We start from the raw sequence: 57,671 nt of genomic DNA, 5'->3' as shown, positions 1-57,671 counted from the left end.
CCGACAGCCTGACGCCCGCGGAAGGCAACGCCATCCTGGGCCGGCTGTTGGATGGTGACGTGACGCAGATGGCCGTCATGCCGCTCGACCTCCACAAGTGGGTGGAGTTCTATCCGCGCGCGAAGTCCTCGCTCTGGCTGTCGGAGCTCGTCCCGGCCAACGCGGGGGAGGGCGCGCGGGCCGCCAGGGATGTGGAGTTGCTTGAAGCCTTGCGGACGGCGACGCCTCGGGACGCGCGGGTGGCGCTGGAGAAGTTCGTTCGCGAGCAGCTGGGCCGGGTGCTCCGGCTCGACTCCGCGCGCATCGACGCGGAGGCGCCGCTGCAGGGCTTCGGGCTCGACTCGCTGATGGGGCTCGAGCTGCGCAACCGGTTGGCGTCGGGACTGGGGCTGTCGCTCCCGGCGTCACTGATTTGGAAGCACCCGACGCTGGATGCGCTCTGCGCGCATCTCCAGAGTGAGGTCATGGATCGCGCCCTGGCTGAGACGCTCGCAACCCAGGCAGAGGCGGTCGAAACCAACGACAACGAGGTCTTCGTCCTATGAGTGTACGGGAGCTGTTGGGCACCCTCGCGGCCAGGGGGGTTCGCCTGCGTGTCGACGGTGACAAGCTGGTGGTGGAGGCGGGAAAGGCCGTCCTCACGCCGGAGCTGCGGACCGAGCTGGCGGCGAACAAGGCCGACATCCTCGCGTTCCTGCGCAAGCACACCGCGCGCAACGAGGCGGGCAGCGGCTCGGAGCAGCCCGTCACGAGGCCCCAGGTCATCCCACTGTCCAGCGGCCAGGAGCGGCTCTGGTTCCTGGACCGGCTGTCACCGGGCACCGCGCAGTACAACGTCCATCTGGGATTGCGGGTCCGCGGCGCGCTGGACCCGCTGGCGCTGCGCCGGAGCCTGGACGAGCTGGTCCGGCGGCACGAGGTCCTCCGGACGTCCTTCCCGGAGGTGGACGGAAGTCCAAGACAGTTCATCGCGTCGCCCGACGTGGGCGCGTCGCTGCGCGTCGTGGAGGTTCGAGGGCTGACGGAGGCGCAGCGCGACGAGGAGGTCCGACGGCGCTCGGAGGCCCTGGCCCAGCAGCCCTTCGACTTGTCCCAGGGGCCCCTGTTCCGCGTGACGCTGGTGTCCCTGGACGACGACGACTCCGCGCTCTTCGTGACGAAGCACCACATCATCACGGATGGCTGGTCGCTTGGCGTCTTCGTCCGGGAGCTGTCCGCGCTCTACGCGTTTTTCGTGAGGGGGCAGGCCGCGGCCTTGCCGCCCGTGTCCATGCAGTTCGCCGAGTCGGCCCTGCGTGAGCAGGCCTGGCTGGCGGGGCCTGCTGGTGCCCGGGAGCGGGCCTTCTGGGAGGAGCAGCTCCAGGGCCTGCCGCCGCTTCAGCTCCCCGTGGACCGTGGCGTGTCCAGCGCCACGAGCCACCGCGGCGCGACCGTGCCCGTGGCCTTCTCGCCCGCGTTGAGCGAGGCGCTGCGGGAGCTCGGCCAACGTGAAGGCTGCAGCCTCTTCATGGTGCTCTACGCCGCGTTCGCCGCGCTGCTGCACCGCTACTCGGGGCAGGTCGACTTCGGCGTGGGGACGGTGACCGCGAACCGCGGGAGCGTGCCACCGGACCTCATCGGCTTCATCGCCAACACGCTGGTGCTCCGGAGTGACGTGTCCGGGGACCCGGCCTTCTCGCAGTGGCTGGCCCGGGCGCGCAAGACGGTGCTCGACGCGCAGGACCACCAGGCGCTGCCCTTCAGCGAAGTGGTGAAGGCGGTCGGTGCATCGCGTGAGGGCGGGCTCAACCCGCTGGTGCGCGCCTGCTTCACGCTGGAGAACATCCCCGCGCCCACGCTGGATCTGCCCGGGACGCGCTGGTCCTTCCTGGGCGGAGCGCCCGACGGCAGCGTGGAAGGCGTCGCCAAGTTCGAGCTGTCGCTCATCCTGGCCTCCGGCGAACAGGGCCTGGCTGGCATGCTCGAATACTCGCGAGAGGTCTTCGACGCCTCGACGGCGGAGCGGATGGTGGGGCACCTCCAGGTGCTGCTGGAGGCCGTCGTCGCGAAGCCGGAGACGCCCCTGTCGAAGCTGCCCGTGCTGTCGGCGGAAGAGCGGACGCGGCTGCTCACGGCATGGAATGGTCCGGCGCTCGGCGTCCCGGCGCTGTGCATGCACGAGCTCATCCAGGCCCAGGTGGAGCGGACGCCGAACGCCGTGGCCGTGGTGAGCGGAGCGCGGACGCTGACCTACGCCGCGCTCAACCGCCGGGCGAACCAACTGGCCCATCACCTGCGGCGGCTGGGCGTGCGGCCCGAGGCGCGCGTGGGGCTCTGCGTCGAGCGGACGGAGGAGCTCGTCATCGGGCTGCTGGCCATCCTCAAGGCCGGCGGTGCCTATGTTCCACTGGACCCCGCCTACCCGAAGGAGCGGCTGGCGCTCATCCTGGAGGACGCCCAGGTGCCCGTGCTGCTCACGCAGCAGCGGCTGCTCCCGGAGCTTCCCGTCACCGAGGCGCGGGTGGTGTGCCTGGACGCGGATGCCGCCACCCTCGGCGCCGAGCCGGAGACGAACCCCGGGCGTGTCACTACGCCGGAGTCGCTCGCGTACCTCATCTACACCTCGGGCTCCACCGGCAAGCCCAAGGGCGTGATGATTGACCACCGGAACGCCGTGGCCTTCTTGCAGTGGGCCCAGAGCGTCTTCTCGCCGGAGTCGCTGGCGGGGACGCTGGCGTCGACGTCCATCTGCTTCGACCTGTCCGTCTTTGAAATCTTCACCCCCCTGTGCCGTGGGGCGAAGGTCATCGTCGCGAAGAACGCGCTGGAGCTGCCCGAGCTGCCCGCGGCGAAGGAGGTGACGCTCATCAACACCGTGCCCTCGGCCATGGGCGCGCTGCTGCGAGGGGGCGGGGTGCCGGCGTCGGTCACCACCGTCAACCTGGCGGGCGAGGCGCTGGCGGGGGCGCTGGTCGACGCCATCTACGCCATGGGCCACGTGCGGGACGTCTTCAACCTCTACGGCCCGAGCGAGACGACGACCTACTCCACGTTCACCCGTGTGAACCGGGGCGAGACGCCGACCATTGGCCGGCCCGTGGCAAACACCCAGGTCTACGTGCTGGACGCGAACCGAGAGCCCATGCCAGTGGGGGTGCCGGGTGAGGTCTACATTGGTGGGCATGGTGTCGCGCGAGGCTACCTGGGCCGGACGGAGCTGACGGCGGAGCGGTTCGTGACGTCTCCCTTCGCGGGGGATGCGGGCGCGCACCTGTACCGGACGGGGGACCTGGCGCGGTGGCTGCCGGACGGGCAACTCGAATACCTGGGCCGCATGGATCACCAGGTGAAGCTCCGCGGCTTCCGTATCGAGCTGGGAGAGATTGGCGCTGCGCTGCAGGTGCACCCAGGCCTCCGCGATGCGGTCGTCGTCGTGCGAGAAGGCCCGGGCGCGGACAAGCAGTTGGTGGCGTATGTGGTGGGCCGCGACGGGAAGGCCCCCGAGCCGGGTGAGCTGCGCGACCACCTGAAGTCCCGGCTGCCCGAGTACATGGTGCCCTTCGTGTTCGTGAGCCTGGAGGCCCTGCCGCTCACGCCGAACGGAAAGGTGGACCGCGCCGCGCTCCCCGCGCCGGAGCGTGTGGGCTCCGGCGCGGCGAAGGCGCACGTCGCGCCGAGAACACCTGGGGAGGCCATGCTGGCGGACATCTGGTGTCAGGTCCTCGGGGTGGAGCAGGTGGGCGTGCACGACCACTTCTTCGAGCTTGGAGGCCACTCACTGCTGCTTTACCGGGTGCTGGTCCTCGCGCGGGCCGCGTCGGGCGCGGACATCCCGCTGAGGGCGCTGTTGCAGTCGCCGACGCTGGAGGAGATGGCGCGCACCATCGAGGCCGCGAAGACGGGCGCGCTGCCGGTCCACGACGTGGTGGCGGAGCTGGAGGTGGACGCCGTGCTGGAGGCCGGGCTGGTGCCGGGAACGGCGCTGCCGCCGACCTCCGGCCCCGCGCGCGCGGTGCTGCTGACGGGCGCCACGGGCTTCCTCGGCGCATTCCTGCTGGAGGCGCTCTGCCAGAAGACGCAGGCGCGCATCCATTGCCTGGTCCGCTCCAAGTCGGAGCAGGAGGGGCTGGCGCGGATCCGCAAGAACCTGGAGAGCTACTCGCTGTGGCGCGAAGACCTGGCGGAGCGAATCGTCCCCGTTCGGGGAGACATCGGCCAGCCCCTGCTGGGCCTGTCGGAAGTGGAGTTCCAGCGGCTGTCGGAGGCGGTGGACGCCGTCTATCACAACGGCGCGCTCGTCAATTTCATCTACCCCTACGAGTCGATGCGCGCAGCGAACGTGCTTGGTACGCGGGAGATACTGCGCTTGTGCATGCGCACGCGCATCAAGCCGCTGCACTATGTCTCCACGGTTTCGGTGCTGCCCGTGGGGCGCCAGCTGCCCTTCCGCGAGGATGAACCGCTGGGAGCCGCTGCGAGCCTGTCGGGCGGCTACGCCCAGAGCAAGTGGGTGGCGGAGAAGCTCGTGCGTGAGGCCTCGCACCGAGGACTTCCAGTGACGATTCACCGGCCGGGGCGGGTGACGGGGCACAGCCGGACGGGGGCGTGGAACACGGACGACCTGGTGTGCAGGACCCTCAAGGGCTGCGTCCAGTTGGGGAGTGCGCCCAGCGTGGACGCGCTGCTGGACGTGACGCCGGTGGACTACGTGAGCAGCGCCATCGTGGACCTGTCCCTGCGTCCCGAGTCCATTGGCCAGACGTTCCACCTGGTCAACCCGCAGTCCGTGCGAGCGGACGAGATGTGGAGCCACATGCGCGCTTTCGGCTACGGGCTGCGCGTGCTCCCCTATGACGAGTGGCTCGCCGAGCTCGGCCTCGCGGCGCCGGAAGACCGTGAGCTGGGAGACCTGCTCCTGTTCCTCCAGCAGGTGCCGCCCGAGGACCGGAGCGTGGGTGGACCGCGCATGGTGGTCTGCGACAGCGGCCACACGCTGAAGGCGTTGGGAGGAACAGGGACGTCGTGTCCGTCCGTGGATGCCACGTTGATCAAGACGTATCTCTCCTCGCTGGTGCAGCGCGGCTTCCTGGCCGCGCCCGGAGGGCGGTGAAGACCAGGGCATCGGCCTGACAGGTCGGTGCCCATCGGCTCCAAAGACAGACGCAGGCGTGGTGTCAAATCCTTGTCAGGTGGAGTGGTAGACTGAATGGCAAGGCCGCTCCCGCCTCCGTGCGGGGTGGCTTCCCTCACCTCGCCGGAGCCACACCATGCAATGGAGATTCCAGCCCTGCGTCCTCGCCCTGTTCCTGAGTGCCTGCCTGGAGCCCGAACCCGAGGCCCCGCGGCCGTTGAAGGTCGTGCTCTTCCCCTACATTCCAGACTCGGCGGGGGATGGCTTCGCCAGCCTCAAGCAGCGTCTGGAGGCGGACTTCGAGCGGGCGCATTCTGACATCGACGTGGATATCGTGTTCGACGCGAACCTGGACCTCTATGACCTGGATGACGGAGGCACCCTGAGCCAGCTCCTCGGCCAGGGCGCAGGGGCCGCGCAGGTGGTGGAGGTCGACACGCTCATCATGGGTGACCTCGTGTCGAAGGGCTGGGTGCAGCCCGTTGCCCTGGAGGCGGGCGTCGCGCATCCGGCGGCGGAAGAAGCCGTCTCCATCGCGGGCCAGCGCTACGGCGTGCCGACCTACCTGTGCAGCTACGTCGTCTACTCGAACAGCCCCCACCTGTCGTCGGCCACGGATGGCGATTCCCTGGTCCAGATTCTCACGGACGTGGCACCGGGTGTGCGCCCGCTTGCGGCCAACTACAGCGGAAGCTGGACGCTGCCCTCGTCCTACCTGGACGCCTGGGCCGACACGAACCCCACGGGCGTGTTGTCCCAGGCGCTGTCGCTGCCGCTGGACGCGCCAGCGCTGGATTCGTTCGAGGACGTGGTGAAGAGCTGTGAATTGGAGGCAGGCGTCAACCCATGTCTCGACGGCACCTATGCGGACAATGCCCTGGCGGAAGAGGCGTTCGCGGCAGGGCAGGCCAACGGCTTCATGGGCTACACGGAGCGGCTGTTCTTCGTCCGGAAGTCGAACCCGGGCATGGCGCTTCCAGAGGTCATCTCCGTTCCGCTGGGCACGGGCTCCGCGCCCGCGGTGTTCGTGGATGCGCTGGTGGTCAACGCGCGGTGCATGGGGACGTGTGCCGAGGACGCCCGCGCCTTCACCGACTTCATGAAGGACCCGGCCGTGCGCAGCCTCATCGCGTTCAGCGGGGACGCGCCGCAGGGCACGACGCCGCGTTATCTGCTGCAGGCCACCCAGGCGTTCTATCAGCAGGAGCCCGCGCGCTCCGACCCGATGTATCAGCAGTATGTGCAGTTCCTGAGCGGGGCCCGGCCCTATCCCAATCAGGGCTTCCCGCAGCACCGGAGGACGCTCCAGGCGGCGCTGGTGGACGCGCTGAATTAGAAAGAGATGCGGGTGCCGTCATGCGTCACGGCCTTCTGCGTTACAGTTTGCGTTCACCATCAGGAGGTCGTGACATGACGGTTGCTGGCAAGCGCCCCAACTTCCTCATCATCACCACGGACGAGGAGCGCTTCCCTCCTCCGTACGAGAACGAGGAGGCCCGGCGGTTTCGTGTCGAGAATGACCGGGTCGGCCAGGAGCTCCGCCAGCATGGCCTCGAGTTCCTCCGGCACCACACGGCCTCCACGGCCTGCGCGCCCAGCCGCACCACGCTCTACACGGGGCAATATCCATCGCTTCACGGGGTAAGTCAGACGCCCGGCATCGGGAAGTCCTCGTTCGACCCGGACATGTACTGGCTGGCGCCCAACACCGTCCCCACCCTGGGCGAGTACTTCCGGCAGGGCGGCTATCAGACGCATTACCGGGGCAAGTGGCACCTCTCTGACGAGGACATCCTGGTGCCGGGGACGCAGACGCCCCTCATGAGCAATGGCGTGAGCGGCGACGCCTACCCGGAGCGCATCGCCCTGTACGAGCAGGCCGGGCGTCTGGAGAAGTTCGGCTTCTCAGGGTGGGTTGGCCCAGAGCCGCATGGCTCGGCCCAGGCGAACGACGGCACGGTCCGTGACCCAGGCTTTGCCGACCAGGTATGCAGGCTGCTGAGCGACCTGGACCAGCAGGCCGCGAAGGGGGACGCGGCGCCGTGGCTCGTCGTGAGCTCCTTCGTCAATCCGCACGACATCGTCTTCTCGGGCGTGCCCTGGTTCACCGAGTTCAGCGACCTTCAGCAAGCGGGGAAGCTGCCGGACGTGGCGCCTTCACCGACGGCGGGCGAGTCGCTCGAAAGCAAGCCGCGCTGTCAGAAGGACTACGTCTACACGTATCCGCGCATGTATCTGCCGCAGCGGGACACCGCGTCGTACCGGCAGTTCTATTACTTCCTCATGGCGGAGGTGAGTAAACACATCCAGCGTGTCTATGCGCAGCTCAAGCAGACCTCCTTCTTCGAGAACACCATCGTCGTCCTCACGTCCGACCATGGTGAGATGCTCGGGGCTCACGGCGGCATGATGCAGAAGTGGTACAACGCCTATCAGGAGACGCTGCATGTGCCGTGCGTCATCTCCAATCCAGGGCTGTTTCCGGAGCCCCGGAGGACGGAGTTGGTGACGTCGCACGTGGACCTGGTGCCGACGCTGCTGGGGCTGGCCGGAATCGACGCGGAGGCTGCCCGGCGAGCGCTGGCGAGGGACCACTCGGAGGCGCAGCCGCTGGTGGGCAGGGACCTCTCCGGTCTGGTGCTGGGACGGGAGGCCGAGCGGCATGAGCCCATCTATTTCATGACCGACGACAACGTCGAGTCAGGGCTCCAGATGACCAACAACCTCACCGGCCAGGAGTTCGCGGGCGTCATCCAGCCCAAGCACATCGAGACGGTGGTCACCCGCCTCCCCGAGCTCACGGGCGACACGCTCTGGAAGTACAGCTGCTATTCGGACAACCCGCGCTTCTTCGCGGGCGCGCCGGGGAACACGGACGAGGTCGCCACGGCGCGGTTCATCCCCCGGGAGTACGAGTGCTACGACCTCACGGAGGACCCGCTGGAGACCCGGAACCGGTGCAGCGCGGTGGCGGCGCAGCCCCTGCCGCAAGACGTCCGTGATGCGCTCGACAAGGTCCTGAAGGAGCAGCGCGAGAAGAAGCGGCTGCTGCCCCAGAGCCTGAATCGAAGCGCGGCGACGAAGGGCCCGCTGCGGGACTGAGGTCACGCCGTTCGACGGAGCGGCGGCCTTCGCACTTGGGGCGGCCTGACTCCTCGACAGTGGGCGGGAACGGCATCAACATTGCTAGAATGCTCACGCTCTACGGCTTCGGCCGCGTCAACTCGAAGGTCGTCGGTCTCACGCGCGATTTGCGCGCCCTGTGGGCGCTCGAGGAGATGGGGGTGCCCTACCGGGTGCATGGCGTGGATCATCCCGCGGGGGAAACCAGGAGCGAGGAGTACCGGCGGCTGAACCCCTTCACGCAGGTGCCGGTGCTCGAGGACAACGGCTTCGTGCTCACCGAGACGGGCGCGATTTTGCTGTACCTGGCGGAGAAGACGGGCAGCTTGCTGCCCGCGGATCTCCAGGGCCGCGCCCAGGTGACGCGCTGGTGCTTCGCCGCGCTCAACACCCTGGAGCCGCCGCTGTTCCAGATCGTTATGATCGACCTGCTCGGCGCCGCCGACCCCACCGGCGCGCAGCGGCGTCCCGGGTTGGTGAAGTGGGCCGAGCACGCACTGACCGCGCTCGAGGACTGGCTTCGGGAGCGTCCATATCTCACCGGCGAGGCGTTCACCGTGGCGGACATCCTGATGACCACGGTGCTGCGCGAGGTGCGCAACGCGGGCGTGCTCGACGGCTTCCCCCGGGTCTCCGCCTACCGCGAGCGCTGTGAGGCACGGCCCGCCTGGCGGCGGACGCTGGACGCCTATGAGCAGCGCCTCGGCGCCCCGGCGGGCAGCGCGCGCTAGCGGCGCCCTGTGTCACGGGGGCCGCCGGCGGACCCCACGGGCGTGGCGCGGAGCTCGGAGGGGGGCTCGCGGCCCAGCTTCCGGTACTCATGCATGAGCGCCTCGATGATGTCCGGTGGGTGGATGGCGCGGCCCGCCTCACGCGCGATCAGCGCGGCCGTCAGCACCACGTTGCGAATCTGCCCTCCGGCCAGGTCCGCCGTCGCCGCCAGTCGGCTCAATTCCTTGGCGGGGAGCTCGTGCGCCGTGCCCAGGTGCGTGGTCCAGAGCGCGCGCCGCTCGGCGGGTCCGGGCAGGGTGAAGTCGATGATGGCATCGAGGCGGCGCGTGAAGGCTGAATCAAACCGGCTCTTGCTGTTGCTGGTCAGGAGGGCCACGCCGTCGAACGCCTCGATTCGCTGGAGCAGGTAGTTCGTCTGTGCGTTGGCGAACCGGTCATTCGAGTCCTTCACGTCGGTGCGCTTGGCGAAGAGCGAGTCCGCCTCATCGAAGAGCAGCACCAGGTCGGCATGCTCGGCCCGCGCGAAGAGCTGCGAGAGGTTCTTCTCCGTCTCACCGATGTACTTGCTCGTCACCGACGCCAGGTCGACGCGGTAGAGCGGCAGGCCAAGCTTCGTGGCCAGCCAGCCCGCGGCGAGCGTCTTGCCCGTGCCCGACGCGCCCATGAAGAGCGCCCGGACCCCCGCGCGGTAGCGCACCGTCGCGGAGGGGCCCAGGCCGTCCACCAGATCGTCCCGCGCGCGGCACCGCGCCAGGAGCAGCTCCAGCTCTCGCTTCACCTGAGGCACCAGGACGATGGCGTCGTCGTGGATGGCGTCCATCAAGGGCTCCGCGAGCGTGCTCATGCCTTCGGACTCCGCCACCCACGCCGCGGCGAGCACGTCTTCGAGCTCGGGCCCCCGCCGCCCGTCCAGCTCCGCCTTCTGCCGCGCCAGCCGGCCCAGCTGGGCAATCCGTCCCGCGCCCTGGCGGTGCCGTCGGGCCAGCTCCTCCGCGAGCGCCGGTGCGCCCAATGAGGACTCCCACAGCGCTCGCCGCTCCTCACGGGGAGGTCGTGGAACGGACCAGCGCAGCACCGCGCGGTCCGCCGCGTCGAGCGTGCCCTCCGGACCGGTGAGGGCCAGCACGGGGCCGCCGTAGTACGGCAGGTTGGGAAGGACCTTCCGCTCGCCGGGCCCGAGCTCGTGGACATGGATGGGGAGCAGTCCTCGTTGAATCAAGAAGGGCCCCAATCCCGGCTGTGGCTCCGCTCCGAGGAAGAGGGGCTCGCGCCCGAGCGACATGGCGACCGCCGCCGCCACGGTGCGGGTCTCAGAGAGGGACGTGCCGCGCAGCACGAGCGACGACCGAGGCTTGTCCGCGAGAAAGCGCGCATACCGGTGCACGCCATCCCTGATGGACGGAGGCAGCGGTACTTCCAGGTGGTGGGCCGAGCCGAGCGTTGCCCCAGGCCAGGTGACGTCGTGGCCGGACAGCGCCAGGAAGAGCTGCAGCGGCATGGCCAGCGTTTGTTCACAGAGTGGCAGCTCCTCCCGGAGGCGCGTCAGCAGGCCGCTGCCCAGGGCCGCTCCGGCGGTGAGGAGGAGCAGGGCCTCCTGGCCCACGGAAGCGGCCGGCGCCAGCGCGCTGGACACCAGGCCCAGCGTTGGCCGGGACGCCCCCACGGGCGCTTGAAGGTACGCGACGGCCCGGCCCACCATCGGGTCCTGCTCGACGGCCGCGACCAGGACCACTGCGAGGAGCTCCACCAGCGAGAGCCCGAGCGCTTCGCCGAGCATCACGATTCCAGCATCCTCGGCGCCCGGACGTGTGAGGCGCTCCCGCGCCCGAGCGACCCAGTCCCGCCCTGTTGCGTCCAGGTGCTGTCGCAGGAAGCGCAGCTCAATGGCCTCTCCATCCCCTGAGTCCTCTTGTGTGAGGGCCAACGCCGCGAGGACCGTGGTGCGAAGGGGCAGGGAGGACGTCGTCATGCTCCGGCCTCGTCGTATTGATAGTGGTACTGGATGACGCGGGCGAGCCAGGGCACCCAGCCCGGGTTGACGTCGAGCCCCGCGCGGCGGATGCGGATATCCACCTGCGAGGCCGCGAAGACGATGTCCAGATGCGTGCGGGTCGCGACGAGGCGGCCGGGACGGAGGACGAGCGCTCTGAGCCCCATGTGTGCCAGCCGTCGCGTGACGCCGCCCACCGCGAGCAGGGCCGCGCGCAGCATGAGGGTGGCGTCATCCCAGGGGAGTCGATGCGCCAGGGGCGTCGTCGTGAGGCCTTGGTCGAACGGTGGCGGCAGCGCTTCCCCGTGAGCTGTCGAGGCGAGCGGTATCCGGGTCCGTGCGTCGAAGGCAACGCGGCGTCCCGTGGGTTCGCGGACGAGACGGAGCGGTGCTCGCGCGCCGATGCCTGCCTGGAAGCGCACGGGGAGGATGAAGGGGTTGGGCTCGGGCAACGGCGCCGCGGCCTCCTGGAGCACGCGGAGCAATGGGTCCGTCGAGGGAACCCCCAGGCGCTCGGCGACGTGCCGGAGGAAGCGCTCCGGGACTCCAAGGTCGGCGAGGGCGGGATGGACCGCCAGGAACTCCCCCAGGCCCAGTGTGTTCAGCATGGGCACGAGGAAGAGCAGTCCCCCAGCGACCGTGGGGAGCGCTTCCTCCGTCGCGTAGAACAGAGGCGTGTCTTGAGGCGTGGTTCCGGTGTCTCCGGGCGCCTCGTCGGCGTCCGCGGGCGCGGGGCGTGTCATCTGCCGCGGAGCCGCTGACTCACCCGCCGGGGTCGCGGAGGTTCCCTCCAGGGGCTTCGTCATGTCGGCGGAAGAAGGCGCATCGGAGAGCGCTCGCGAGGATGGCGGCGACGACGCGACGATTCCCGAGACCACGCCCGTGGCGGCGGGGACAGTGGGCGCGTCCGGCTTCGGAGGGGTTCGCTGGGGCGGCTCCCCTGGCGTGGGCAGGTGTGCCGCAGGGGAAGCCTGGCGCGCCCCCAGCACCCGCCATGCCCGCGCCGGAAGATCGGGCGCGGCGACCCGGGAGGGCATGCGCGTGCAGAGCGCCACCGCGGCCAGCCACAAGGCACGGGCGTCGCCAGCTCCCCATGCGCGTGTCCAGTGCGCGAGCGTGCTCCGGAGCGGCTCGGGGATCTGCTCCGTCGCGCCCACGTCGTCCAGGGGCGGCCTCGGCGCCGGGCGGGACGGCAGGTGTCCCCACCAGGCTCGGGCGAGCGCGGGTCCATCCTGCCATCGCAGTGCGCCCAGCAGGGGGGCCAGCGCGCCGAGCGCGTGCAATTCGGAGACGAGCGTCACCGCGGCGGCATGGCCAGGCCCCGTCCGCAAGGCGCCGGCGAGCGCCAGGCGGAGCGCGTCGTCTCGGGGCGTCCCTGGGCGCAGTCCAGGGACGGCCAACCGCCAGAACCAGGCGTCCAGGGGCAGCCCTTGGGCAAGCCGGGTGGCCAGCAGCACGAAGGGCTCCAGCTCATCCCGGAAGTAGACCGCCTGCGCGGTGGCGGCGGACCGCGACCGCGCAGGCACCGCGAGCAGCGCCAGCTCGCGCACGCGCTGCTCCACGACGAGCGAGAGCGTGGCCGGGCCGAGGTCCGCGTGAATCGTCCCGAGCGACAGTCGGCGGATGACCAGCACCTGTCCCCCGGGCGCATCCGGAAGGGAGGCGGTGCGCAGCGCATCCTCCAGGAGGACCGCCCCTCTCTGGACGAGCGAGGGGCTGGCCGCCGCGAGCTTCACCTGGCGCACTCGCCGTTCCGAGGTCACCGGAGCAAGGTCCGCCGCGGCGTGGGGAGCAGACCGCCTCGCTGCTCGGGCTCGGAGAACTTCGCCACCGTCTTCTCCGCGAGGTTCACGCTGGCCGCGCTCGTGGAGAACACGCGCGCGCGCGCCGTGCCGGTGCCCAGGTCCTCCACCACGGCCTGGACCGTGTGAACGCCGGAGGCGAGCAGCACATGGGTGCCCACGCGGATGCGCGAAGGGTCCACTTGCAGGTCCAGCACCGTCCCCACCCTTGCGGGGGCTGGCTTCGGCAGGTGCCCGGCGACGATTTCTCCCACCGGGGCGTGGCTCGCGAGCAGCAGCGCCGAGCGCACCAGGTCGTTCATCAGCGTCACGGCCTCGGTGCGTGACGGGTTCATCTGCGCGAAGAGCCAGTCCACCAGCTCTTGAAGCTGGCGCCGGCTCATGACCTCCAGCGTGTTCCACTGGGGCAGCCGGGCCAGGTCTCTCAGGTCCCACGGCGCGTCATACTCGCTCAGCATCGACGCCCACTCCATCCGGACGCGTGGAGGCACCTCGCCGAAGAGGAAGTAGAGGTACGTGGCCACCTTGGCGATGTTCTCCAGCTCGCGGGCCGCGGCTTGTGCGACGTCCGGTCGCCCGTGCGCGGCGTCCATCAGGTCGCCGAACGAGGTGATGGGCAACGCCAGCGTCACCAGCTCCGCCCAGCCGCGGTGGACGAGGCTGGCCAGCTCCAGCGTCGCGGTGACGCCCCGGGCCTGGGAGACAAGCTGGCTCTGCGCGGTGAAGACACGACTCACGCCTTCACCCGAGCGGCTGGGCGCGCGGGTTATCTGGGGCAGGACGGGCGGAGCGCGCACGGTGGCGCGCCGCCGAGCCTCTTCCAGGGTCCGGTGGACGAGGTCCAGCCGGTCCAGGCGCTGAAACAGCGATGGCCCCTGCGCGAACCAGTTCAGCGGGGCGTCGCGCAGGAGTTGGATGAGGGCCCAGAGCTCCGGAGGCGCGGCGCGTGTCTCCGCGAGCGCCGCGGGCAGCTCCGACTCGTAGATGCCGGTGTCCAGCGCGCGGACGGGCGTGGCGCGGTCCAGGACCTGCTCTCTGGGCCGGTGGTAGACGAGGAAGCGGACGTGCTCGCGCAGCACCTGGGTGCGTCGTTCGTTGATGCGCTGCAGTCGGGCCTGCTCCTCGGCCAGGAGCGCGCGCGCCACCATGACGTCCTGGCGCGACTCGGAGACCTCCGTGCCAATCACCGTCAGGCGCTCGCCTCCCCGCGCCTCATGGGCCTGGAGCACGCTCACCAGGCGCCCGCCTTCCTCCAGGGCCTCCCGGTATTGCATGACACGGTCCTCGAGGTTCCTCAGCACGGCCAGGACGTCTTCGAGCTGGGCCACGGACATGGAGAAGTAGGTGGCCTCTTCCGCTCGCGTGGGCACCTTGGGCGCCACGTAGTCGGTGAACACCTGGCTCCAATCCTCCGCGGTCAGGGCACGCAGCTCGCTCAACGGAACGCCGATGCGTGGCTCCGGGGGGGGCGGCGGCTCTCCGTCCACCGGTGGCACGCGCGACCTCCGCCACGGGGGGACCTTCACGTTGGGGACCTGCACGGACTCGAGGTTGAACTCCATGCCGGAGAGCAGCGTGAACAGCTTCCCGAGCACCTCGCGCTTGATGGCCATCGCCGAGTGAAGCGTGCCGATGACCGGCGACACCTTGAGGAGCCGGTCCCGCAGGTTGGTGGGGTCCAGGTAGCGGACCGTGGACCAGCTCACCTTGCGCTTCGCGCTCAAGACTCCGATGAACTTCTCCACGTCCGTCAGCGTGGCGACGCGCGTCTCGGCCTGCGCGACGTCGGTCAGCACGGGGGACGCCGTCATCACGGCGGAGGCGGTGCTGCCCAGCATGAGCTGGCGGACGCGATGGATTTCCGACTGGACCTGAAGGAAGGCCGCGTCCACGGCCTCGTCGACGCGCTGGATCCGGTTGGACAGGTCGCGCATCAGCCCACGCAGGCCCAGGGTTCGCTGGGCGGTGTGGAGGGGCGAGCGTACCGGCCGATGCCATAGGAGGTTCTCACGCGCCCTGACAATCACATCCAGATGTTCGCCGCGGCGGATGGCCGCGGGCGCGGAGCGCGCCACCTCGGTGCCCAGCGTCCTCCAGGGCGTCCAGGTGGTGCCATCGAACCGGGCGTACAGGATGCGCCCGTTGACCGCGCGGGACAGGACATCCAGCACGCCCTTGCCCGGCGCGGACAGCGCGGCGGTGAGCGAATGGCCGCCGCCCAGGTCCTTCCACTCGCTCCACACCAGCCCGTTGAAGCGCCGGTGCAACAGGGAGCTGCCCGAGAGCGCGACCAGGTCCACGGTGCCGTCATCCGGTGAGGCGCAGGCCTTGAACCAGCGGACCTCCCGTCCCAGCGAGTGGTTCGTCCAGACCTCCGCGCCGTGCGTGGGGTCCGGGGAGACGGTGACCTGCTGGAGGTTGCGCTGGGCGTCCAGGAGGAAGGCCATGAGCAGGCCCCGTGACACCACCGCGGAGATGGGCTCGCCCTTGAACGCCAGCGGCGTCTCAAGGGGTCTCGGCCGGATGACGCGCGAGGCGGTGACGGTCATCCACCAGAGTGAGAGGACCTGTCCTCGGAGGGCCTGGTAGAAGACGTCCGTGCGTCCCTCGGAGGGAGACACCGCGGCGGCATCTCCCATGACGCCGGTCGTCAGCACGCGAGGGCTGCTCCAGGGCTGATTGCTGACGCGGGTGTCCAGGTAGGTGTTGTGCAGGTTGCCCTGGTCGTCCCGGAAGTAGACGTCCAGCCGCCCGCGCGGCCACATCGCCGCGACGGGCACCGAGCGTGACCTGACCCTGCCCTGAATCACTTGCGTCACCTTGCTCCACGCCCGGCCGTCGAAGGTCCGGTAGCCCAGCGTCCAGAACGGTCCCCGGAACAACACATGCGCCCGCTCCTCGGTGGAGATGACCAGGGGCGCGGAGGTGAGCTGTCCCGCGAACTCCAGCCGGGGTGTCGGGTCTCCCTGGGGCCGAGGCAGCAAGTCGGAGCGCGCGTCGACGGCCAACTCCCAGGACGGCTCGAAGTGGTTCTGGAGGTAGGCCTCGGCCGAGGGCACCGTCTCACCCGACGTTCCGTAGTCCTCTTCGGTGGGGTTCGTCGGATCGGCGGCGGGGATGTAGCGCGCCTCGTCCGGGTCGGCCTCCGGGTCCACCAGGGGATAGTGTTTGCCGGTGGCGCCGTACAGGTTGTCCTTGAGGGTGCTCATCCGGGCGCGCACGACGAGGCGCCGCTTCAGCCATCCGCCCAGGCGCTGAAGACCTTCTTCGATGGCGGCGAGGAAGGCGGGGTCCAGCGGTGCGTCATGCAGCAGCCCCGGCTCATAGACGGCGCCCGGCACGGGCACGAGGATGCGAACGCGCTCCTCGCGGGTGATGTCCAGCGGCTCCAGGGCCGCGCTGGCCATCGCCACCGTGTCGAGCTGCTCCAGGGGAATGGGGACCGCCTCCAGCTCGAACCGGTCGGGGAAGAAGCGCCGCGTCCACGCGCGGTAGTCCACGGCGTCCGGTGGCAGCACGCCCACGGGCGGCAGGCGGCGGAAATAGAGGATGGCCTTGTCCTGGGCGAGCCGCTCCGGGGGAAGCTCCGCCAGGTGGTTGTTGAACTGGAGGATGCGCGCCTGCCACAGCACGGGCGAGCCACGGGACTTCAGCAACGGCGTGCGCGCGCGTGGCAGTCCACCCGCTCGCGCCACCGCGTGCCGGTCGACGAACAACGCCTCGGGCCCGTCTGGCCCCTGCCCGAAGCCCAGCAGCCCCAGTGGAACGCCCGCGTGCTCCCAGGGGGCGAGCACTCCACTCCGGCGACGGCGTTCCCGCTCGAAGAGGCTGTACACCAGCCGGCTGCGCCAGCGCAGGGAGTAGTCCTGTGGCATGTCCCAGCCCTGGGGCCAGCCCCAGAGCACCAGCGCCGCGCCCTCCGTGCGCACCGCGTCCTCGAAGGACTGGGACTCCGGGTCCACCTCGCAGGCGTCGGTCTGCGAGGCCGGTGGCGGCAGCACGGACGTGGTGGGGACCAGCACCAGCACCGCGGCCTTGGGAAACAGCAGCGGGTCCACGGGGGGCTCCTCGTTGGCGAGCGCCTCCAGGGAGAACGTGGAGGGGTCCCGGTGCCCTGGGAAGAGGGGAAGCTCTCCCAGCGGGGCGCGGAGCTGCCGGCGGACGATGACGTCCTCACCTGTCACGGCGATGCCGTTGCCGGGCCGGACATGGAGGAAGGTCCGTGGGCCCTCCCGCTCCAGATGGACCTCCAGCCCGGCGACGATGCCCGGCGTGAGGTGCTGGCCCAGCAGCGCGAGCCTCCCCGCGCGATGCTCCTGTTCCAGCGCGAGCGCGTCCGCCGACACGGCGCGTCCCGTGAAGAAGTGGGCCCTCCTCCGCCACTCGGCGTCCACGCCGAAGGGCGCCATGCGTGGCTCCACGCGGAGCACATGTTCGTTGGCCAGCGGATCCGCAATCGGCTTGGTAATCATCTCTCAGCCCCGCAGCGTCAGGAACGCCTCGTCGAGCGACACGCCTTCATCCAGCAGCTTCTTCAACTCCGTCACGAACGTGGCGTAGGACGCGGCGGTGAGCGTCATCACGTAGGCCCCGATGTCGGGCATCCGGTAGGACGCGGCCAGGGTGGCCAGCGGCACGTCCAGGAGGCTGGGTTCCGCCTCCAGCCGCGCCAGGCCCTGCTTGACGGTGGCGGGGAACCGGTTGAGCGCGGCCATGTACTCCTTGTGCTGAATGCGCTCCAGCCGCAGCGTGGCGGAGGCCATGCCCGCGAACTGCCACCGCGTGGCTCCGTGGGCGAGCGTGTTGAGCAGGGGCACGAGCTGGCCAATGGCCATGGCGGTGCCGCGCTGGGGCAGGGCGGAGAACTCGTCATAGAGCTCCGCCTGCCGGAGCTTCTTCACGAGCTCCTCGAAGTGCTGCTCGCCGTCGTGGTCCTCCGGCTCGGGCAGCGGCTGGCCCGCCGCGGAGTGGTGGTGCGGCAGGCTGCGTCGGCAGGCATACCAGAGGGTCCGCGAGCCGGAGAGCAGCTCGCTCCACGCCGCGTCCACCAGGTCTGTCACGGGCGCCTCGGGCGCGGGCTGGACCTGCCAGCGGCGCGTGAGGTCCAGCAGGGCATGCGCGGGCAGCCGCCGCGCCACCTGTCCCACCGCCGCCGCCCGCAGCTTGAGCGGCGCGGCGCGCAGCACCTCGCGCAGGCCCTCCAGCCGCTGCGCCATGCCATGGCGCGCCACGGGCACCATCACCAGGACGGACACCGACTCCAGGGCCTCGCCTGTCCGCGTGAGGTCGATGGGGGGCAGTTGCAGGGACTCGTCGAGGATGGCGCCGAGCTCGTCCTCGGCCACCACCGTCAGCTCGACGTCCACTTCGGGCGGGAAGTAGAACTCCGTGAGGCTGCCCGCCTCGATGGCCGCCGCGGGCAGGGTCCCCGCGGCGGGCAGCGTGAAGAAGTGCTCGCTCGCGAGGAACCGCTCACTCTGGCCCGCGGCGCGACGCGCCTGGAGCACCTCCTTCAGGTGCTGCTGATATTGCAGCGCGTGTGCTTCACGCAGCTCGCGTGGGGCCACGCCGAAGCCCACCACGCTGCGCTGTTCGGCGCCCACCTCCCGTCGCACCAGGAAGGTGTCCAGCCAGCGGAGGGTGCCTCGGTCCAGCGCCAGCATCGCCAGCGGCAGCGCGTCCACGGGGAGGTTCCGCATCCCCGCCCCGGCGAAGACTTCATGGGCCGCGCGCCCGCGGCGCGTCTCGAAGTTGCCGCCGCCCACCGGGTCTGGGTAGGGGATGAGCGTCAGCGCCACCGCCTCGATGATGTCGCCGTCCTGCGTGGTCCGCGCGGCGCCCAGCGACGTGGGGTATGAGGCAATCGGGTTCGCCGTGTACTCCACGGGGCGCAGCACCAGCACGTACAACCCAGAGCGGCTCCGCGCCAGCTCGCGCGGCACGGGGGCGAGCCCGAAGGCCGCGTCCAGCCGCTGAATCTCCGGGATGTCGTCCAGGCGGATGCCCGTCAAGTCACGAGGTACGACGACCAGTTCGCCGCCGGGTGTCAGCCCATGGCCCAGGCGGACGGTGAGCGTCGTGCGGTCCTGGCTGGGCGTGACGCTCAGCCCGTGCATCACCCCGGTGCCATTGGCCCGCGAGAGGTCGGCCTGCCGCGTGAGGAAGTAGTTCTGCTCCCGCGTGAGGTCCTTCGCGGTGAGGAAGCGCCCGTCGAAGAAGAAGGAGCGCACGCGCCGGTCGTCGTGCACCATGGCCCGGGCGGTCTCCAGCGCTTGTGCCGTCTCCCAGGTGAGCTTCTCCCGGGCGGGTCCACTGGTTGGGTTGAACACGGTTATCCCCCTTCGAGAGAGTCAGGCTTAGAAGACGCCCATCCACCGGGCGAGCGCGGCGGTAGAGAGGCTGAAGGGCCTCAAATCGTTGTCGACGTAGACAGCCCCCTGCCGCGTGGGCCGCACCTCCGTGCCGCGCACGTCCTCCACGTCCGTTGCGCCAATGACGATGCGGGCGAGGAAGACCCACGCGGGATCCCTCATCTTCAAGTCAGGCTGGGTCGGGTCCGTCAGCAGCGAGGCGGGGATGAAGGTGTCGCTCCACAGCTTCGCCAGCTCCTGTTCGCGGCTGCCTCTCCAGGCGTTGAAGATGGCCTGCCGGAGCTTGAGGCGCCGCTGCACCGGGTCTGGCTCGTCCACGGGGTCCGGGAAGGGGCTCCTGGGGACCTCCGGAGGGGGATACGCCGTGGAGCGCGGCACCAGCCGCAGCTCGTAGCCGTCGCGAACGCGCGAGGCGACCACGGCGTCCATGGCGTCGAAGGGCCCCGCTGCGAAGGCAGGCGTCTTGCCGCGCTCGCACTGGAGGAAACGCAGGAACAGGTCCGCCACCACCCCCGTGGGTGGATAGCCCGCGGCATCGGGGCTCAGCCGGTACTCGGCGGGCGTGAAGACGCCGAAGTCGGCCAGCGCCAGCGGCTCCTGCCAGTACCAGCGGTCCAGCTTGAGGCACGCGTCCGTGGGCACTTCCACCAACCGGCCGAAGGGGTCCAACGCGAGCCCGGCGGACACCCGGAGCTCCTCATGCTCCGGTTCGGTGCCCTCGAAGTGACTGACATGGAGCCCGGCCACCGTCCCGACGCCATGGAGGTACGCCAGGGCCCGGGTGAGTCGGCCTCGGTGATAGGTCTGCTCGGCGGTGAAGTCTCCCGCGTCCAGGAGCACGCCGGTGGCGTAGTGGAGCCGGTCTCGCGTCTCCGCGTCGAGCAAGGCGTCATTCGGGGGCGACATGGTCATCAACCTCCTTCCAATCTGGGGTCCAGGCTCGACGGACGTTCAATGACGTCCGCGAGCCCCAGCACGCTGTGGCCCACTCGCACCGAGGTGGGCGCGGGAGCGGGCCCGACGTAGGTGTCCACGCCCACCAGCGACGCGACTCCGACGAGCAGCGGGCGGCTCGCGGTGATGACGGAGACCAACACGTGCGCGGGGGCCTCCTGCTCCGCCACCTTCCGGATGAGGCCCAGGGTCCGCGTGTCCGTGCCCTGGTGCACCAGCACCGTGAGCCGGTGTGCCAGTCGCTCCAGGAGCTGCTCCACCGCCTCCGCCTCCGCCTGGCTCCGCAGCGTTTCGTCCCCGAAGACGGCCAGGAACTCCTTGCGCGTCTCATCCCCGAGGAAGAGCGTGTCGCCCACGTAGGAGTTCCCGCTCCGGGCCAGGCCCGGCAGCAACGGGTCCTCCGCGTCCGCGAGGTCCGCGCCCAGGATGGTGGCCAGCGTGCGCCGAAGCCGGAAGTCCTCCACCACCACCACCGCGCCTCGGTTCACCGCGCCGTCCGTGACCAGGTCCAGCGCCAGGCGCAGCCCGTCAACGCAGCCGCGCCGCCGGGCGAGCGCGGGCGCGGCCCGAAGCATCGCGCGCCGCTGGCGCTCGCCCACGACGGGGTCGAAGGAGAGGCCGACCCAGCTCGCGAGCCACTCCAGCGAATCACCCGGCACGTGCCCCGGGTCGGTGAGCACGTGCGCATGGGCGATGCGGTCCTCGATGGGCGTCAGCACCCCTTCGACGATGCCGAGGAAACGCTCCAGGAAGTCCGCGGGGGTCGCCCTGCCGGCGGTGTCCGCGTCCTCGCCGAAGAGCTCCTCGCGATAGAGGGACGGCAGGTAGTTGTCCACGTAGGAGAAGCGCGATGCATACGCGCGCAGCGCTCCCACTTCGGGCGTCCGGCGCCCGTCGCCGAACAGCTCCACCCGCACCCACAGGTACCGTCCGGAGAGCGCACGCACCTTCGTGTGGGCGCGCTGGATGAGGACGGTGAACAGGCCACTCTCGCCCGGGGCCGGCGGTGCGGGCAGCATTCCCGGTTGGAACGGCACCTCCGACGGCAGCGGTACCCAGCTCCCGTGCGGGACGTCCGGGTGGACAGGGGCTTCCGGGATGAGGCCCAAGCGATGCTCGTGCCAGCGCGAAGAGTCGCTGGGCGGCGCCAGGGGCTCGTCGGTGGCGGCGAGCCAGACGCGCACGCCGGTGCGGGGGGGCAGCAGCGCCTCCACATACAGGCGGTGCCACACCGTGCGCCCGTCGCCCGAGTCGAAGGGCCGGTTCGGCGGGTTGGCGGCGCGGCCCCGCTCGGCGCACCGGGGCAGCGACAGGGCTTGAAGCGGCACGGGCGCCAGGTCGGCCAGTCCCGGGGTGACGGCGTGGTGCGGCGGCTGCGCCCCCTGGAGGAAGGGCCCACCGTCATGGCCGGGCAGTGGGAAGTAGTCTCCCTGGGGAATCGCCTCTGACGCACCGGCCGGGAGCGCGTAGGCCACCGCCTCCACCTTGCCGTCGTTGAGCAGCGACAGCACCGCGGCGCGGCCGTCCGGAAGGATGGCGAGGCTGAAGGGCCGCAGCACGCCCGGGAGCGCGACGGGCGTGGAGAAGCGGCCCGTGTAGAAGCGCAGCCGCGCATACGCCTCGTCTGGGGGCACACCCGCGAGCGCCGGGTCCATGACCCAGCTCAGCACCGCCAGCCGCCCCTCGGCGTCACATGCGAGCGCCACCGGCACTTCGCCGGGCCACGCGAGCGTCTCCAGCAACCGGGTCCGAGGCGGGTCCGGGTTCTCCTCCGTGGGACGGAACAAGCCGGCGCCGGAGGGAATGGACAGGAGGTCCGGGAGCGGCTGCCCATCCACCCGGCCGAGCACGGCGGGAGGTGCGTCGGGCGCGAAGGAAGGCGGACCGCTCAGGACGTAGGCGCCACCCCGCGGGTCCGCGGCGATGCGGTGCGCGGCGATACCTTCGGCCGGGAACACCTCGGCGGACCACACCTTGCGCAGGTGGAGCGTCACCACGCGCTGGGCCACCGCGAGGTAGAGGACGCCGCCAGCTCCAGGCGACAGGTCCGTCACCGCGCCGGACAACCCGACCTGCGCGGGTTCGAAGCGCAGGGTGGTGCCAGCGCCCCCGCCCGCCGCGCGCACCTGTCCAGCCACGTCGTCCCACCAAGCCCACGTGCCGAAGGCGTCCACCGCGCCCGGTACGCGAGCGAGCCTGGGCTCGAGCACCGCGAGGTCCAGCACTTCATCGAAGGTGCGGGTCTCTCCCAGACTCCCCAGCCGCAGCGTCCTGCGCTTCGCGTCGTAGCGGCACACCTCGCTCTCTGAGACCGAGCTCTCCGTGGCCCAGTCCTGCGTGTCCGCCAGCATGTAGAACCGGAGGCGGTTGGCGTCCATCAGCAGACCTCGGGGACCATGGGCACCGCCACGCCCGCCTGCGAGGAGTCCATGCCGCCGCTTCCCTCATCGCCGATGCCGTGGAGCATTGTCGGCACCTCCCCGTCGGCGTTCACCGCCACCTTGAGCAACTCCGGGAGCTGCCAGTCCGAGATGGACAGCTCCACCGGCGTCGTCGCGGTGCTGCCCTTGAGCTGGAGCCAGCTCGGGTTGACGGGGCCCTCGGCCTGACGGACGGACGGAGCAGGGGGCTCCACCGTGAAGCGCGCCACGTCGGCCGTGGCTCCGGGGCGACGCGCATCTCTCAGCACGCGCGTCACCGTTCCCCAGGCGAAGAGGCTCACCCCGGCGATGCTGGCCACCCCGGGGACCTGCGCCACCGCCACATAGAGCTCCCGGTCCTGGACGTCCCGGCCCAGCGGCCAGCCCTCGCCAGTGGGGCCTCCCGCCGGCAGCGGGAAGATGAAGCGGCGCACGGCCTGCCGCACCGCCTGCACCACCGTCTCCCTGCCAAAGCCCTCACGCACGGTGATGCCCACGCCGAGCCCCAATGGGACGTACTCGCAGCCAATCACGTAGAGCTCGGTGGTGAGCGGCCGGCGCGCGTCCAGGTAGGCGTGGACGGCTTCCAGCAGCGGCCGGTCCGCCCGCGGGTAGGGCGGTTCGAGCCGCGTGGCCGTGGGCAACACCATGACGGAGACGACACCGGGGACGCCGTCTCGCCGTCGCCTCGGCTCGAAGCGGGGCAGCACCTCCACGCGGCCCAGCTGCACGCCGGGGGTGCTCGCCGCGAGCCGTCGGTAGTCCTCCTCCGTCACGGCCCGGTCCACGTGGCGCAGCAGCGCGGGGATGCGGCGCTCGGCCTCCGCCAGCGTCTCCGCGTCCCGGCCCCCCAGCGTGGGCTCCGGCTGCTGCACCCGCAGCCCCGGTGCGGGGCTTCCATCGACCCGGAAGGCGCTGAGGTCCTTCAGGCTGCCAGGCGGGAGATTGCCCGCGGCGCCGCCGCCGCTGCGCATCCGGGCCACCAGCACCTGGGCACCCGCGGGAGGCACGCGTCCACGCACGCCGTCTCCAAACCGGGCGGTGCCCGCCTCTGAGTCCAGGGCGTAGACGGGCTCGTCGCGCCGGGCCAGCGCGAGGTCTTCGATGAGCCGCCACTCGCGGTAGCCCGCCCCTGGCTCTTCGATGAAGAGCTGGAAGGTCGCTCGCTCCACGGAGCCGGAGGGCAGGCGAAACTCCTGCTCCGCGGTGCCGTCACTCTGTCCAATCAGGCGTCCGCCTGTCGTCTCGCGCTGGTCCACTTCGACCGCGTTGATGTCCACCCAGCCCAGCGCGAAGCGCTCCGGCTTGCCGCTGGGGCGCAAGCGCAGCCAGGTCACCAATCGCGCCGCGACTCTTGGGTCATCCAGGCGGGGTGGCCGGTCGCCCAGGCCGGCGCGCGTGTCCGCCCGCACGTCGTTGACCGGCGCGCCCAGGTCGGAGGGCAACAGCAGCCGCGCGACGCCTCGACGGGACAGCTCCTGCGTCGAGTCCGCCATGACGGTGAGCCGGTGGTAGACCGGCGACCCGTCCGCGGCGGGCGTGCCCGTCACCTCCCAGACGTGTGGCAGTCGGCCGCGCGCCCCGAGCAGCTCGGACAGGGCGGGCACCTCCATGACGGGGGAGACGCCCACGCTCAGCACGCGAGGCCCCTGTCCGTTCCCCTTCGTCAAGTCCTCGCGCAGGGCCACCACGTGTTCCGCCTTGGGGGCGAGCAGCGCGAGCCACAGGCTGCCGTCCACCGTCTCCGTCACCAGGTCCAGCCCGCGCGGGTCCGCGGCGCCGAGCGGGAACACGGGCGTCGACGCGTAGAAGCCGTGCTGGGCCTTGGGGTCCAGGCCATAGACCTGCGCGAGCCGGGGCAGCATCGACGCGTGCTGCTGGCGCTCCGTCTCCGTGAGCGGGCGCTTGCGGTATGCCTCCGCGGTGAGGTGCACCACGGTCAGCTCATCCAGCGTTTCGAAGGGCACGGGCTTGCGCAGCGAGGAGAAGGCCCGCAGCGACACGGACGGCTGGAGCACCTCGGTGTCGAAGTGCACGCTCACCACGCCGGTGGCGGCCTCGGCGGGACGCAGGCTCGCGCCCAGCAGCCGGAGGAAGGCCAGTCGCTGGCGCTCGGGGATGAGGTTGGCGCGGTAGAGGATGGAGTCCGCCAGCCAGGCGAAGAGCTCCAGCAGGGTGCGCCCCGGGTCGCCCACGCGGGCATGGGTCCACTCCGGGGTGTGGCCTGGGATTCGGGAGAGCAGCTCTTCGACGAGGTCCGGGAAGCTCCTGTCGTCGAGCCGGGGAGGAATGATGGGCATCTAGCCTCCGAGGTCCATGGCGAGCCCGAGCTGCTGCACGTCACCCGTGCGGCGCAGGCGGTAGACGATTTCCACGCGGACCTGGGCGGGCAGGTCCGCCAGCTCCAGCACGTCCACGCGGATGAGCTCCAGGCGCGGCTCCCACTCGGTGAGCGCGCGCTGCACCAGCTCCTGGATGCGCCGGCGGGTGGACACGGTGTTGGGCTGCCCCATCATCCGCTCCAGCCCGGCGCCGAAGCCCTGTCGCATGAGCTGCTCGCCGGGGCGCGTGCGGAGGATGACCTCGATGGATTGACGCACGCTGGCTTCCAGCGAAGGAAACGCCAGCTCGCCGCGCTCGTCCGGCACGAGCCGCAGCGGGAAGCCCACGGGAGGGCGCCTGTCGGGAGGCTTCGGGAGCATGGCGCGGTCAGTCCTCGAACCGCTCGCGCAGCGAGGCGGGGATGGGGATGCAGATCTTGATGAGGGCAATCCAGAAGAAGACGATGTTCAGCAGCGACAGGAAGAGGTTGAGAACGATGAAGGCGCAGAGGGTGATGATGGGAATGTTGAACCCACACAGCCACCCGATGCCCGGACCCGCGGGCGGACTGGCCGAGCCTTCGAGGAAGTCCTTCGGCGAGTTCTTGTTCAGCAGCTCGTTCAGCCCCGGCGGCACTTGGAAGGTGACGTTGGGCTTGAAGGCGCTCAGGTCCTTGAGCGACGGAAGGGTGATGAGGACGGGCGGCAGCTTTCCGCGCTCGTGCCAGGCGGCGATGGTGAAGGGGGCGCTCTCCTCGCTCCAGACGATGGCGGGTGGGCAGCCGTCCTCGCGGTGGACCCGGATGAAGGCCCTGGCCACGTAGCGCGAACCACGCCGCTCGAAGCGCCGCTCGGGGGGGATGAGGTCCCGCATCCGTGGCGCGGTGGCGGCCTTCGCTGCCTGGAGGACCTGGGCGGCATCCGAGGTGTTGGGTTGCGTCCACGAGCGGGGCAACACCACCGTGCCCGTCTTCCCCTGGACCAGGACTTCCGCCAGCCCGGCGAGCACCGTGCCCGCGGGCCGCCTCTGGCCGTTGCCATGGTCGAGCTGCACGCGGTTCATCGCCGTCATGAGCGCGGGCGTTTGGAAGGCGTCGAACACCGCGACCAGTCCGCGCAGGAAGTCGATGAACAGGGACAGCTTGTCGTGCGTCGCCTGCGGCAGTCTGCGCTGGGCCACGTCCTGGTAGGTGACCGACAGGCCTTCGAGCCCTGTCCAGTCCACCGTCTTTCCCGCGGCGAAGTAGGGGGACAGCAGGCTCCGCACCTGCGCGTCGTCGAAGGCGGGCCCTGGGTTGGACGTGCGCTCCGGTGCTTCGCCGCTCGCCACCTGGAGCAGGCCGTACAGCACGGTGCGCTTCGCCGCGGCGCACGCGTCGGGCGGTGCGATGAAGAGCGAGGTCACGCTCTCCTGGTCCCGGCTGGTGGCCCGCATGAGGCGCAGCAGCTCGCGCCGGACGTCCGCGGGGCCGGGGCCCGCGGGCCCTTCACGCCGTCCAGGGTCGGGGTCGCGCTCCTGTTCCTCACCTTCGAGCGCGACCCAGCCGGCGACCTTGCCGTCCCGCCGCACCCAGGCCTCGCGCGTGTTGCCTGCGCCCACACGTCGGATGACGAGCCCCGCGCTTTCGATTCGGGTCGTCTCGACCCGAGGCTCACCGAACACGTCGCAGCAGGCCTCCAGCAGGGCCACGTTGAACACGCCGTGAACGGGCTGGAGCAGCTTGAGCCCCTGGGCGGTGAGCGTCCCATCGGAGATGAGGGTGCCCGCCAGCGCCTTGCGACCTTCCTCGGACCTGAGCTCGCCGAAGATGGCTTGAACGAACTCCTGGTCCTGCCGCTCGATGAACGCGGGGGCGCCGCGCTGGGCCGCCCGCGGGGCTCCGGTGGCGCCGTCGAAGATGAGTCCGCGCAGCTTGACGGGGTGGCTCACCATACGTTGCCCGCCCCTGGCGTGTACGTCACGCCCATCACCGAGTTGGTCTGCAGCACGTCGCACTTCACGACGCCGGTGAAGGACGACATCGCGGCGTTGACCGTGACCTGACCGGCGCTGACCTCCACCTCGCTGGCGGTGACGGACACCTTGGTCGCGGCCCGGACGGTGACGCCCTGCGAGGCGAGCGTGACGGTGTTGCCTGCTGCTTCCAGCGTGAGCTCGCCCCCGCTGGACTGGTTCAGCGTGGCGCTCACGCCTCCGGGGACTTCCAGGGTGATTTGCGCGGTGCCCTCGCTCGCTTCGACGATGGCGATGCGGCTGCCGTTCCGGGCCTTGATGACGTAACGGTCCACGCGCTTTCCTCCGGGCGTCTCCGGCGGACGGGCGCTCCCGTTCCACAGGCCTCCCACGACGAGCGGCTGGCGCGGGTCGCCGCCGGCGAAGACCACGGCCACCTCGTCATCCTTGTCCGGGAGGAAGAGCGCGCCCCAGCCACTGCCGGAGAACGGCACGGCGACCCGCGCCCACAAGGCCACGTCCGCATCGGCCAGGCCCTCGGGCGCGGTGAGCAGGCGGACTTGAACGCGCGCCAGGTGCTCGGGGTCCTCCACGGACACGACCTTCGCCAGATAGGTGCCGAGCATGGCGCCCAGCAGGCGGCGCTCCAGTGCGTGTGCGGTGTCGGTCATGGCGCTCCCAGGAAGGCGCACTCGGCCTCGAAGTCCGTCTCGTAGCCGTGGAGGGCGTCGTAGCGGTGGCTGGCGCGGACCACGTAGTAGGTGTTGTCGAAGCGGGCGCTCAGGCCGCTGAGCCTCACGTGGGTCCCCACGCGGAGCGCGGGGGTGCCCACCGCGGTGGCGTCGACGCGGACGAAGCGCCGGGCGCGCGCATCGAAGGCGGCCCTGGCGATGGCGGTGGCCTCGTCGCTGGTGGACACGGGCAGCGAGCCAAGGTGCTCTGTCCGAGGTCCCAGCGTCTGCTGGAGCAGCTCCGCGCCGGTCCGCCCTTCGCCCGGTCCGGGACGCGAGCCGGCGCTCTGGCCGGAGACCCCGGCGCCCTGGATGGCGTTCCATCCGGTGCAAGTGACCTGGGTGGCCTGATGCGCCAGGTCCGCCGTGACGCGCACCCGGCGCAGCTCCGCGTAGAGGTTCAGCTCCAGGGTGCCCCGGCGCACCGCGCTCCGTGGCGAGACGTGGAGCGCGTCACCCGTCACCTGCAGGTCCACATCCCGCGTGGACAGCAGCCGCCGCGCGAAGGCCAGGTCGCTCTCGTTCCATTGGACCTGGAGGCCCAGGGACGCTTGAAGGCCTGTGATGACGGGCGTCAGCCCCAGGTCCCGGGCGAGCTTCTCCGCCAGCTCGGCCAGGGTGAGGTCGCTGTGGACCAGCGTGCGCCGCGCGAGCCTTGCCTTCTGCAAGGCGTCCTCGGCGAGCACGACGAACTCGGGCGCGGAGTCTTGCGAGAACACGGCTTCGATTCCGGTGATGACGCCGCGAAAAATCTCCTGTGGGGCGCTCTCGGGGCCGGTGTAGATGCCGATGGGTGCCCCGAGCCTGAGCAGTTGCTCGTCCTCGAAGACCTGCTCGGCCTGGGTGTCGGCGTAGCGCGCGACGGCCTCGAAGCGCAGCTCGAGCGAGCACAGGCCGCCTTCGGCTTCCTCGACCCGCATGCTGCTGACCAGACCGGTGACGCGTGCGTCGGCCTTGCCGAAGATGCGCACCGTGGGGCGGTGATGTTCTGGCTGTGCCGTGGCGTCAGTCATGGGGAGCGGGGAGCGGACTCAGTCGGCGAAGAGCCGGGCCTTGCGTTGCGTGAGGAGCCGGATGGCGCGGGCAATCGATGTCGGATCCACGGGAGGCGGCGTGAGCGCTGGCGCCGCGGTCGGGCGCTGGCTCGCGTCGGGCGTGGAGCCCGAGACGACGGACCCCTGGACCTCGTCGAAGACGATGGACATGACTCAATCTCCCTCGAAGCGGAGGCGGCCCCGGGGAGGCAGGGTCGCGCCGAAGCGGGGCCTGGTGACCCGGGCGCGTCCTCCGAGCTCGAAGACGCCGTCTCCGGTGGTTTCGTAGGTGGAGGTGTCCACATGCCCGGTGGCGCGCACGGTCTCCAGTCGGACGGAGGTGCGTGGAGGACCGGCGCGCAGTCCCGCGAACGCGCCTGCAGTGGCGGAGAGGCCCGCGGAGGACTGCGCGCCAGACCAGGCGTTCGCGGTCCAGCCCGAGGCGGATGCCCCCGTGGTCGCGGGGAAGTTGGCGCCCGCGGAGAAGGACGCTCCCGCGGAGAAGATCGGGCTTGATGCGGATATGCTGGCTCCGAATGCGGCTGAGCCTCCCGCCATGGCCCCCGCGTTGAACGAGGCGCTGCCTCCAAACGAGGCGCCTGCTGAAAAGGCGCCACCGGCGGAAACGCCCGCACCCGCTGAGAAGGCTCCGCCGGCTGAGAAGCCACCGCCAACGCCCAGCCCCGCACCCACGCCGATTCCACCCCCCAGGCCCGCGCTCAGGGCTCCGCCTGTCGCGAACGCGGTGGGCGGGGCCAGCGGGACGGACGGGTCGACGGTCATCACGTCCTGGCTGGGGAAGCGCGGATTGTCTTCACTGTTCTGCTCCGCGACGGCGCGCGAGATGGGCTGGTTGCGCGCAGCGGCCATCTGCCGCGAACGCTCGCCTTCGGCTCCCCTGGAGAAGACGCGTTGCTGCCGCGTCATGCCCACCGAGACGGTCGAGCGCAGGGGGACGCCATCCGATGCGAAGAAGTCGATGGTCTCCCGATAGGTGTCCACCAGGCCGGTGAATTCGAAGGCGCCCCACCGGAAGGTGACGTCCGGTGGAATCTGGCTCTTGGCGCCCATGAACTGCGCAATGCGTATCGTGTGGTCGCAGACGTTGGCGCCCGTGCCGGTGGTGTCGAAGACCAGCTCCATCGTGAGCTTCGCGCTGCTCTCCGAGACGAACTGCTGGTTCTCCTGGCCCTGGGCGTCCTGGAGCTTGTTGGTGACGGTGTACTGGAGCGAGCTCGGGTTGAAGTGCACCAGCACCTCTTCGCCGTTGCTCTCGTTGATGAAGCTCGCGCTCTCGGGAGTCGTGTCTGGCATGGCGCGCTAGTCCTCCAGGGAGAGTCCTTCGTGAACGAGGTGCAGCTCTTCGATACCGACGTCCGTCGCGCGGGCGTTGAAGTCGGCCGCCTTGAACTTCACCGGCATGGCGCGCTCCAGCTTGTAGGTGAGCACCGTCTGCGTTCCCCCGTCCTCCGACGGGGCCTTGAGGCGGATTCGCACGGTGCACCGGTACCCGTAGTCGCCGCCCGTCACCCTCATGAACCAGCGAGCCAGCCGCTCGCCCGACGAGAGGCCTCGCTTGAGCACCACGGTGCCAAAGCTCACCGGCCCGGCGCGCTGCACGGCGCCCAGGTTGTGGCCGCCCACGCGAATGGCCTTCGGCTCCATGGTGGCTTCCAGCCCCGTGCACTCGGAGAACGCCCCGTCGACGGGCGCCTCTTCCGGGCCACCGCCCGACAGCGGCTCGGGCTGGAAGGTGAGCTCGAAGCGGAAGGTGTGCAGTGGCCAGAGGTCTCCGCTCATGCGGCTTCCTCCTGCTGGAGCGACACGTCACCCTCCAACGCGGAGAGGAGGACCTGCACCCGCTCGATTGCCGCCGCGGGAGCCAGCTCCACCAGCGCGATGAGCCGCCCGTTGTCGAGGTCGTCCTGCGTCATGGTCGTCCGGTCACACCGCACGGAGAACGCCTCGCGCGGCGTCGCTCCTCGCAGCGCGCCCTCCGCGAAGAACCGGCCGAGCACGGACTCCATCCGGTAGCGCAGCGCCAACCAGGTGTCCTCGTTCGAAGGTGAGAACGTCAGGTCCGCGCCGAGCTGCCTCGCCGCTCGCAGCACCGAGGAGATGAGCCGGCTCACCGGCGCCTGACGGTGGCTGACCCCCTGGCTGGACGTCACGTCGGACAACACCTGCATCCCGCGGGGCGTGGGCCCCAGCAGCGTGACGCGCTCGCCCAGCGCGCGGAGCGGCGAACCCTGCTCGCGTGGTTCCTGGTCCAGGCGTGTTGGGATTGGGAAGACCTCCCGTACCTCCGCGAGCCCCAGTCCCAGGGCGCTTCGGAAGGTGCCGCGAAGCAGTGCGTTGCGTGCCAGCGCCCCCGTCAGCGTCCCGTCAGGGGCCGCCAGCCGCTCCGGAAGCCCCTCCGAGGACGCGGTCCGCAGCCACGGATAGGCGAGCTGGATGAATGCGCTCTGGAACGGGGTGAGCACTCCGCTGGCATGGAGGAACGCGCCCAGGTCCTGCGTCGCGGCGCGCTTGCCCGCGGGCGCATCGAAGACCAGGCTTGCCGAGGGCAGCGGCAGCGCCGCGACCAGGTGCGTCTCCCGCAGTCGCCTGTCGCGGAGGAGCTCGGCCAGCACGGCGAGGAAGGCCGCCCAGTCCAGGTAGGCCGTGAGTCCGCAGCGCGGCGCTGAGCGCTCCGGCGTATTCCATTCGGACCCGGTGGCCGCGCCATGCGTGGCGCATTCCACGAACCCCGGGGCACCGGCGGGTGGCAGGCGGGGGATGGGCAGTGGCTCGGGCGCATCCGCCACCAGCTCGGGCGTATCGGGAAGGCAGAGGAAGGACACATCCTGCAGGCCGAACAGGTGGGCCGCGCCGTGCCACGTCGCGCGGTCCACGGCGGACGCGGGGTGCTCCATGCCGGGAGGCGCCGGCAGCCGGCTGCCCGGAAGCAGCAGGTTCAGCCGCCCGAGCCGCGTGGCGCGCTCCGCCCCTGGCGTGAGCGGGTCCGCCATGCGCACCACGTAGCACTTGCGCCCGCCCTGGACGAAGAAGGCCTGCACCGCCGCTCCCAGGGCGGTGAACTCGTCGGGGGGGAGGCCGGCGCGGGCTCGCCAGTCGAAGACGCGCTCGAAGGCGGCGAAGCTCTCGAAGGGCAGGGGGACGTCGGTGAGCGGGTCCTGCGCATCGTTGGGGTCCACGCGGAGCGTGGGGGCGGTCATCCACCCTTGCTCGAACAGGTAGCGCGACAGCGCGGCGGGAACGGGCGCGCCCGGGCGGCGGCGGACGAAGCCCACGAAGAGGGCCACGTCCATCCGCTCCGGCGCGGTGGGCGCCACGCGCTCTGTGACTTCGAAGGTCAGTCGCCGCATGGCCTGGGAGCTCTCCCGGTCGCTCCGCTCAGTCCACGTCCGGGAAGCCCATCCGCACCGTCTCCGCGGCCAGGACGAGCTCTTCCATGGCCACGTCCCCGCCACCCTTGGCGGCCAGCGTGGGGCCGGTGAACTTCAGCGGCGTGACGTTCACCAGCTTCCACGACTGCACGGGGTTGCGCGCCTCGTCGAGCAAGCGGATGGTGACGGCGGCCTTGCGGCCCAGCGGACCGTTGCGGCGGACGTCCTCCACCCACGTCCAGATGGCCCTCGAGTCGACGACGCCGCGCTTGAGGGTGACGTCGCCCGTCTTGAAGGCGCCGGGCACCTTGCGCACGTGGTTCTCCGGGTCGTTGCCGTCGCGGTACTCGGAGAGGGTGACCTCGGTGCTCAGGCCGGACACGTCGGAGAACCCACCGAAGGACGTGCCGTCGAAGCTGATCTCGAAATTGAAGGCGCCGTAGGGCGTGGGGCGGGTAGGCATGGCGGCGGGTCCTTTGCGTTAGGTCCGGGCATCCGCCGTCTTCTGGCCGATGCGGAAGATGACGAACTCAGCGGGCTTCACCACCGCCACGCCGATGAGGCAGACGAGCCGGCCGTTATCGAGGTCGTTCTGGTCCATGGTGGTGCGGTCACACCGCACGAAGAACGCCTGCTTCGGGTCGGTGCCCAGCAACGCGCCGGTGCGCCACTGGTTCTCCAGGAAGCTGCCAATCGTCTCGCGGATGTTGGCCCACAGGCGCTCGCCGTTGGGCTCGAACACGGCCCACTGCGTGCCGTCGTCCACGGAGCGCTCCAGGAAGTTGAAGTAGCGCCGCACGTTCACGTACTTCCACTCCGGGTCGGAGCTGACGGTGCGCGCGCCCCACACGCGGTAGCCGCGTCCCGGGAAGAAGCGCAGGCAGTTGACGCCCTGGGGGTTGAGCGTCTCCTGCTGCGCGAAGTGGATGTCCTGCTCGAAGCGCAGCGCGCCACGGACCACTTCATTCGCGGGCGCCTTGAACACGCCGCGCTCGATGTCGCTGCGGGCGTAGATGCCGCACAGGAAGGCGGACGGCGGCAGCGCGATTTCACGAGGCACATCGGCCGCCTCGGGCCCGGCCAGCGGGTTGGCGACGACGACCCAGGGGTAGTAGAGCGCGGCCTTGGTCGAGTCCACCTGCGCGCGAAGCGCCACCGCGTCCTGCGGCCCGTATCCGCGCGGCGTGTCCAGCACCGCGATGCGATAGGCACGGCGTCGCTCCGCGGCGCTGATGAGCCCCAGCCGCACCGCCTGCGCGGCGGCATACGCCGAGGAGCCCGGCGCGGCGATGATGGAGATGTCCTCCACGCCGCCCAGCCGCTCGAACGCGTCCTCGTACGAGGCCGCGCCCGGCTCGCTCCCGTCGGAGCCGCCGGTGAGCATGAAGGGGCCCGCGGCCAGCGCCGCGCGCAGCGCGAACGCGGACACGCCGGTGCCCGCCTCGAACGCGTACATCCGCTCCATCTGCTCGGAGAGCGTGGCGGGCGAAGCGGTGAGCACATGGCCCAGGTAGCGGGGATGGGCGCGGTCCACGGCCAGCCCGTCGTACAGCCGCTCCTGCCCGTCCCCGTCCTGCGTGGTGACGGTGAGCGTGACGAACTGGCTGTCCCCGGGCAGTTGCTGGAACTGCGACGCGGTGTCGTTCGGCAGCGGCAACGTGTCACTGCCGTTGGACCAGGTGTCGTTCGCCTGCTTCAGCCACCAGGTCACCCCCGCCGTGCCGTCCGTGCCGGGCTCCTCGGTGGCCGCGTCCAGGCCCAGGGCGCTGGAGCTCACCGAGGCCACCTCCAACGAGTGGCTGGCACCGGGGAGCGGGTGGCTGATGACGAGCACGTCGCCCTCGACGGACGCCGTGGCGTTGGCGCCCAGGAGCGCCTGGAGGTCCGCGAGGGACACCGCGCCCAGGTCGCTCACGTTGCTCTGCGGGTCCGCCGCGTTGTCGACCGTCTGGGCGTCGAGCTTGAGCTGCGGGTTGGCCGAGACCTGGATGAGCGCCCCGGTGCCGCGGACATCGGTGCCCAGGATGAGCCGGCCGGCGGGCGCGGCGTCATCGGCGCCGCTGAGCCGGGCGTAACCACCACGAAGCTGCCGGTTGAGCGCGTCCACGACCTCCGCGGGTGTCAGCGGCGCATCGGTGGGCAGCGTGAGGGTCTGCGCCTGTCCGCCGAGCGTGACGGTGAGCGTCTGGTTGGCTTCAAGGAAGGTCGTCGTGGGGTCGAGCTCCGCCGTCGCGGCTGCTTCCGCGTTGCGCCCGGAGAAGGTGAGGGTGACGTCGGTGTCCCCGTCGAACGTCAGCGTGAGGGTGGTGCCATCGGGAAGGTCGAAGGGCGGGGGCAGGGTGCCCACGATGCGCGCGGCCGAGGCGGCGGTCTGATTCAGCCGGACCAGGCTGCCCGTGGGGGCGCGCCGCATGGCGCCGACCGTGGCCGGCGCGAGCACCTCCCGGACGCGGATGCTCCCGTTGCCCGCGCGGCCGGGGAACCTCGCGGTGAAGCGTGCGCGCAGGTTCGCGTCCGCGTTGGGAATGACATCCGCGCCAGCGGTGGCGTTGGCCGGCATCCCCGAGAAGACGCGCGCCACGTAGAGGCGGGAGCCGCCCTCGTTGAAGTAAGCGCGGACCGAGTGCGCCAGGTAGTTGGTCGTCTCCGGGGTGCCGGTGAGATCCAGGTCCGTGAGGCCACCGAAGAGCCGGACGAACTCGGGGAAGCTCGTCACCAGCGACGGGGTGCCGGCAACGGGGCCCTTGCGTGCAGGGCCCGCGAAGCCACTGGTGCTGGTGCTGACGCCCTCGATGGACCTGGCTCGGAAACTCGTCTCTTCGACGTAGACACCGGGTGCGAGATATTCAGGCACGCGAGCCCCCACTTTCTCGTTACGTTCAGAGCTCGACCCAATCGAGCTTGATGGTGGTGGTGACCTCTTCGCCGGCGGCGACGTCGAGGGTGCTGCTCAAGGGGTGGAAGTCCTGGGCGAGCGCGTCGGGGTCGGGCGGCTGTGTCGACGCCGCCCAGGCCGCGGCCAGGCTGAAGGTGAAGTGGATGGGGGCCTCGGGGTTGCTCCAGTCCGCGATGGGAATGCCGGGCACGAGGATGAGCGCGTCACCCCGCTCGTTCGACAGGCCCCAGCGCGTGATCTCCGGGTCGGCCAGGGCGAGCGACACCAGCGCGCCGGGCAAGGGCCTGTCGTGGACGTCCACGACACGGAGCCGCACCACGGCGCTGCGCGCGGACGGGCGCATCAGCGGAGACGGGTAGAGCGTGACGTCCACCGGCCGAAAGACGGAGTCTGGCGGGAGCGGCTGGCCCGTGGGCTGAGCCGTCGCGTCTCGTGGCAACTCGAGCGTGAAGCTCCGGGCCAGATAGCGGCGCGTGGGGTCGCTCGCCACCAGCGGGAAGGCGGCCGGGGCGGGGAGCGGGTCTGGCAGCTCGAAGCTCGCCGCGTAGTCGGAGAAGCCCGGCGCGTCCGTCACCACGAGCAGCCCGCGGACGTTGCGCGCGAAGCGCAGGCCCTGCCCCGCGACGGTGATGGGCTCCGTGAGGGGGCGTTGCGTCTCCGCGTCGAGGAAGCGGATGGCGGCCAGGGCGCGGCTCTCGGTGCGCTCGAGCATCATGGCCTGGGCACCTCATTCGTGAATTCGAAGCGCCGCGCCACCACGGGCCGTCCAGCGGGCTTGCCCTGCACGTCGATGCAGACGACCCGGGCGACGTACGTGACGGAAGGGCGATAGGGGCGTCGCAAGGCGTCCCACATCCGCAAGAGGTCTTCTTGAGGGATCTCCGCCGGGATGATTTGCACCAGCTCGTCCGGGCGCCAGACGCCCACGGGGGACAGGTCCGAGGCGCTCAGCGCGTTGTGTGTGTGAAGCTGCAACATGACCCAGGCCATGATGCGGTGCTCGTCGTCGACGTTCTCAGCCCAGACCGTGAGCAGGTAATGCAAGTCCAGCGCGAGCGGCGGAGGCGCCTCCGCGCGTGGCTCATTGCGCAAATGCTCATTGACGGCGACGCGGTAGAGAAAGAGGGTGACGCCTGGGACTTCGACCGGCGGGGCGTTGCTCTCACTTCCTGCCATCTTCCCGCTGGGGACGAGCTCGAAGCGGCACGTGGGCAGCCCCTCCGGCTCGTGAGACAACTCATAGGCATGTCTCAGATAGGAGACCAGCGAGTCGCCGACTGAATAGATGGCGGAAAAGCCAGCCACGTTGCTCCCCCAACCGCACCGCGTGGATAACGATTGATGAACGCCGTATCGACTTGCAGTGCGTGTATGGTGTCGGGGCTAGGACGGATAGTCAAGTCACCTCATGCGATGGGTGAAGTGACTGGGACCTGTTGAGACGGTGGGAGCTGTCTACCGAGGTGCCTGAAGCCGGGAGAGCAGCGCGCGGACGACGTCTTCGGCGTTCTCGTCAAGCCCCTCGAGCAAGGCCTTCCATTCCTCTGGCGGCTCATCGCCACCCTGTTCCAGGGCGGAGAGCAGCGGTTGGAGGCGTGCGGTCAGGTCCGGGAGTTCTACGCCGCGGGCGCCGAGGTCCTGCTGCAACGAGCCGAGGAGTTGTAACAACTCGGCGGGTGTCTCAGGGCCTCGTGTGGCCGCGCCATGCACGCTGCCTGGCGCGGAGCGCAGCGCGTGCTCCATCAGGTCTCCGAGCCAGGTGGCCATCGCTGGAGCGTCGAAGTTCTCGGGAGCGCTGGGCTGGGCGCGTGGCGGGGTGGCGTCCTCCGCATCGAAGCGGGCGCCGGTGTGGTCGCACCCGGTCCACTGCACGCCGTCCACGATGGCGCCTCGGAAGTCCGCGTGGCGGAGGCTCCCGCCTGACACGTTGGCACCTGTCAGGTCGGCGCCGCGAAAGTCCGCCTCGTCCAGCCGCACGTCCAGCAGTGACGCGCCCGTGAGGTCCGCGCCTCGTAGTTCCACGCCGACGCCTTCCGCGCCGTCGAGCACGGCGTCGCGGAGGATGGCGCGTGAGAACGATGTCTCCGAGAGCCGGGCTTTGCGCAGGTCGGCATGGGACAGGTCCGCGCCGCGCGCAGAGCTGTCCTCGAGGCGGGCCTCGGAGAGCCGCGCCCGTCGCAGGTCGGCGCCATCCAGCCGGCACTGCCGGAGCGTCGCGCCTTCCAGCACGGCGCCTTCGAGCCCCGCGCGCTCCAGCGAACAGGCGGAGAGCCGGGCGCCGCGCAGGCTGGCGCCGTGGAGGCGGGCCTGGCCCAGGTCCAAGCCGTCTCCACGCAGGCCGTCGAGTGGGGCACCCGTGAGGTCCGCGCCGTGAAGCTGAAGGTTCCGCGCGCGAGCCTTTTTTTGGAGGAGGGCGTGGAGGATGTCTCGCGCGCTGGGGGTCATGCCTGTCTCCGGCTCATGAGTCCGAGCGCGAGGAGCTTCTCGTGGAGCCGGACGATGAGCGCCGCGGCGCCATCATCGCCAGGCGCCGCGGTGTCGAGCGCTTCGACGAAGACGTTCGCGACTTCCCTCGCTGCTTCAGGCGTCAGCGAGGGGGGAACAAGTCGCTGGTCGACAGGGCGGCGCTCGTACACGTCCTTGAGGCGCGCCGTCTCATGGGCCAGCGCTTCGGCCAGGGGGACCGAGAGGGCGCTGGCGGCCTCTTGACCGGACGGGTACTTGGGACGCCAGAAGGACCACTCGAACAGCGTCCCCTGGAGTCCCCCGAGGAGGTGCTCCCACTCGTAACTCCGGACCTTGACGGGCCCTGGTAGCTCGGAGACGAGCCAGAGCGCGAACCGTTTTGCGAAGCTGCGCGTGAGTTCCTCGGCGGTCAGCTGCGGAGGGCTTCGGTGCATCAGCACCGATTCGCCCTCGACCAGCTTCGGGTTGAACGGCTGCATGACGTCGCTGCTCATCGCCGCATGCAGATCGAGAGGCGTGAGGGTGCCGTCGACGTCGATTTCTCGCTCGCGGTAGCCCGTTGCCTTCGACAGCGTCCTTCTGGCGTCCGTCACGAGGGGTGTGGGGCCTTCGAACTGAAGGCGCGCACGCTGGTCCCGGTAGTCGACCTCGAGCCAGACGAGGACGTCCTTCTTGAAGCGCGCGAACGGTGATGAGGGTGGGGTCGACAAGCGGTAGCGGAACATCGCTCAATCTCCAGGTGTGCCACTGGGGGAGGATAGCGGAAGGCCGGCGCGGGTCCGCGTCCGCTGAAGGACCCCCAGGACGTAGAAGAAGTGCTCTGGATCCTGACGATAGAGCTCTGCCATGGCCTTGGGCCTGGTGAAGCGCTCGAGGCCCATCGTCACGACCTCGGTCGCGGGGCTGTCGTAGACCTTGCCGACGTACTTGCTGATGAACCCGCCTTCGTAGGCCTGTTCGTGGGGTTTGTATCCCTGCTTCGGGGCGAGCACATCCAATGGTTGCGTCGCGATGGCTTGCCCCGGTTGGACGAGCCGCTGCGCGCGGGCTTCGACGAAGGCCTTGGAGGCCGCGGAGATCTCCGGGTCGACGTGCTCGATGCGGTGTGAGAGTTCGTGATGCACAAGCGTGGAGGTCGGAGCGTCGCCGAGGTTGATGTAGCGGCCGTCATGGGAATAGTACGCGCGCATATCGTCCGCGGCTGGGCCCCGGGTCAGGAAGAAGCCTTCCGGCGGCGCATTGCCCGTCATCCGGTAGTGCTCGGCGATATCCGCGCGAACCTCCGCCTCCGTCCGGCCGGAGGCGCGGATGACCTGCATTCCCTCAGGCGTAATCGCTGGTGCATCCGAGATCGCCGCGACATTCGAGGGCGCCTCCCCCAATAGCGTCGTGCGCAATTCACTCATGAGCTGCGCGGCCTTGGCCTCGTTCGCGGCGGAGCGCCGCTCGATGCTCGTGAGGAGCCAGTCCCGGTTGTTCTTGAGCCGGCTGTACTCTCGGGAGAGGTCCGCTTGGAGTGCTTCGATTCGCTCGATTTCAGCCTGGTTCGCCTTGTAGTTCTTCCGAAGCGGCCCGAGGTCGGTCTGCAGGAGCGGATCATTGGTGATCTCCTGCATTCGAGTATTGATCTCCGTCAAGGCGGCGGTGTCGCCCGGATACACCTTGTGGACCAGTTCATCCAGGCGGCCGCGCATCCCTTTGGAGAGGTTCTCCATGAAGTCGATGCCATTCTTGATGAACTCGAGATGGGGCGAGCTCGCGGAAGGGGTATTGATGTCGCCAGACCATCCCACCGTCTGTCGCGCGCGTCCCTTCGGGTTGACTTCGATGTCATCGAAGGTGTCGGGGCCGCCTTGGGATTTCGGGTTCGTGGTGTTGGATGCAGCCGTCTGGCCGTCCAGGTCCGCGTCCGCGCGGGGATGGCGGTTGGGCGCTCCAGGGACCTCGACCTCCGACTCGGCTTCGAGACGAGGCGTCGCCGGGGTCTCCGCTTCCGTCTCGGGGCGTGGCGCCGTGCTGGCGTCGGGCTCCGTCTCGGGCCGCGGACTCGCTGTCGTCTCGCCCTCGCTCTCCGGTGTGGCACGGGGAGCGATGGACTCGCGGAAGGCGCGGGCCCGTGAGCCGGGCACGACGCCCGCGCCGCGAGCCATCCACCGTTGCTGGACGCGCTTGATGCGAGGGACTTCGCCGAAGCCGCCGGTGACGACGGACATGAGCACCGACATGCCCAGCGCCTGCCAGGAGAACTCACCGGTGATGAGCTGGGTGGCGACCTCCAGCACCGCGTCCGCGGCGATGTTGGCCACGAACTGAAGGGCCACGCTCTTGACGGCGTTCTGGATGAGGGCGCCCGCGCCCGCGCCGAACACGCCGCCAATCGCGCCCATCAGCGCGGCCTTGCCCACGCCCGCCATGAGGCGCTCGCCCGACGCCCAGTTGTTGAGGACCTGGATGGTGGCCGACGTCGCCGCGCCGACGATGGCACCGCCCACGATGGTGCCAATGGTCGCGGCGGCCGCTCCGGCGCCCAGCGCGCTCGCCGCCGCGCCCACCGCGCCAATGACAGCCGGGCCCACGACCAGCGCCACCACGATGACGATGGCGATGATGAGCACCACCGCCAGCACGCCCTTCCAGGCGGGCTGCTCCTTCGACGCCGCCTCCAGGGCCTGGACGGGGATGTCGCAGTCGAGCTGGGCCTTGGAGTCGCGGAGGCTCTGCTCCAGCGCGTCCGCGGAGTCCACGAGGGCGCTCTCGACATGGGTGAGGATCGTCGAGCAGGTCGTCTGGAAGCCGGTGGCGACGGTCTCCAGGCCGGTGGCTCCGTCCGAGGCCACCTGCTGGGTCTGGGTGGCGAACGCGTCGCGCTGCTGGCTGAAGCCCGTGGCCGCGCTCGTCGCCAGCGCGCCCATGGATGCCGTGAAAGACGCCACCAGGGCCGCCGTCGCCTCCTCGGAGGACTGGCCGAGCCGCAGCATGGCCTCCAGCCCCTGGTTCCCCACGCTGTCCACGCGCGCCAGGGCCCCGGCGGCGCCGTGCTCCACCTGGGAGACGAGGCCATCCAGCCCCCCTTCGAGCCCGCCCGTGGCTTGCTGGAGCATGCGCTCCAACTGCGCGCCTTCCGGAGCGGACTGCGTGGCGAACAGGTCGCGCACGCCCGAGAGCGCCTGCACCAGGGTGTCGATGGCGCCCGTCACGGCGTTCTGGATGGACGCCGCCGAGGCGAAGGCCGCCAGCTCGATGAGGACCTGTTGCAGGTAGCCCGTGTCATTCACGGACTGGCGCTGGTCGTGCTCGTGGCGGTCCAGCCGGGCCAGCTCGGCGATGAAGGCCGAGTCGACGGAGGCCATCATCGCGTCGCGCGTGGTCTCCGCCTGCGTCAGGGCTTGTGTCCGGCTGCTTTCGAGCGCGGCGACGAGCTGCTCGTGCTGCGTGTCGAGCGTCTCGCGGGCACTGCGGGCGGCGGCGATGACGCCGCAGCGGTCCCGCTGGCGCCCCTTCATCGCCTCGCCGGCCTGCTTCGTGGCCGTGTCCACCAGGCTCTTGCGGTAGCCCTTCGCCGTCTCGCGCGCGGCCTTCATCTGGGCCTCGGCGCGGCGGTCGGTGAGGTAGCCCGCGAAGAAGCTGTCCTTCTTGTTGATCTTGCAGCCTTCGTATTCCTCCGCGTACTCCTCGCCGAGCTGGACGCACTCATCGCCCACTGTCGGACCGAGCGCCTCGTGGGCAATGCGTGCCTGGGCGTAGAGGGCGTTGACGCTGTCCAGCGTGGTGGACTCCTGCGCGTCAACGAGCAGCAGGCCGGAGTCGTAGACGGCCTGGAGCGACTCGAGCGCGGTGTCAGTCTCCGAGTGGATGGTGGAGACGGTGGCCTCGTGCTCGGACACGACTTGCTGCCGGGCGCCCTCGGCCTGGGCGGTGGCGGCGCCGCGTGCCTGCTCCACGCTGGCGCTGATGGCCGCCTTCTGTTCCTCCATGGAGGCGGAGATCGCGCCCTTGTACGTCTCGGCGAGCGCGCCGATGCGGGCTGGAACATCCTCCAACGTCAGGAGAACCGCGTCCTCGATTCGATTGGCCGCCTGTAGGAAGAACGCGTCCGCGCGTGAGTTCGCGTCAACACGTCGCGCGTCGTCCGCCGAGGTCGCGCCCGGCGCCGGGACGAACTGCACGCCGCCTCGGAGCGAAATGACACCGGCCCCGGCATTGGCGAGCGAGGCGGACGCACTGTCATGCGTTGCCACGGCGTCCCACCGCTGGCCTTCGGTCGTGGCGATGGCTTCGTCCAGCGGCGCGCGCGCGGCCTCATCCTGCGCGTCTTCCGCCGGGGCTCCGCCGTTGCCTCCAGTGGCCGTCGAGGACTGTTCGGCCGTGGCATCACCCCTGGGGGCGCCCTCCTCGGCGGCCTCGGGGGCGGAGGCGTTGCTGTCCAGCGTGGACTGCGCGGGCGCCGCGGCTTCCGTGGAGGAGGGCGCCTGCTCGGAGATGGCATCCTCGATGGGGCAGTTGTCCTGCTCCTCGGCATCGGGGCTGACGCTGGAGGCGGCTTCCTGCGACTCCGTGGGCGCCGGCTCGGGAGGCTCTTGGTCGGGCTCCTCCTCCGGCTCTTCAATGTCCTCCGTGTAGCAGGTCGCGCTCTGGGGGCCGCCGCCCGCGCAGGACGGTGCGTCCTCGGTACCACCTGGAGGGGGGGCCGTGTCGCTCGTGGGCGCTGGGGGACCGGAGGTCAGTGCATCCGCCGCGGGGCCCGCCGCGGCGCCAAGCGCGCTTCCCGCGGCCCCCGAGCCGCTGTCGGTGGACTGTCCATCCTGGGCCGCGCGGGCTTCGGTCGACTCGCGAGAGCCGCCGTCGGAGGGGCCACCGCCACCTCGCGGCCTGGGCATTCGGGAGGGGGCCGCGGGCGGCTCGAAGAGGCGGTGGACGTTGGCTGCGAGGAAGGGCTGGACGGGCGCTGCGCTCGGAGACGTTCCCGTCACCGGAGGGCCGGACGGGCCCACCGCTCGGTCGAGGATGGGCTCGGCGGTTTCGCCTCGGACCACGGCGTCGGCGGCCTCATCCGCCTGGCGCTCGTAGGGGTCTCCAGGGTGGCCGACGCCGTCGTGGAGCTGTACGCCGGAGCGCTGCTGAACAGCATGCGCCGCTTCGTGCGCCGTCAGTCTCAGGTCAGGCGGGCCACGAAAGGCGATGTGATTGCCCATCGTGAAGGCCTGGGCCCCCATCCGGTCGCTCGCGAGCGCTGCCTCACCGCCCACGCGGGCCTTGACGTCTGACAGGTCATGGCGGCCGAAGGCCTGCTGAAGCTGTTCGAAGTGGGGGAGGGGCGCGCTGGCATCCTTTACGCCCGCATGGGCCTCGCGCCGGATGGCCGTGGGCCGTGACTCCACGGTGCCGCCGGCCGCCTGTGGCTGTACCGCGTCCTTCTCCCCGCACGCCGCGCACGCGCCGCCTCCGGACCCACATGCCGCGCACTTCGCCTGGAGCGGAGGTCCGAGGGGAGAGGCCAATCCACCTCGCATGTAGCGCGGGACCCCCGCTGCGGAGTTGGGGCGGGCGCGTGCGCCAGGGGCACGCTCTCCAGGCCGGCCGCGGAGGAAGGCGGGAACGCCAGCCGCAGACCGCTCTGACGGCGAGCGCTCGGGTCTGGATGAATCCGAAGGCCGGGTCGACTCACTCCGGCGTACCGACTTTGACGTCGCTCGGCTCACGGATGGGCGCCCCCTGGTGACTCATACCCGAGGAGCGCATGTGTTCACTGTCAGTGTCAATGGACGGCGCTGTGGTGAACTGAAGCCGACTGTGAGCGCCCGGTGGGGCAGGGGCGCTTCCCGGCGCGAATCCCGACCCGACCCGAGCCAGGCCCGCTACCGGCGCAGCGTCACCTGCTCGTCGAGCCGGGCCATCTTGTGCGGGGTGCTCTGGTCCCATTTTTGTAATTTCTGCCCGAAGCCCATGTTGGCTTTGAGCACCGGCAGATGGTGTCACATCACGCCGAATGACTTGGGGACTTGACCGAGCATCCTGCTGGCGAACTTCTTCACGATTGCGCCGTAGCGCCCGGTGATCTCCTTCGGGGGAATCCTGACTGCGGTCATGACTTCTCCTGGTGTCGGTTTCCGTCGACCTGGAGACACCGGAGGCCCGCGGGATGTGACATCCCCAAGGCGGCACCGCCTTGAGGCACACGACGGCCCGCCCTGGGGGCTCCAGCGGCGGGCCGCCGTCAGGTCCGCTCAGTAGTTCCAGGCTCGGTAGCTGCGGAAGCCGCAGCCGTTGGCCCCCAGGACGACGCCGCCGCCCTCCATCACCGGCGTGAAGGTCGGGTAGGCCGACGCGGTCGTGTCGACGCTCACGCAGCACGTCCCCGAGAACAGGCCCGTGGAGTCGGAGGTCTCGTGTGGGTCGGGGTCGGTGGGGCTGTAGAGCCAGCCCTTCGCGTAGACGTAGAGCTCCTTCGAGTACGGCGAGAAGGGGCCGAACTCCGACCAGCTGCCCTGCGTGGTGACGGTGCCTCCAGCCATCTGGTAGCTGAACTGGACGCTGAAGCTGTAGTTGCCGCCACACACGCTGCCGGAGGGCGAACCCTCGGTGCCGGCCTGGGCGAAGCGGGGGAGCGAGTCCGGAGTCTGCTCCAGCACGCCCGTCGCGCGCGCCTCGGCGATGTTCGCCTCCAGGACGCGGATGTACCGGTCGCGCTCCTTCAGTTGACGGTCGAAGGCGGCCAGCGCGCCGCTCTTCTCTTGTGCCTGCGCCAGCAGCGCCCGCTGTCCACGGACGCGCTGGAGTTCGAACTCGGCGGCCTCGGTGCCGACGCCCACCTGCTCGCGGACGCCGTCCTCGCGCGTGCGCTCCCAGACTCCGGGGGCCACCTTGTTCCAATCGGAGGGAGTCGCTTCGCTCAGCATGGGCCGCGTGGCCTCATCGCTTGCGGAAAGAGAGTCACCACCGCAGGCCGCCAGCGCCATCGCGGCGACAGGCGCCCAGAAGAATCGCTTCGACATGGTGCATCGTCCTCGTTGAGCTGCCCGGCTGGGTTGCCGGGGCGTCGGCGAGCATACGTGGAGTGAAGTCTGGTGATGATGGGTTCATGTTCCACTCGGAGCGCCGCATATGTCTTGGGATTGGCTCGGTGAAAACTTTTGCTATCGGTGAATGCCCAGACACTCGCGGGTGTCATCGGGGCGCGAGCTTTCGGCCTCCCAGCCCGTTCGGGGCTTGACCTTGAAGAGGTCATTGACGCTCGCGCCGCCCGGCGTTGGCCTTCAGTTCGGCGCAGGTACAAGGGCGGGGACGGCAGGGCTCGGGGGCCCTTGGCTGCAGCGGGGCCGGTCACCACCAGCAAGGCAGCGCGTGGTGCAGGCCCGCGCGCATGAGCACCACGCAGGGCGGCGGCTGGACTCGAGCGGTGCCTCCGCGCGGAGGTGAAGCGGTTGCCAGCCTATGGACGCGGCGCCGGGGCCGGGCGAACCCAAGGGTGACTCAGAAGCTGTCGTCTCTGGGAGGGGCTCCAGCCCCGAGCGCCGGCGCGGCTCGGGTTGGGATTCATGATGTTCTGTTCACCTGTGTCGCTCAGGAGGTCGGTCGTGCCGTCCGTCTCGACGGAGTGGTAGACGCCGAGGAAGTGCCCCAGCTCGTGCGCGAGGACTCGCGCGTAGCCGTCCAGTGGCCATTGGGCCGGGCCTCTGCTGAAGGCGTCACACCGCAGGCCGGGCATGAAGATGGCCGACGCGGGGCCTGCGCCCCCTCCCACGCGAGGGGTGAAGCCGTCGACCGGCACGGGCGGTCCGAAGAAGGGGTCGTCATACCGGAGGCACCCGGCGAAGACGATGTCGACCGTCGCGTCCAGCGCGGGCGGCGCGCGCTCCCGCAGGGCTGAGAGCTCTGCGAGCTCCGTCGTCCAGAAGCGCGCCTCCGGAGCCGCGTCCGGGAGCTCGGCGACCGCGTCCAGCGTCACCTCCAAACCCGCCTCCTCGAGTTCGGCATTCACGCGCTCCAGCAGCTCGCGCTGTCGCTCGGGTTGCCCGAGGAGCATGGAGTGTCGCGACACCAGGAAGCGCAGCGAGAGACGGCCGCGCTCCGGAAGATGCGCGCGCGGCAGCCAGGTCAGTTGGAGCCGAGGCGCGCCTCCCGTCTTCGTCGGGGTGAGCGTCTCGCAGGCCATGAGCCCGAAGCGCACGGTGAAGCCCTCGCGCGGCGCGAAGCCTTCGCCGCTGGGGAGCACGAACAGCGCCTCCTCCTGCGCGATGGAGGTGCGCACCCCGCAGTCGGTGCAGTAGGGGCCGGCTTCTCGCTTGCCCACCCAGGTCCGGCCCGCGGAGTCTTCAAGCGCGGCGAGCGCGAAGCAGGTGCCCGGCTCGCTCCTGGCCCACAGCGCGACCGTCGCTCCAGCGAACGGCGGGATGGAGAGGGGCGGCGTGAGCCCGTCCGCGCCGAAGGCGACGGGCTCCGCCGTGAACAACGTCTCTCCCTCGTCGAGCGGGGCTCGTGGCGGCGCTCCCCCCCCAGCGCACGCCACGAGCCCCACGAACGCGAGACTTGCTGCGAAGGCTCGCGTCCGCGCGGGCGTCATCGCATGAACTCGCGCAGCTCGCTGGGGGGCACGAACGCTCCAATGCGCTGCTGGAGATGGACGCTCGGCTCCCGAGGGAAGTGGGCGGCCAGGACGCGGCGCGCCTCGAGCTGACCGCGGGCGCGGCCCACCCACTCAATCACCCCCGCGCGCTCCTCCACGCTGGAGGCGCTGGCGAGCTTCCGCCCGGCCAGGGCCAGCTCGGCCCCTGTCAGGTCGAGCTCCGCTCCTGGCGCCATGTGGCTCAGGCTCCGAAGGATGGTGGTGCTCACCCCCGGGCTCGGCTCGCGCTCGAGCTGCGACACGAGGAGCGGCCGGGTGACCTCGGGCGAGAGGCGTCCGAGCGCCTCGGCCGCGCGCCCCCGCAGGGCGGGAGCCCCCGTCCTCAGCCGCTCGTCGAGCTCCGTACGGAACGCGTCGTCGCCGCTGTTGCCGATGGCGTCCAGGACGGCGAGCTCGTCGTTGCTGCCCGCGGCGCGCTCCAGCTCTTCGCGCAGCGCCGCGTGCAGCTCGTCGCGCAGCGGGTCGCCAGGCCGGGTGCGCCCCGCCATGCTCCCGAGCCCGAGCAGGCTCACGTTCGCGACCATGGGCGAATCCGACCCCCGGGCCTGTGCGAGCAACAGGTCCGCCGCCTGCCGCGACGGCTCGCCGTGGTCGGCCAGCGCGGACGCCGCCCGGCTGCGGTCGAGCGCCGAGAGGTCCCTGCTGACCAGCGCGTCCGCGAGCACCTGACGGGACTGCTCGGTGCCCGCCAGCTCGAAGGCCAGGAAGAACGCGGAGCGCGCCGCCTCGTCAATGGCCCCGCGTCGCAGGTCGGTGAGCAGCGCGGCGCTCTCCTCCGGGTGCGCGCGGAGCCACCCCGCCAGGAAGCGCGCGGCGGGGAACACGGCGTTCTTTCCTCCCTCGCCGAAGTAGGCGAGGAAGCGGGCGCGCGCCGCGCCAGCGTCGAGCGCCGCGAGCTCCGTATCCACGGGCGACGGCGTCGTCGGGTCCGACTCGAACACGTCCGAGAAGTCCGCCTCCCCGGGCGCCACCGAGTCACGCACGGAGACGAAGTGCCCGTCCTCGCGCACCAGGTGGAAGCGGTGCGTGAAGCCCTGCGGCGCCTCTCCAGGGAGGTGGATGCGAATCGTCTCCTGACCCTCCACGCGCCGCATCCAGCCGCCGCGCTCGGCGTCGAAGTCCGCCTCGGCCGTCGCGCCCAGCACCTGCACGCGCAGCCCCAGGCGCTGGGCGGTGTCGTCGAGCTGATACCGCGGCTTGGTGCGGAGCAGACGCGCCACGCCCCCCGGCGCCTCGTCACGACGGTACTCCGCGGTGTAGACGCCCACCCCGTCGCGCTGCTCGGCGCTCCAGTGCGTCGAGTCATCGCCGGGCAGCACGAACTCGAGGCTCTCCAGGAGCGTGCTCACCAAGCGACGGCTCCCGCCGCTCCAGCGCGGGGAGAACCCGATGCCAGTGAAGCGGCACCGCGTATCGACCCGCACATAGAAGGGGCCGTCTTCGAGCTCCACGGCGCTCACCCGCTCCTGGGAGAGCGCCTGCTCGAGGACCACTGCGCTCAGGGCCGCGCGCAGCAGCGCGGGGCGGCCCGCTTGCGCCTCCTCGACGACGACCCAGCTCAAGTGGCCCTGGAAGTGGTCTTCCACTCGCGGAGCGGGGACATGGTCGACGGTGGCGGTGGACTCGAAGGCGAAGGCCGCGGTGTCCTGGCGCTCGAAGCGGCACTCGGGGGCGCCCGGCGCGGGCTCCGTCGGTGCGTGCGTCACGGCCGACGACGCCCCTTCCTCCGGGCCATCCCACGTCCCGGCCACGATTCCCATCGTCGCGAGCCCGAGCCCGGCCGCGATGCCCATCATCCGCCCGTTCATTCGAGCACCTCGGCGAAGTCCATCGAGCGGTCGAGCAGCGTCTGGGAGAAGCGCCGCGAGCTGAAGCTGAAGAGGTGCACGCGCAGGGTGCGGCTGAAGCGGCGAATCCCGACGCGGCCCACGATGGACACGTTTCCGCGGATGAGCTGCATGCCGAGCTCCCAGTTGGCGTTGCCGAGCACCACCAGGCTCCCGTTGTCGCGCTGGCCAAAGGCCAGCGAGGCGGTGAGCGGGAAGTCGGTGTTGACGAGCTCGAGGTCGGCCACCACGGCGGCCTTGACGATGCGGACGTTGATGCCGCCCTCAATCGACGCGGTGAAGTTGAACCCGGGGGTGATGGTGCGCGCGATCGCCCCACACATGCCGAGCGCGTCCTCGCTCTGGAGCAGCTCCCCGCACCGCGCCGCGTCCGTCGAGACGGAGAGGCTGTCGTTCGTCGTCAGGCCGACCTCCCCGCCGAGGCTGATCTTGAAGCCGATGCGCACGGGGCCGAAGCCGAAGCCGAGGTTCGGGAACGCGAAGGACTTCGCCGCGGAGAACTCCTCCTCGTGCTCGAGGCTGGGGGCGCTCTGGGAGAAGCTGTGGATGCGCTGGTTGAACGCGTCGACCGTGAGCTCGTAGCCCGTCTCCCCCGGGTCCACGCCGAGCGTGGCCTGCCCCACGGCACGCGCGATGGTGACCGAGTACGGACGCCCGAGCTTGCCCTCGAGCTCGACCGCGCCTTCGATGCGGCTGGCGGCACCGGCGCGGTCAAGCCTGTTCTGCGTCGTGAGCTGCACCGCGATGCTCATGCGGTTCGAGCTCCCGAGCCTGCGGGTGAACTCCTGGTCGAAGCTGATGGACGTCGCGGCGGAGGACTCCGGCGTCTCCCGCACCAGCACGACCGGGACGACGTGGCAGTCGCTCGTGTCCCCTTGTCCCTCGTTGCCCTCCTGCGGGAAGTCCGCCACGAAGCACCCCCTCACCGCGAAGTCGCTGACGTCCGCCCACGCGCCGCCCTCGCGCAGCGCGGCGCGGGTCGCCCCCTCGGCGAAGAGCTCATGGGCGAACGTGTTCGCGGTGCCTGGCATCAACTGCTCGATGACGACCTCGTCGACGCGGCCGAGCTCCGAGCTCGCGTCTCCCACGGTGAGCGGAAGCCAGCCGCCCTCGGCGCCCTCGGGCGCGAGCTCGTACCGGAGCGTGGCGCGCGCGGGCATGGCCGTGAGGGCCTCGAGCTCATCGGGCTCCTGGCCGAACTGGAGGTCCCCGGTGATACCCGGCGCGTTCGCCTCGAGCTCCGGCGGCACGTCCTCCGGCGCCAGCCCCGAGACGTAGGGGTCGCGTCCGTTGACGACGAGCGTCGACTGGACGACCAGGCTGGGCGCGAGCTTCTCCTCGGTGGCGTCGGGGGCGACGTAGGGGAGGATGGCCACCGACGAGGCGGGCTCCATGGAGTCGTAGAGCACATCGATGAGCTTGTCGGTCCCATCGGTCGGGGTCGGCTCGATGTCGATGGTGTAGACGCAGCCTCGGCGGAGGTCCGGGGCCGACAGGTCGGCGACGCCCCGGCACGCCTGGTTGAGCTCGGCGCCGCGGGCCGCCTCGGTGAAGGTGACCGCCGGGTAGTCAATGCCGGTGTCCGGCTCGTCCCCGTCGAAGGTGACGCGCAGGTTCACCGCCTTGTCCACCAGCGCCCCGCACAGCGAGGTCGGCCAGATGAAGCCATCGACGATTTGCTCCTGACCGTCGCCAACGAGGTCGACGTCGATGGCGCTGGAGGCGCACTCGATGGGCTCCGCGGGGTTGGCGGGGTTCGCCTCGATGAAGCTGAAGCTGACGGCGACGTTGCGGGTCGCGGGCGCGGCCGGGTTGAGGCTCGTCGAGGTGATGCCGAACTGGATGGGCACGCGGTTGTTCACGAAGACGGGCTGGCTCAGGTCGTAGCGCACGTCGAGGTAGGTCATCCGCGCCTTCGTGAGACAGACGCCATCGTCGGCGCTGTTGGGGCACGCGGGCTCGATTGGCACGCCCGAGTCGGGCACGCCCGAGTCCGGCGCTCCGGCGTCCGGCTCGCCGGTGTCCGCTCCGCCGCAAGCGCTCGCGAGCAAGAGGAGGAGCGTCCCGAGGACGCGATTGCTCCGTCTGGAGCCGCGACTCAGGCCGGTGGACGGGGACTGCGCGGGGTTCTTCATGCTGGACCTCCAAGTGGGTGCCACGGTTGTCGGTCGGGGCCTAGGCAAGCGACGTACCAGCGCGCCGCGCGAGGGAGCGCTCGCTGCGCGCGGCCCTGCTTGTGGGGTGCGGCCTGTAGGGAGTCACCGACACCCCTTGGGGACGCAGCCGACAGTCGGCCCTGTGTTAGCTTCGCGGGCCATGTCCAGCGGAACGACGCGCCCGGATCGCCCCATGGGGCTCCCCATCCGCACGCTGACCATTGAAGTCGTGGGAGGCCCGGACCAGGGCCGCTCGCACACGGCGGATGGCGAGACGGTGACGGTGGGGACGGCGGAGAGCAACGAGCTGCGCCTGGTAGACTCCACGGTGTCCCGGTACCACCTGGAGCTCTCGCGAAAGGGAGACCGCGTCGCGGTGGCGGACCTGGGCTCCACCAACGGCACGGCGGTGGGGCCCACGCTCCTGGAGCGCGGAACGGTGGCGCCGGGGACCGTCCTCACGCTCGGGCGGACCTCGCTGCGAGTGGGGGATGGGCCCACGCGCACCGTGTCCCTCCACGACTCCGGGGCCCTGGGGCCGCTGCGAGGCCAGAGCGCGCCGATGCGGCGGCTGATGGCGCAGATACTCCGGGCGGCGCGGACGGACGCCTCGGTGCTGCTCCAGGGCGAGTCCGGCACCGGCAAGGAGCTCATCGCCCGAGCCCTCCACGACGAGAGCCCGCGCGCGAAGAAGCCCTTCGTGACGCTGGACTGCGGGGTCATCTCTCCCGGGCTCGTCGCCAGCGAGCTGTTCGGCCACGAGCGCGGCGCCTTCACGGGGGCGGAGCGCCGCCACCTCGGCGTCTTCGAGCGGGCGCAGGGCGGCACGCTCTTCCTGGACGAGATTGGCGAGCTGTCCCCCGCGCTCCAGACGGCGCTGCTGGGCGTGCTGGAGCGGCGGCGCTTCCGGCGGCTCGGGGGCAGCGAGGAGCTGTCCGTGGACGTGCGCGTCATCAGCGCCACCCACCGGGACCTCCGCGCCGAGGTCAACGCCAACACGTTCCGCCTGGACCTCTACTACCGGCTCGCGGTGGTGCGGCTGGAGGTCCCCCCGCTCCACCAACGCGTGGAGGACATCCCCCTGCTGGTGGAGCACTTCCTGAGCGAGGCCGGGTACACCGGCCCGCTGTCGGCGCTGGTGCCCCCGCCCCTCATGGCCACGCTGCTGGCGCACCGCTGGCCGGGCAACGTGCGCGAGCTGCGCAACTACGCGGAGGCCATCCTCGCCATGGGAGAGCCCCCCGCCCTGGAGCAGGCCGCGGGAGGCCCTGGCGCGGCCCAGGCGTCATCGCCCCCGGCGCCCTCCGTGGCCCTGTCCCTGGAGCGCGGCTACCGCGAGGCCCGCCAGCAGGTGCTCGAGGACTTCGAGGTCCAGTTCCTCAAGGCGCTGATGGAGCGCGCGGGGACCAACGTCTCGTTGGCGGCGCGGCTGGCGCGGATGGACAGGAGCTACCTCATCGACCTGCTCCACCGGCACCACCTGCGCTGAGGCTCAGGGCCGCCAGTGCAGATCCCCCGAGGCGCAGACGCGCACGCCCTGGGCGCACTGCTCGGTGAGCGTGTCGAAGCCCAGGTACACGTCTCCCTCGATGGCGTTGAGGGAGACGGGGCAGCTATAGGCGCACCCCACCAGCGCCTCCTCGCGCAGCGCCGTCACGCCGCCGGCCTCGAGCTCGTCGCAGGACTGGAGGGTCGCCGTGGTGCGGACGATGATGAACTCATCCGGCGCCTCGCTGGAGATGGCCGCGCCCGACAGGCTGCGCAGCGCCTCGCGCACCGCCTCCCGCGCCTCGGCGCGCGGCAAATCGGTGATGTCCGGCAGCGGGGTGGGGATGCACACGCGGTGCTCGGGCATCACCGCGCAGTCATGGTCCGCGCACCAGCTGACGAGCTGCCCCGAGCGGCACCCCGGAAGCCCCCCCAGCCGGACGAAGTCGATGACGAGCGAGGCGGGCACGGCCCCACCCCCGGCTGGCACCGCCCGTGAGAGCACGTAGGCGCCGTCGTCCTCCCGGCACAGGAAGCCGTCGAGCCCCTCGCCCTCCGCGCCGAAGGTGAGCCGCACCTGCCGCACCTCGTTACACCCGGTGAGCAGCACCAGGGCCAGGAGCCCCTCGAGGATGCGCCTTCTCAAAATCCCACCTCCGTTCGAACAGGCTGCCGCCAGAGCAGGGCGGTGGTCGTCGCGCCGGCGATGACCGCGGCCACGCCCACGGCGATCCAGAAGTCTCGCCGCTGGTAGAGGGCCGGCGCGGGCTCGACGACCTGACCCTGGATGAGCAGGTCCCTCAGGACGCCCTCCGCCGTCCCGTGGAGGGCAGTCACCTCGCCCTGGCGCTCCGTGCGAGCCGCCGCGCGCCCATGGATGGCCAGCGCGCCCCGCAGGCGGTAGCCCTCGCGCTCGGCCTCGGCGTTGAGCAGCACGAGCCGCGGTGCCCGGAGCGCGGTGGAGAGCAGTCGCAGCGAGCCCGCCGAGTCCAGGTTGGCGGAGGACTCACCGTAATGCGCGGCCCACTGGCCGGCGGCCAGCTCGGGCGAGGCGGGGAGCGTGGTGAAGGCCACGGCGAGCTCGGGCCCCTTGGCCGAGATGACCTGGACCGCGAACTGTCGTCCCTCCGCGTCGACGCGCACCATGTGTCGCCCCTCCAGGACCTCGAGTGAGCACGGCGCGGTGCATACGCCGGGCCGCCCATCCAGGGAGATGCGCGCGGGGCTGAAGTCGGAGGTGATGCGCAGCGTGGTGCGCCCCCGCGCCGCGCCTTGCTCCGCGCCGGTGACGAGCACGCGCCCCACGTCGGGAGGCAGCACGCCGATGTCCGCGGGCAGCTCCAGCCCGAGCACGCCCAGCTCCGAGGCCACCTGGAGGGCCGCCTCTTCGCGCCGCAGCCCCACCTGGCAGGCGACCTGCCAGAGCAGCCAGCGGGCGGCGACCTCGCGGTGACCCTGGCTCAGCGTCCTGGGGAGCACCCCTTCATCTCCGACGTCCTGGAGGCACTCCGCGAACTCCGCGTTGATGTAGTGCCGCCGGGCCTCCTGCAGGTGCCGCTCGACCTCCAGGAGCTGGACATCCCCTCCGGGCCGGGAGGTGGACGGGGGGAGCCCGGCGAGGCGCAGCGTCACGGGCACGCCGGGGGGCTGCTCCTGGGCCCACGCCTGGACGGAGGCGCGCGCCTCGGGGGCCCCCACGACGAAGAGCGTGACCGAGGGGAGCGCGGTGGGGGGCTCGGCCGCGGGCGTGGCGCCCCCCCAGAGCCCCAGGAGCAGCGCAGCGAGGGGGAATCTCCGGGGGGAGGGCCACGCGCGGCGGCGGTATATTGACGGTCGGGACTGACTCACCGGAGCGAGCCTCCAGGGGTGGAGTGAAAGCGTGGAGTGGGGTGGCCGTTATCGACTGGTGAGACAGCTCGCGCGGGGCGGGATGGGAGAAGTATGGGAGGCGAGCGCGACAGGGGAAGGGGGCTTCGCGCGGCGGGTGGCCATCAAGCGGCTGATCGCCGAGCACGAGCAGAGTCCCTCGCAGGCGCGGATGTTCCTCGACGAGGCGCGGATCGCCAGCCGGCTGCACCACGCCAACATCCTGTCCATCCTCGACTATGGCGTGGTGGAGGGCGTCCCGTACCAGGTGCTGGAGTACGTGGACGGCGTCGACGCGGAGCGGCTGCGGCAGCGCGGGCTCGAGGTGGGGGAGGACTTCCCGGTGGAGCTGGCGCTGCATGTGTGCGCCGAGGTGGCCCATGCGCTCCAGTATGCCCATGAGGCGAAGGATGGTGCGGGGGAGTCGCTGGAAATCGTCCACCGGGACGTGAGCCCCTCGAACATCCTCGTGTCGTGGACGGGCGACGTGAAGCTGGCGGACTTCGGCATCGCGCTGGCCAGGGACAGGCAGGAGCGGACGCTGGCGGGGCTGACGAAGGGCAAGCCGGCGTACATGCCGCCGGAGCAGGTGACGCGGGGCGAATTGGATGGGCGCTCGGACCTCTTCGCGCTCGGGTGCGTGCTGCACGCGCTGCTGACGGGGCACAGCCCGCTGGCGGGTGAGGACCGGATGGCGGACCTGCTGGCGGGCAAGGAGCTGGAGCTGTCGGACGCGCTCCCCGCGGACGTCCGAGAGCTCATCGCGCGAGCCGTGCGGAGGGCGAGGCATCAGCGCTTCCAGAGCGCGGCGGAGTTCGCCGAGGCGACCGGCGAGGTGCTCGCGGCCCGGAGCGGGCGAGCAGGGCGCGCGCTGCTGTGCGAGTGGATGGCCCGGGTCCGGGCGAAGGAGGAGGAGGCCAGGGCGCGGCCCGTCTCGGGGTGGGCGGGCTCCTTCCTGGAGGTGGAGCAGCTCCTCGGCGGGGTCGTCGTTCCGGAGCCAGGGACTGCGACGGGGGGCAGCGCCACGCCCCCACCGCGCATCGAGCAGCGCGCCCAGCGCCGACGGTGGCCCTGGCTCGCCGTCCTCGCGCTGGGGGGGCTTGTGGCCGTGTGGCCTTGGCGGCTTGGGCAGGAGGTCGCGCCGCCTGTGCCGGCGTTGCAGCCCGTCTCCGTGCCGGTGCCGCCCGCTCCGGAGAAGGACGAAGTCGCCCCGGCCGAGCGCTTGCCGCCCGCTCCAGTGCAGGCGCCCGTGACACGCGCGGCCCCGCGCGCGCAGGAGCCGCCCCCGAAGCGGCTGGTCCGTGCCCCGGCGCGCCCGGCGAGTGGCGGCTCAGGGGCGCTGACGGTGGGAGGCGAGGGGGCCTTGCGCGCGGTGGTCATCATCGACGGCGAGCGCCGAGGCCACGCACCGCTGCTCATCGAGCTCCCCGTGGGCGAGCATGTCCTGGAGCTCAAGACGCCCGATGGCCACTTGATTGGCCCGGAGCGGATCCAGCTCACCGAGTTCCACACCCCCGCCGCGCCGCTGCGCTGGGTTGTCCCTTCGGCGCGGGGGGCATCCGCGGAGTGAGGGGACGCGTTCGCCGGGAGGGCACGGGAATCGAACTCGCCAGGGGCGCCTCTCGGCGGTTTTGAAGCCCCGTCTCCTCGATGCGGGCTACTCCGGATCGAGCGCCCAGGTGCCTTCCTCCCAGCGTCGAAGTGTCATGATCGCTCCGATGGCGGCAACCCCTCCATCGTTCGCTGCCGCTTCCAGTACCGCCTTGGCTTCTTCCGTCCGGTAGCGGAGCAGAAACGCCGCCGCCATGGCTCGGACGTCCGTACGCGGATGCTTCAGCAGCACGGAGAGGGCGTCTCGCCCAGTATCCCCCTGCGCGCGGAGTGCCTGAAGCGCAGCGGTGTACTGCTTGGCGTGCTTGTTCCCCGTCCTGGAATCTCCTCGCTGAATGGCATCAGTCTGGGCCGCGACATTCCGAGCGAACTGCTCGACCCGTTCTTCCAACGTCATTACCAGACCCTCTTCGTCACGTTCTCAATGGCCAACAGCCCGAACTCGCGTTAGGCCACGTAGGATTGTGTGCTCAACCACTGCCGCACGGTCTGCGTGAACGAATCAGTAATGTCATAGCGGACCGACGACAGGATGGGAGCAACCATTTCCGTTTGTCGCGGTAGGCTGTGCACCATGCAGAATTGGCACTTCACGCGCATCCTCCCAATCCTGGCAACTGTGTGGCTCCTCGCCGCATGTGCGGAGGGGCCCATCGCACGGCCGGATGCCTCGGCCCGGAAGTGGATCGGCCCTTTGGTGAACGTGCCGGGCGGGGGCAGTTTCGCGCCGTCATGTACTTCGGCCCATGGCAGTGCAGCGCCCAGCTTATGAACTACTGCCGCGACAAGTGCGCTGGGAGCGGGCACGCCCTTCAGGGCTGCATGTGGCTGGCGGACCTGAAGATGGACTTCGCGGGTACGGTCCTGCGGGCCGGGAGCCGGTTTGGGATGACGCACTGCTGTTGCAACTACGCGACGCTCACCAAGGGCCAGAACGATCTGGCCAGGTCCCAGTGGAAAAACTTCCGCGATGAGTTCCGAGCTCGATGGGGAGAGCGGTTCGGTCAATGGCCCACGGACGCCAAAGGCGAGAACTTCCCAGGCCACCATATCCGCGACCTCCATCACGGAGGGAACCCCATCGACTGGGACAACATCATCCCGTTTCCAAAGGACCTCCACGAGACCCTACTGGGGCTCTACAACCAGTGCTATGCGAACAACCCGCCGTGGACGACTGCTGGGGTGGACTACCCCTATGGAGAGTAGACCCATGTCGATGCCCGCCCTGCTCGAAGAGGTGACGCGCCGCCACTTCCCCAACCCGCCTGCGACCCCGGCACAAATCGAAGCGTTCGAGCAAAGGGTCGGGTGGCGCCTGGACCCGGACCTTCGCGCCTTCTACTTGCACTGCGACGGCGCCAAGCTGTTCGATAGAACCAACCCTGAATTCGCCTTCTACCCGTTGGCGAAAATCCGTCGCGCGCGGATGGTGCTCCTTCAGGACGACACCGACAGGTCCGGGCCAGAGTCCTGGTACGCGCTGTGCGAGTTGGTTGACAGCAACTACATCCTCCTCGACGTGAGTCACCAAGAGGCGGGCCGGTATCCGCTTCGCGATGGTTACCGCGAGGCGTTCCCGGACCCGAACTACTGCTCGCAGATTGCGGCCTCGTTTTCTGAATTCCTCGCTGGCGCGCTCCGATCGAACGGGAGTTGGTTCTGGCTCCCGCCAGCGTGAGCTACGGCGCCGCCATGTCCTGGTTCGGCGGGTGTGGCTCCCAGCCTGTGCATGCTGCGCGCCGCACCTCGGCCCTCTGCGGCCCAAGCGTAAGCGTCCGGCCAACGACGTGCTGAGAGGCGTTGAGGCGAGAGCCGCCGCCGTGGACGCTGGCGAGCATGTCGAAGTCGGTGGAGAAGCAGGAGTGGTTCCAGGTCGCGGAGTCTTTCGAGGCGAGCGGGCTGACGCAGGTGGAGTTCGCGCGGCAGCGGGGCGTGCGGCTGAGCACTGTGCAGTCGTGGGTGTACCGTCGGCGCCGGCACCTGGCGGCGAAGGCCGAGCCGGTCCGCCTGCTGCCAGTCCAGGTGACGGCCCCCGTGGAGCCGAGCACCACCCTCGTCGAAGTCGTCACGGAGGGCGGGGCTCGCCTGCGCTTTGCCATGGGCGTTGACGTGGGGTACGTGGCCCGACTCGTCGCCGCGCTGGGGCGGTGAGGCGGTGTTCGCCCTTCCTGCGTCGGTGCGCGTGGTGCTGGCCACCGCGCCCGTGGACATGCGCAAGTCCATTGACGGCCTCATGGCGCTGGTGCGCGCCGAGTGGGGCGAGGACGTCTACTCGGGCCACCTCTTCGCCTTCGTCTCGCGCAAGGGGGACCGAATCAAGGTGCTGACGTGGAGCCGGGGCGGCTTCGTGCTGCTGTACAAGCGATTGGAGACGGGGCGTTTCCGGCTACCGCCGGTGGACGCGGGCGCGCAGGTGGTGCACCTGGACGCCACGCAGTTGGCGATGCTGCTGGACGGCATCGACGTGGCCCAGGTGCGGCGTCAGCCCGCCTGGACGCCTCCCGGGCGCACGGGCACCTGACGCGCCCGGCCCGGGACGCCTCCGCGCCGTGGCGTGTTGAGGCTACGTGCCGCGCGAGCTCCCTCAAGACCACTACTGTCCCTGGCGCGAAGAGGCGGAGGAACTCAAGGAGCGCCTGACGTCGCTGGAGGCGAAAATGGCGACGCTGGAGCGCCACGTCTTCGGCCGCAGGACGGAGCAGCTGCCGACGGTGGCCGCCGAACTGCGAGGGGACGGCGCAGACACGGCGGCCCAGGCCGAGGCCGCGAAAAAGAAGCGTCAGC

40 protein-coding genes and 1 pseudogene (1 of these 41 running past the window's edge) are annotated in these 57,671 nt (G+C 70.6%); 12 read left to right on the top strand and 29 right to left on the bottom strand.

Annotated elements, in window-relative coordinates; genetic code table 11:
- From HV824_RS02985 to HV824_RS02965, 5 genes are all read left to right on the top strand, one after another.
- Positions 1-545: the 3' portion of a type I polyketide synthase gene (locus HV824_RS02985; RefSeq protein WP_176422612.1), read on the top strand. 5,905 nt of this gene lie to the left of the window's left edge; only the last 545 of its 6,450 coding nucleotides appear in the window; its start codon lies off the left edge, out of view; the stop codon is at positions 543-545.
- Positions 542-5,089, top strand: a complete 4,548-nt coding sequence (locus HV824_RS02980) for a non-ribosomal peptide synthetase (RefSeq protein ID WP_176422611.1) — start codon at positions 542-544, stop codon at positions 5,087-5,089. Before HV824_RS02985 ends, HV824_RS02980 begins: the two co-directional genes overlap by 4 nt.
- 157 nt (positions 5,090-5,246) lie before the next feature.
- Positions 5,247-6,446: an extracellular solute-binding protein gene (locus HV824_RS02975; protein WP_176416711.1), complete on the top strand. Its 1,200-nt coding sequence runs from the start codon at positions 5,247-5,249 to the stop codon at positions 6,444-6,446.
- A gap of 74 nt (positions 6,447-6,520) precedes the next feature.
- Positions 6,521-8,212 carry a sulfatase-like hydrolase/transferase gene (locus HV824_RS02970; protein WP_176422610.1) on the top strand — a complete coding sequence of 564 codons (1,692 nt, stop codon included), beginning with the start codon at positions 6,521-6,523 and terminating at the stop codon, positions 8,210-8,212.
- 89 nt (positions 8,213-8,301) lie between these two features.
- Positions 8,302-8,964 carry a glutathione S-transferase family protein gene (locus tag HV824_RS02965; protein WP_176422609.1) on the top strand — a complete coding sequence of 221 codons (663 nt, stop codon included), beginning with the start codon at positions 8,302-8,304 and terminating at the stop codon, positions 8,962-8,964.
- On the opposite strand, the gene HV824_RS02960 is transcribed toward HV824_RS02965, so the two are convergent.
- From HV824_RS02960 to HV824_RS02830, 26 genes are all read right to left on the bottom strand, one after another.
- Complete coding sequence (locus HV824_RS02960) at positions 8,961-10,934, bottom strand: ATP-binding protein (protein ID WP_176422608.1); 1,974 nt, start codon at positions 10,932-10,934, stop codon at positions 8,961-8,963. The two genes, HV824_RS02965 and HV824_RS02960, sit on opposite strands and share 4 nt — an antisense overlap.
- Complete coding sequence (locus HV824_RS02955; RefSeq protein WP_368738011.1) at positions 10,931-12,700, bottom strand: hypothetical protein; 1,770 nt, start codon at positions 12,698-12,700, stop codon at positions 10,931-10,933. Before HV824_RS02955 ends, HV824_RS02960 begins: the two co-directional genes overlap by 4 nt.
- 14 nt (positions 12,701-12,714) lie before the next feature.
- Complete coding sequence (locus tag HV824_RS02950) at positions 12,715-17,229, bottom strand: hypothetical protein (protein ID WP_176422606.1); 4,515 nt, start codon at positions 17,227-17,229, stop codon at positions 12,715-12,717.
- 3 nt (positions 17,230-17,232) lie between these two features.
- Complete coding sequence (locus tag HV824_RS02945) at positions 17,233-19,086, bottom strand: hypothetical protein (RefSeq protein ID WP_176422605.1); 1,854 nt, start codon at positions 19,084-19,086, stop codon at positions 17,233-17,235.
- Between the two features lie 27 nt (positions 19,087-19,113).
- Complete coding sequence (locus tag HV824_RS02940; protein ID WP_255207709.1) at positions 19,114-20,034, bottom strand: hypothetical protein; 921 nt, start codon at positions 20,032-20,034, stop codon at positions 19,114-19,116.
- A gap of 5 nt (positions 20,035-20,039) precedes the next feature.
- The gene (locus HV824_RS37925; protein WP_176416718.1) at positions 20,040-22,460 is read right to left on the bottom strand and encodes a phage tail protein; all 2,421 of its coding nucleotides are present in this window, start codon (positions 22,458-22,460) and stop codon (positions 20,040-20,042) included.
- Positions 22,460-24,802, bottom strand: coding sequence for a putative baseplate assembly protein (locus tag HV824_RS02930; protein WP_176422604.1), 2,343 nt, complete (start codon positions 24,800-24,802; stop codon positions 22,460-22,462). Before HV824_RS02930 ends, HV824_RS37925 begins: the two co-directional genes overlap by 1 nt.
- Positions 24,803-25,204: a GPW/gp25 family protein gene (locus HV824_RS02925; protein ID WP_176416720.1), complete on the bottom strand. Its 402-nt coding sequence runs from the start codon at positions 25,202-25,204 to the stop codon at positions 24,803-24,805.
- Positions 25,205-25,211: 7 nt separating this feature from the next.
- Complete coding sequence (locus HV824_RS02920; protein WP_217917043.1) at positions 25,212-26,756, bottom strand: hypothetical protein; 1,545 nt, start codon at positions 26,754-26,756, stop codon at positions 25,212-25,214.
- A complete protein-coding gene (locus HV824_RS02915) occupies positions 26,750-27,448 on the bottom strand; it encodes a phage baseplate assembly protein V (RefSeq protein WP_176416722.1) in 699 nt (232 codons plus the stop codon). Before HV824_RS02915 ends, HV824_RS02920 begins: the two co-directional genes overlap by 7 nt.
- The gene (locus HV824_RS02910) at positions 27,445-28,521 is read right to left on the bottom strand and encodes a phage late control D family protein (protein WP_176416723.1); all 1,077 of its coding nucleotides are present in this window, start codon (positions 28,519-28,521) and stop codon (positions 27,445-27,447) included. The genes HV824_RS02915 and HV824_RS02910 overlap by 4 nt, the downstream gene beginning before the upstream one ends.
- Before the next feature lie 18 nt (positions 28,522-28,539).
- A complete protein-coding gene (locus HV824_RS02905) occupies positions 28,540-28,713 on the bottom strand; it encodes a hypothetical protein (protein WP_176422602.1) in 174 nt (57 codons plus the stop codon).
- Positions 28,714-28,716: 3 nt separating this feature from the next.
- Positions 28,717-29,856 (bottom strand): hypothetical protein, encoded by a 1,140-nt coding sequence (locus tag HV824_RS02900; RefSeq protein ID WP_176422601.1) that lies wholly within the window; start codon positions 29,854-29,856, stop codon positions 28,717-28,719.
- A 6-nt stretch (positions 29,857-29,862) separates the two neighbouring features.
- The gene (locus HV824_RS02895; RefSeq protein WP_163778289.1) at positions 29,863-30,342 is read right to left on the bottom strand and encodes a phage tail protein; all 480 of its coding nucleotides are present in this window, start codon (positions 30,340-30,342) and stop codon (positions 29,863-29,865) included.
- Positions 30,339-31,910, bottom strand: coding sequence for a phage tail sheath protein (locus HV824_RS02890; protein ID WP_176422600.1), 1,572 nt, complete (start codon positions 31,908-31,910; stop codon positions 30,339-30,341). Before HV824_RS02890 ends, HV824_RS02895 begins: the two co-directional genes overlap by 4 nt.
- Before the next feature lie 28 nt (positions 31,911-31,938).
- Positions 31,939-32,394, bottom strand: a complete 456-nt coding sequence (locus HV824_RS02885; RefSeq protein ID WP_163786693.1) for a phage tail protein — start codon at positions 32,392-32,394, stop codon at positions 31,939-31,941.
- Between the two features lie 18 nt (positions 32,395-32,412).
- On the bottom strand, positions 32,413-34,785 hold the full coding sequence (locus tag HV824_RS38125) for a phage tail sheath family protein (protein WP_368738010.1): 2,373 nt from the start codon (positions 34,783-34,785) through the stop codon (positions 32,413-32,415).
- A 25-nt stretch (positions 34,786-34,810) separates the two neighbouring features.
- Positions 34,811-35,542, bottom strand: a complete 732-nt coding sequence (locus HV824_RS02875) for a hypothetical protein (RefSeq protein ID WP_176422598.1) — start codon at positions 35,540-35,542, stop codon at positions 34,811-34,813.
- Positions 35,539-36,132, bottom strand: coding sequence for a DUF4255 domain-containing protein (locus HV824_RS02870; RefSeq protein WP_176422597.1), 594 nt, complete (start codon positions 36,130-36,132; stop codon positions 35,539-35,541). Before HV824_RS02870 ends, HV824_RS02875 begins: the two co-directional genes overlap by 4 nt.
- 150 nt (positions 36,133-36,282) lie before the next feature.
- Positions 36,283-37,272 (bottom strand): pentapeptide repeat-containing protein, encoded by a 990-nt coding sequence (locus HV824_RS02865; protein WP_176416730.1) that lies wholly within the window; start codon positions 37,270-37,272, stop codon positions 36,283-36,285.
- Positions 37,269-38,018, bottom strand: coding sequence for a hypothetical protein (locus tag HV824_RS02860; protein ID WP_176416731.1), 750 nt, complete (start codon positions 38,016-38,018; stop codon positions 37,269-37,271). The genes HV824_RS02865 and HV824_RS02860 overlap by 4 nt, the downstream gene beginning before the upstream one ends.
- A gap of 3 nt (positions 38,019-38,021) precedes the next feature.
- Positions 38,022-42,791: a DUF4157 domain-containing protein gene (locus HV824_RS02855; RefSeq protein ID WP_255207708.1), complete on the bottom strand. Its 4,770-nt coding sequence runs from the start codon at positions 42,789-42,791 to the stop codon at positions 38,022-38,024.
- Positions 42,792-43,517: 726 nt separating this feature from the next.
- Entirely contained in the window at positions 43,518-44,285 is a 768-nt protein-coding gene (locus tag HV824_RS02845; RefSeq protein ID WP_176416733.1) for a hypothetical protein, read from the bottom strand.
- A 437-nt stretch (positions 44,286-44,722) separates the two neighbouring features.
- Positions 44,723-45,742, bottom strand: coding sequence for a hypothetical protein (locus HV824_RS02840; RefSeq protein WP_176416734.1), 1,020 nt, complete (start codon positions 45,740-45,742; stop codon positions 44,723-44,725).
- Between the two features lie 107 nt (positions 45,743-45,849).
- Positions 45,850-47,724 carry a HEAT repeat domain-containing protein gene (locus tag HV824_RS02835; protein WP_176422596.1) on the bottom strand — a complete coding sequence of 625 codons (1,875 nt, stop codon included), beginning with the start codon at positions 47,722-47,724 and terminating at the stop codon, positions 45,850-45,852.
- Positions 47,721-49,898 carry a hypothetical protein gene (locus HV824_RS02830; protein WP_176416736.1) on the bottom strand — a complete coding sequence of 726 codons (2,178 nt, stop codon included), beginning with the start codon at positions 49,896-49,898 and terminating at the stop codon, positions 47,721-47,723. The genes HV824_RS02835 and HV824_RS02830 overlap by 4 nt, the downstream gene beginning before the upstream one ends.
- A 214-nt stretch (positions 49,899-50,112) precedes the next feature.
- Between HV824_RS02830 and HV824_RS02825 the strand changes: the two genes are divergently transcribed.
- Positions 50,113-51,408, top strand: a complete 1,296-nt coding sequence (locus HV824_RS02825) for a sigma 54-interacting transcriptional regulator (RefSeq protein WP_176422595.1) — start codon at positions 50,113-50,115, stop codon at positions 51,406-51,408.
- A gap of 3 nt (positions 51,409-51,411) precedes the next feature.
- On the opposite strand, the gene HV824_RS02820 is transcribed toward HV824_RS02825, so the two are convergent.
- Together HV824_RS02820 and HV824_RS38120 are read right to left on the bottom strand one after the other, a co-directional pair.
- A complete protein-coding gene (locus HV824_RS02820; RefSeq protein WP_176422594.1) occupies positions 51,412-52,053 on the bottom strand; it encodes a hypothetical protein in 642 nt (213 codons plus the stop codon).
- Complete coding sequence (locus HV824_RS38120) at positions 52,050-53,255, bottom strand: PEGA domain-containing protein (protein WP_176422593.1); 1,206 nt, start codon at positions 53,253-53,255, stop codon at positions 52,050-52,052. Before HV824_RS38120 ends, HV824_RS02820 begins: the two co-directional genes overlap by 4 nt.
- 31 nt (positions 53,256-53,286) lie before the next feature.
- Here HV824_RS38120 and HV824_RS02810 point away from each other — a divergent pair, with 31 nt between their 5' ends.
- Positions 53,287-54,843, top strand: coding sequence for a serine/threonine-protein kinase (locus tag HV824_RS02810; RefSeq protein ID WP_176416740.1), 1,557 nt, complete (start codon positions 53,287-53,289; stop codon positions 54,841-54,843).
- 87 nt (positions 54,844-54,930) lie between these two features.
- On the opposite strand, the gene HV824_RS02805 is transcribed toward HV824_RS02810, so the two are convergent.
- A complete protein-coding gene (locus HV824_RS02805) occupies positions 54,931-55,281 on the bottom strand; it encodes a DUF2019 domain-containing protein (protein WP_176416741.1) in 351 nt (116 codons plus the stop codon).
- Between the two features lie 425 nt (positions 55,282-55,706).
- Here HV824_RS02805 and HV824_RS02800 point away from each other — a divergent pair, with 425 nt between their 5' ends.
- The 5 genes and pseudogenes from HV824_RS02800 to HV824_RS38115 all read left to right on the top strand — a co-directional run.
- Positions 55,707-56,093, top strand: coding sequence for a hypothetical protein (locus HV824_RS02800; protein WP_255207707.1), 387 nt, complete (start codon positions 55,707-55,709; stop codon positions 56,091-56,093).
- Positions 56,094-56,097: 4 nt separating this feature from the next.
- Positions 56,098-56,565, top strand: coding sequence for an SMI1/KNR4 family protein (locus tag HV824_RS02795; protein WP_176416743.1), 468 nt, complete (start codon positions 56,098-56,100; stop codon positions 56,563-56,565).
- A gap of 158 nt (positions 56,566-56,723) precedes the next feature.
- Entirely contained in the window at positions 56,724-57,038 is a 315-nt protein-coding gene (locus HV824_RS02790; protein ID WP_176416744.1) for an IS66 family insertion sequence element accessory protein TnpB, read from the top strand.
- Positions 57,039-57,042: 4 nt separating this feature from the next.
- Positions 57,043-57,408, top strand: coding sequence for an IS66 family insertion sequence element accessory protein TnpB (gene tnpB, locus HV824_RS02785; protein WP_176422592.1), 366 nt, complete (start codon positions 57,043-57,045; stop codon positions 57,406-57,408).
- Positions 57,409-57,454: 46 nt separating this feature from the next.
- Positions 57,455-57,671, top strand: a pseudogene (locus HV824_RS38115) (IS66 family transposase); the annotation flags it as partial.

It is taken from the genome of Myxococcus sp. AM009 (genome assembly GCF_013372605.1).
Taxonomy (GTDB): Bacteria; Myxococcota; Myxococcia; order Myxococcales; family Myxococcaceae; genus Myxococcus; species Myxococcus vastator.
The sequence above is the reverse complement of the archived record's forward strand: the minus strand, read 5'-3'. Positions and strand labels throughout refer to the sequence as shown.

Excerpts from the sequence above, each read along its gene's own strand:
- HV824_RS02980 (WP_176422611.1), top strand. The coding sequence starts at position 542 with ATGAGTGTACGGGAGCTGTTGGGCACCCTCGCGGCCAGGGGGGTTCGC.
- HV824_RS02975 (WP_176416711.1), top strand. The coding sequence starts at position 5,247 with ATGCAATGGAGATTCCAGCCCTGCGTCCTCGCCCTGTTCCTGAGTGCC.
- HV824_RS02970 (WP_176422610.1), top strand. The coding sequence starts at position 6,521 with ATGACGGTTGCTGGCAAGCGCCCCAACTTCCTCATCATCACCACGGAC.
- HV824_RS02965 (WP_176422609.1), top strand. The coding sequence starts at position 8,302 with ATGCTCACGCTCTACGGCTTCGGCCGCGTCAACTCGAAGGTCGTCGGT.
- HV824_RS02960 (WP_176422608.1), bottom strand. The coding sequence starts at position 10,934 with ATGACGACGTCCTCCCTGCCCCTTCGCACCACGGTCCTCGCGGCGTTG.
- HV824_RS02950 (WP_176422606.1), bottom strand. The coding sequence starts at position 17,229 with ATGATTACCAAGCCGATTGCGGATCCGCTGGCCAACGAACATGTGCTC.
- HV824_RS02940 (WP_255207709.1), bottom strand. The coding sequence starts at position 20,034 with ATGTCGCCCCCGAATGACGCCTTGCTCGACGCGGAGACGCGAGACCGG.
- HV824_RS37925 (WP_176416718.1), bottom strand. The coding sequence starts at position 22,460 with ATGGACGCCAACCGCCTCCGGTTCTACATGCTGGCGGACACGCAGGAC.
- HV824_RS02930 (WP_176422604.1), bottom strand. The coding sequence starts at position 24,802 with ATGCCCATCATTCCTCCCCGGCTCGACGACAGGAGCTTCCCGGACCTC.
- HV824_RS02925 (WP_176416720.1), bottom strand. The coding sequence starts at position 25,204 with ATGCTCCCGAAGCCTCCCGACAGGCGCCCTCCCGTGGGCTTCCCGCTG.
- HV824_RS02920 (WP_217917043.1), bottom strand. The coding sequence starts at position 26,756 with ATGGTGAGCCACCCCGTCAAGCTGCGCGGACTCATCTTCGACGGCGCC.
- HV824_RS02915 (WP_176416722.1), bottom strand. The coding sequence starts at position 27,448 with ATGACCGACACCGCACACGCACTGGAGCGCCGCCTGCTGGGCGCCATG.
- HV824_RS02910 (WP_176416723.1), bottom strand. The coding sequence starts at position 28,521 with ATGACTGACGCCACGGCACAGCCAGAACATCACCGCCCCACGGTGCGC.
- HV824_RS02905 (WP_176422602.1), bottom strand. The coding sequence starts at position 28,713 with ATGTCCATCGTCTTCGACGAGGTCCAGGGGTCCGTCGTCTCGGGCTCC.
- HV824_RS02900 (WP_176422601.1), bottom strand. The coding sequence starts at position 29,856 with ATGCCAGACACGACTCCCGAGAGCGCGAGCTTCATCAACGAGAGCAAC.
- HV824_RS02895 (WP_163778289.1), bottom strand. The coding sequence starts at position 30,342 with ATGAGCGGAGACCTCTGGCCACTGCACACCTTCCGCTTCGAGCTCACC.
- HV824_RS02890 (WP_176422600.1), bottom strand. The coding sequence starts at position 31,910 with ATGCGGCGACTGACCTTCGAAGTCACAGAGCGCGTGGCGCCCACCGCG.
- HV824_RS02885 (WP_163786693.1), bottom strand. The coding sequence starts at position 32,394 with ATGCCTACCCGCCCCACGCCCTACGGCGCCTTCAATTTCGAGATCAGC.
- HV824_RS02875 (WP_176422598.1), bottom strand. The coding sequence starts at position 35,542 with ATGATGCTCGAGCGCACCGAGAGCCGCGCCCTGGCCGCCATCCGCTTC.
- HV824_RS02865 (WP_176416730.1), bottom strand. The coding sequence starts at position 37,272 with ATGACCCCCAGCGCGCGAGACATCCTCCACGCCCTCCTCCAAAAAAAG.
- HV824_RS02860 (WP_176416731.1), bottom strand. The coding sequence starts at position 38,018 with ATGTTCCGCTACCGCTTGTCGACCCCACCCTCATCACCGTTCGCGCGC.
- HV824_RS02845 (WP_176416733.1), bottom strand. The coding sequence starts at position 44,285 with ATGTCGAAGCGATTCTTCTGGGCGCCTGTCGCCGCGATGGCGCTGGCG.
- HV824_RS02835 (WP_176422596.1), bottom strand. The coding sequence starts at position 47,724 with ATGAACGGGCGGATGATGGGCATCGCGGCCGGGCTCGGGCTCGCGACG.
- HV824_RS02830 (WP_176416736.1), bottom strand. The coding sequence starts at position 49,898 with ATGAAGAACCCCGCGCAGTCCCCGTCCACCGGCCTGAGTCGCGGCTCC.
- HV824_RS02825 (WP_176422595.1), top strand. The coding sequence starts at position 50,113 with ATGGGGCTCCCCATCCGCACGCTGACCATTGAAGTCGTGGGAGGCCCG.
- HV824_RS02805 (WP_176416741.1), bottom strand. The coding sequence starts at position 55,281 with ATGACGTTGGAAGAACGGGTCGAGCAGTTCGCTCGGAATGTCGCGGCC.
- HV824_RS02800 (WP_255207707.1), top strand. The coding sequence starts at position 55,707 with ATGTGGCTGGCGGACCTGAAGATGGACTTCGCGGGTACGGTCCTGCGG.
- HV824_RS02795 (WP_176416743.1), top strand. The coding sequence starts at position 56,098 with ATGTCGATGCCCGCCCTGCTCGAAGAGGTGACGCGCCGCCACTTCCCC.
- HV824_RS02790 (WP_176416744.1), top strand. The coding sequence starts at position 56,724 with ATGTCGAAGTCGGTGGAGAAGCAGGAGTGGTTCCAGGTCGCGGAGTCT.